Raw genomic sequence first — 54118 nt, forward strand, 5'->3', positions numbered from 1 at the left:
TCCCCGACCTAACGCGTGCGAACGCGGGAGCACGAGAACCTGTGCCCAACCCTCAAGGAACCTCCCCCCGTGGGGGAGGCGATCGCTTTAGCGATCGGTGGGGGGAGTGACTGCGAACTCACCCGCCGCCTCGAAAGCTGAAACCGGCCTCCCACCGGCCTTCGGCCGCCTCCCCCACAGGGGGAGGTTCGCCGATCAAGACCCTCCCCCTGAAGGGGGAGCATCTTGGACGGAGGGCCGGAGGGGGAAGTTCCTGATGACTTCGACGCAGCCGCCGCCTTCGCGATCACGTCCCCCTCCGTCGGCTTCGCCGACAGCTCCCCCTTCAGGGGGAGCGTCCTGATCCCACCGCACTTGAGCCCATCCAATTCCCATGCCTACAGTAGGATAACGCCGTTCTCGAAAGCGGCGATGTCCTTGGGAGGACGCCATGAACGCCTTGACCCCGATCTCAGCGGGCGATGCGCCCGATTACGCCGGCCTGACGGTCGCGCCCGCCGGGCCGGTGCTGGGCGCCGAGATCTCGGGTCTCGACCTGACAAAGCCCCTGGAGCCCGAGATCGTCGCGGCTGTCCGCGCGGCCCTGCTGCGCCACAAGGTGGTGTTCTTCCGCGACCAGGACATCAGCCACGAGGACCACGTCCGCTTCGGCCGCTACTTCGGCGACCTGGAAGGCCATCCCGTCACCGCCCACGTGCCGGGCTTTCCGGAGATCCTGCACATCGAGGCCGCCGACGGGATGAAGCTGCGCGAGGCCATCGTCCCGATCGTGCGGGCGGCCAACAAGTGGCACACCGACGTCACCTTCCGCCACGCGCCGTCGATGGGCGGGGTCCTGCGCGCCCGCACCCTGCCGCCGTCGGGCGGCGACACCCTGTTCGCCGACACCGCGGCCATCTATGCCGACCTGCCCCAAGCCCTGAAGGACAAGCTGGCTGGCCTTTCGGCCGAGCACGACATCCTGCAGAGCTACGGCTACCGCATCGACGAGGCCAAGCGCCAGGAGCTGCGCGCGGCCTATCCGCCGCAGGCCCATCCGGTGGTGCGCACCCATCCCGAGACCGGCCAGCCGCACCTCTTCGTCAACAAGGTCTTCACGACGCGGATCCTGGGCCTGCCCGACGACGAGGCCGCCGCCTTGCTTGTCGAGCTGCTCGACCGCGTGAAGGCGCCCGAATACCAGGTCCGCTTCCGCTGGAGCCCGAACGCCATCGTCTTCTGGGACAACCGCGCCACCCAGCACTACGCCGTGCTCGACTATTGGCCGGTGGAGCGGGTGGTCGAGCGGGTGACGATCAAGGGGGATGTTCCATATTTCCAAGCCTGATCAGGGGCTTGAGACCATCTCGTTGGATCGCGGGGGAGGGGCTTCGTAAGCAGTTCCCGTCACTTTCAGCCAACGGAACGGCCCCGATGTCCCAGCCCCGTCAACTCAAGCTCGGCTTCATCCTGCACGGGGTCGGCCCCGGCTGGGGCGACTGGCGCCATCGCGACGCTCATCCCGGCGCCAGCACCGATTTTGCGTTCTACAAGCGCCAGGCCCAGGTCGCCGAGGCCGGCAAGTTCGATTTCCTGTTCGTCGCCGACAGCGTCTACATCACCGAGAAGTCGAGCCCCCACTACCTCAACCGCTTCGAGCCGCTGACCATCCTGTCGGCCCTGGCCGGCGCGACCAGCAACATCGGCCTCGTGGGCACCCTGACGGTCAGCTACAGCGAGCCGTTCAACGTCGCCCGGCAGTTTTCGTCGCTGGACCACATCAGCGGCGGCCGCGCCGGCTGGAACGTCGTCACCTCCTGGCTGGAAGGCAGCGCCGCCAACTACAGCCGCGACAAGCACTACGCCCACGACGTCCGCTACCGGCTGGCCGGCGAGTATCTCGACGTCGTCCAGGGTCTCTGGGACAGCTGGGAGGACGACGCCCTGACCTTCGACAAGGCCGGCGGCCAGTTCTTCGATCCGGCCAAGCTGCACACACTGGACCACAAGGGCGAGTTCTTCCAGGTGAAGGGGCCGCTGAACATCAGCCGCTCGCCCCAGGGCCAGCCGGTGATCTTCCAGGCCGGCGCGTCGGAAGACGGCAAGGCCTTCGCCGCCAGCCGCGCCGACGCCATCTTCGTCTCGCACGAGGACGTCGACGCGGCCCAGGCCTATTACAAGGACATCAAGGCCCGCGCCGCCGGCTACGGCCGCGATCCCGAACAGCTGCACGTGCTGCCCGCCGCCCGTCCGGTGGTCGGCAGGACCGCGCAGGAGGCCGAGGCGCTCTACAAGGAGCTGACCGAGCTCGTCTCGCTCGACAACGCGCTGTCGATGCTGGCCCGGCCGTTCAACGAGTACGACTTCAGCCGGCACGACCCGGACGGTCCGTTCCCGCTGGAGGCGGCCGCGTTCGGGGCCAATTCGAACCAGAGCGCGGTCAATCGGATCGTCGCCGCGGTGAAGGCCGAGAACCTGACGCTGCGCGAGACGGCCCTGCGCTTCGCAACCCCGCGCGGGCATTTCGTCGGCGCCCCCGAAGCGGTGGCCGACAGCCTGCAGGCCTGGTTCGAGGGGCGCGCCGCCGACGGCTTCGTGCTGTTCGAGAGCCTGCCGGGCCAGCTGGAGGCCTTCGTCGAGCTGGTCGTGCCGATCCTGCAGGACAGGGGACTGTTCCGCACCGACTACGAGGGTTCGACCTTCCGCGAGAGCCTGGGTCTCGACGTCCCGGCCAACCGCTACGCCGGCGCCCTTGCGGCGGCCGAATAGCCTAGAGCGACGCCTCCGCCGCCGATGCGGCGGGGGCTGCGCGCCGATCCTCCGCGGGGCGGGCCTCGACGGGCTTGCCGCCCCAGTAATGGTCGTTGCCCCGGAAGGCGCCTTCGATGGCGCGCAGGCCGCGCTCCACCTGCATCGACAGGTGGCTGATCAGGCCGCTGTGCTTCTCCACGACCGCCAGGTCGCGCGGGGCCCGCTGCATGGCGCTGGCGTAGCGATGCAGGCTCGATTTCATCTCGCGCATCTCGCGGGCGATCCGCGCGATGCGGTCGCGATCCACCTGGCCGAAGTGGCGGGTGCCGTGCAGCCGGTTGCGGGCGCAGGCCGCCAGCCATTGGCCGCGGGTCATGCCGGTGACCTGGCACTCCTCGTCCAGCCGCATCCGGTCGTCCCGGGTGAGCAGCACGGCGACCGAACTCGTCTGGGCCTGGCTGACGGGTTCGGGCGCGGGGCGTTGCGGCGGGCTAGGTCCGTCAGCCAGGCATTGCGAGACGAGGGCGCGCAGCGCCGCCGAACGCCCGCCGCACGTTGCGGCGTAGGCGTCGAATTGTTCGGCGAGTTCGTCTGGCAACTGGAAGCCGAAATGCGTCATCGGTCTGCCGCTTCAAGGTCAGGCGTTGCGATAATTTCCGCTTCGCGCAGATGTCCGAAGATGAGCGCATGTGTCGCTCTATTTTAGACATACGGCCACTTTTTCGAATTTGATCATTACAGCTTTGTATCAAATTATTGCTCAGAAAATGTGTCACAAAACTTTGGGCTAACTGTCTTCGCGGCTCTGTAGCCCGCCGATCCAGGGCGGGAAGGGCGAGGCTTTTCCATTGGTGGGGACCGGGGGTCTTCGCCGCCCTGTTTGCGGCTGCGCCAATGGAGAACCGTCATGAACCGCGTTGGAAACGTTAGCTTGATCGCGCTTGCGCTGAGCGCCTCCCTGGCGCTTGCGGGCTGCGGCGGCGCCGACGGCGTCGCCTCGCCGGGCGAGGGCGGCTTCGGCAACGGCGGCGGCACGAACCCGACCAATCCGACCACGCCGCCTCCGGGCACCCCGGCCGCGGACTGCCCGACCGGCTTCGCCAATGTCGGCACCGTCGCCAACGGCACGCTGCGCAACTGCCAGCTGCCGCAACTGATCACCGGCGCCCTCGTCGTGCCGCTGCGCGCCGGCACCGTCTACTCGGTCAGCGGCCGCGTCGACGTCGGCCAGGACCAGGGCGGCGACCCGAACGCGCCGATCGCCGGCCGCACCAAGGGCGTGCTGACCGTCGAAGCCGGCGTGAAGGTCTTCGGCTCGGCCGGCCTCGACTACATCGTCGTCAACCGCGGCTCGCAGATCTTCGCCGAAGGCACGGCCACCAACCCCATCGTCTTCACGAGCAAGCAGAGCATCGAAGGCCAGACGGGCGTCGACTCGATCGGCCAGTGGGGCGGTCTGGTGATCCTCGGTCGCGCGCCGATCAGCAACTGCTCGGGCGCCGGCGCTACGCCGGGCACGGCCGGCTGCGAGGCCCAGGTCGAAGGCACCAACGCCTTCTACGGCGGCAGCGGCCTGCAGGACAACAGCGGCGTCATGCGCTACCTGCGCGTCCAGCACTCGGGCTTCGTCATCGTCGCCAACAACGAGCTGAACGGCATCACCCTGGCCGGCGTCGGCTCGGGCACCACCTTCGACCACATCCAGGTCCACAACAGCAGCGACGACGGCATCGAGTTCTTCGGCGGCAACGTCAACGGCAAGTACCTGGTCCTGACCGGCAACGACGACGACAGCATCGACACCGACACGGGCTACAACGGCGCCCTGCAGTTCGGCATCATCGTCCAGCGCGCCAACGGCGGTAACCGCGCCTTCGAAACCAGCAGCGCCGGCGCCGCCCCGCGCTCGAACCCGAAGTTCGCCAACTGGACCGTCATCGGCCGCCGCGGCTCGGGCAACGACCTGCTGGTCGCCAACACCTCGACCAACAACGTCTGGGTCAACTCGGTCGTGCAGATGACCGCCAGCACCGCCGGCTGCGTCGACATCGACGACGCCACCACCCAGGTCGCCTTCCACTCGGTGGCCCTGGCCTGCGCCACGCCATTCACCAACGACACCAATGTCGACGCCACGGGGGTCGCGGCGATGTTCAACGCCGGAACCAACAACACGTCGAGCCACACCTCGACGCTGACGGGCACGTTCATCAACGGCGCCAACGAAGCGGCCCGCACGCCCTACGCCAACATCACCAGCCTCAGCAGCTTCCTGGTGAACCCCGGCCACATCGGGGCGGTCAAGGACGGCAACGACACCTGGTGGCAGGGCTGGACCTGCGGCCTGACCAGCGGCTCGACCTGCTGATCCGGTTGGGGGCGGCCGTGCGCCGCCCCCGCTTCCCGACGCCCGACAAACACCAAGGTTTCCGTGATGAACATGCTGTTCCGGCCCCTGAGCGGCCTCCTGCTCGCGACGTCGGCGCTGGTCGCGCCGCAGATCGCCATGGCGCAGACGCCTTCCGCCGCCCAGCCGCAGCCGGGCGCGGCTGAAACCCCCGCGCCGCGCCAGTACGCGGCGCTGGAGCCCGAGGACATCCCCAACGCGGTCGAGGAAGTTCTCGTCCTTGGTCGCAACATTCCCGAGCCGATGCGCACGACCTCCGAGGTCGCCAGCTTCCTGACCCAGGAAGACCTCAAGCGCGCCGGCGACGGCACCGCCGCCGAGGCCCTGACCCGGGTCAGCGGCCTCAGCCTGGTCTCCGGCCGCTTCGTCTATGTGCGCGGCCTTGGCGAGCGCTACTCGTCGGCCCTGCTGAACGGCTCGCCTCTGCCCAGCCCCGAGCCGCTGCAGCGCGTCGTGCCGCTCGACCTCTTCCCGTCCAGCATCCTGGCCGGCGCCACGGTGCAAAAGAGCTTCTCGCCCAACTATCCGGGCGAGTTCGGCGGCGGCGTCATCGACCTGCAGACCGTGGCGGTTCCCGACGAGCCGTTCTTCGAGGTCGAGCTCGGCACGGGCGGCAACACCGAGACCACGCTGAACAAGGGCCTGACCTACTACGGTTCGGACACCGACTTCCTCGGCTACGACGACGGGACGCGGAAGATGCCGCGCGACCTGCGCAACGCGCTGGCCACCAAGAAGCGGATCAACCCGGCCAACTTCACCAACGCCGAGCTGGTGCGCATCGGCTCGAGCCTGGTCAACGCGCCGCTGAACCTCATCCAGGTCAAGAACCAGATCCCGGCCAACTTCTCGGCCGACCTCAGCGCCGGCCGCTCGTTCGAGCTGGCCTCGGGCGCGCGCCTGGGCGTGGTCGCCATCGCCGGCTTCGAGAACAGCTGGCGCTCGCGCGAAGGCGTCCAGCAGCAGGGTCTCGAGCAGAACGGCGTGCTGGAGCCCCGCACCAGCTACGACTTCCGCAACACCAGCAACAACGTCACGGTCAACGGCCTGCTGGGCCTGGGCCTGGAGTGGGGCGACCACCAGGTGCGCTGGACGAACCTCTACGTCCACAACACCACCAAGTCGGCCCGCCAGCGCGCCGGCGAGGACTACGCCGCCGGCCAGGAAGTGCTCGACTCCTACACCGAGTGGTTCGAGCGCGACCTCTACGACACCCAGCTGTCGGGCAAGCACGAGTTCGGCGCCTGGAACTTCGACTGGCGCGGCTCCTACGCCAAGTCCGAGCGCGACGCGCCGTACGAGAAGTTCATCCGCTACCGCCTGGAGAACGGGGCCTACTACCACTCCGCCTCGCAGGAGCAGAACTCGACGAGCTTCAGCACGCTCGACGACACCATGGCCAGCGCCGGTTTCGACCTGGCCTACACCCTGCCGCTCAGCAGCGGTCGTGACGCCAAGTTCAGCGGCGGCTACGCCTATCTGGACAACGAGCGCGACGCCGAACGCCGCGATTTCCGCTACCAGGGCGGCGCCATTCCGCTGGCCATCCAGCGCGAGCGGGTCGACTTCCTGCTGTCGGACTACAACCTGGCCCAGGGCTACCTGACCTTCACCGAGATCACCGGCGGCGACGGCGCGGCCGCCTATGAGGCGGGCCTCAAGGTCCACGCCGGCTACCTCCAGGTCGACGCGGAGTTCCTGCCGCGCCTGCGCACCTCCTTCGGCCTGCGGGTCGAGGACGCCGAGCAGACCGTGCAGGTCGTCGACCTGTTCGGCGGCGCGGCCGCCACGCCGACCGCGCTGGAGGAGACCTACGTCCTGCCGGCCGCGACCCTGACCTACAACTTCGCCGAGGACATGCAGCTGCGGCTGGGCGCCTCGAAGACCATCGCCCGTCCCCAGTTCCGCGAACTGGCGCCCCAGCAGTACTTCGATCCGGACAGCGACCGCCTGTTCATCGGCAATCCGTACCTGACGGACACCGAGCTCCTGAACCTCGACGCCCGCGTCGAATGGTACTTCGCCGCCAACCAGTATCTGTCGGGCGGCCTGTTCTACAAGGATCTGGATCGTCCGGTGGAGTCAGTGGTCAGTGAGCAGGGCTCGACGATCGTCCAGACCTACGTCAACGCGCCGAAGGCTTCGCTCTACGGCTTCGAACTGGACTTCAAGAAGCTGTTCGACAGCCCGTTCGAAGGGGCCTTCTTCGGCAGCAAGCGCTGGCTGGTCGGCGCCAACTACACCTTCTCGGACTCGCAGGTGAAGGTGGGCGAGGACGACGTCGTCTACCCGCTGGCCGGGGCCGGCGCGCCGCGCCGGGCGCTCGACTACGTCAAGGACGGCAGCCAGCTGCAGGGCCTCTCCAAGCACCTGGCCAACATCCAGTTCGGCTGGGAGGACGAGGAAAACCGCTCGCAGGCGACGATCCTGGCCACCTACGTCAGCAAGCGGATCTCGGCCCGCGGTCGCCCCGACCAGCCCGACCTGGTGCAGGAGCCCGGCGTGACGGTCGACTTCACCTACCGCAAGGCCTTCGACGTTAGGGACCGCGAACTGGAGTTCACCTTCAAGGCCCGCAACCTGCTCGGCGAAGACTTCGAGGAATACCAGGTGCTGGGCGGCGGCCGGGTGGACGCCAACACCTACGATCTGGGCCAGACCTTCTCGGTCTCGCTCTCCACGCGGTTCTAGGTCTCGCCAGGACCGACCGCGACCGATCGACGGCGCTCCTCGCCCTGGCGGGCGGGGAGCGCTCGTCGCCGTTGAACGACCAAGCCGATCCCCATGCTCACCAAGCTGACCGAAACATTCAGGACCCACGCGGGACGAGCGTTCGTCGCGCTCGAACTCGTGGTGCTGCTCGTCCTGGCGCTGCAGATCGCGCGGCTCGTCTGGATCTTCGCTGCGCCGCCCCCGCCGTTGGCGCTCAAGGCCGCGCCGATCCAGAAAGCGGCCGATCCCAGCATCCTCGCCACCTTCGACGCCTTCGGTTCGGCCGGGGCGTCTTCGCGCGTCGGCGGCGCGGCCGGCGTCGAGGGCTTCCGGCTGTTCGGCGTGCGCCAGACCGACGGCGGCGGCTCGGCGATCATCGCCGGCCCCGACGGGGTCCAGAAGTCCTACGCCGTGGGCGAGAGCATCGTCGACGGCGTCACCCTCGCGTCCGTCGCCGCCGACCATGTCGAACTCTCGCGGGCCGGCGCCCGCATGACCCTCTCGTTTCCGGAACGTCCATGACCAAGGCTCCCACGCTGCGCATCCTCGCCGCGGCCGCCTCGATCGCGCTGGCCCTGCCGTCGGCCGCGCCCGCGCTCGCCCAGACCCAGGTGCTGAACGTCCAGGACGCCGAGATACGCGCCTTCATCCAGGATGTGGCCAAGACCACCAACACCACCTTCGTCATCGATCCGCGGGTGAAGGGCACGGTGTCGGTCACCAGCAACGGTCCGCTGGACCGCCGCGAACTGTTCGAACTGTTCCTGGCCACGCTGCGCGCCAACAACCTCGTGGCTACCCCGGCAGGCGGCGGCGTCTACCGTATTGAGCCGTCCGAGAACGCCGCCCGCCAGCCCGGCGCGGCTGGCGGCCAGTTCTCCACCGAGGTCTTCCGCCTGCGCACGCTGGATGCGGCGACGGCGGCCGACATGCTCAAGCCCCTGGTCGGGCCGCAGGGGCAGGTGGTGGCCAATGCCCGGGGCGGGGCTGTGGTCGTGGCCGACTACGCCGACAATGTCCGCCGCATCCGGGCCTTGCTGGCCCAGGTCGACCAGGACCGCGCCGCCGTCCATACCGTGACCCTGACCAATAGCTCGGCGCGCGAGATCGCCCAGGTCGTGAACGACCTGATCGCCGGGCCCGGCGCCGACGGCAAGGCGGGCAGGGGCGCGGTTACGGTCGTCGCGGTCGAGAGCAGCAACTCGGTGCTGCTGCGCGGCGACCCCGACGCGGTCCAGAAGCTGCTGCCGCTGATCGCCGACCTCGACCGCCGGGCGGAGTCCAGCGACGACGTGCGGGTCGTCTTTCTGCGCCACGCGAACGCCGAGCAGATGCTGCCGGTGCTGCAGCAACTGGTCGGCCAGGCGCCGTCGAGTGTTGCGCCCGGCGTGGGCCGCTCGGCCGGCGGCGTGGCGGGATCGGTCAATGCAACTCCCCCGGCCGTCTCCGCCCCGACGGCGATCCCTGGAAGCGCTCGCGCCAGCGTCGCCCGCTACCCCGGGGCCAACGCCCTGATCATCAACGCGCCGCCCGAACTGCAGCGCACCCTTTCGGAGGTGATCCGCCAGCTGGACGTGCGCCGCGAGCAGGTGCTGGTCGAGGCGATCGTGGTCGAGGTTTCCGACGACGCCGCTAAGCAGCTGGGCGTGCAGCTGCTGCTGGGCGGCACGAACGGAACCATCCCGTTCATGGCCACCAATTACACCAACGCCTCGCCCAGCCTGCTGCCGCTGGCCGGTGCGATCGCGGCGGGCGATCCCAAGGACGGCGACTCCGAGGCCGTGACCTCGATGCGCCAGGCCGCGATCAACTCGCTGCTCAACGCCTCGGGGGTGACCGGCGGCGTCGCCGGCCGCAGCGGCGACGTGCTGTTCGGCGCGATCGTCAATGCGGTCAAGAAGGACAGCGGCTCCAACCTCCTGTCGACGCCGTCGATCATGACGCTCGACAACGAGGAGGCCCGCATCCTGGTCGGCCAGGAAGTGCCGATCACCACCGGCGAGGTGCTGGGCGACGCCAACTCCAACCCGTTCCGCACCATCCAGCGCCAGAACGTCGGCGTGCAGCTGGAGGTCAAGCCGCAGATCAACGCCGGCGGCGGCATCACCCTGTTCCTGCGCCAGGAAGTGTCGGCGGTGGCGGGGCCGGTCAGCGTTGGCTCCAGCGAGCTGATCATCAACAAGCGCGAGATCGAGACCACGGCCCTCGTGGACGACGGCGACATCGTCGTGCTGGGCGGCCTGCTGGACCAGACCGAGACCTCGTCGGTGCAGAAGGTGCCTGGCCTTGGCGACCTGCCGGGGATCGGCGGTCTGTTCCGCAGCACCGCCCGCGAGCGCGGCAAGACCAACCTGATGGTCTTCATCCGCCCTCGGATCATCAGGACGGTGGACGACGCCCGCGCCGTCACCAACCCGCGCCTCGACCGCATGCGCCGCGAGAGCGCCCTGACCACGCCGGAAGGCGACAGCTCGCTGGGCGCGGTGCTCCGCGACTTCCAGCGCACGTCTCCCGCGGCCCTGCCGCCGCCGCCAGCCCCGGCGCGGCCGCAATGACGGTGCTCGACTACGCCTTCGCCAAGCGCCACGGCCTGGTCCTGTTGTCGCTGGACGGCGAGGCGACCTTCGGCCTGCGCGATGGCTTCGATCCTCTGGCCCTGATCGAGGCGCGGCGCGCGCTGGGCGTGCCGCTGAAGCTCCAGCCGCTGGCCACCCCGGCCTTCGATCGCAAGTTCTCCGAGGTCTATGCGGGCGCGGGGCTCGCCTCGGCTTCCGGCGACGACCTCGACGGCTCGCTGGGCCACCTGCTGGAGGACATGCCCACGGCCGCCGACCTGCTCGACCCGCAGGACGACGCCCCGGTGATCCGGCTGATCAACGGCCTGATCGCCGAGGCCGTGCGCTCGGGCGCGTCCGACATCCACGTCGAGCCCTACGAGCAGGCCCTGGTCGTGCGCCTGCGGGTCGACGGCGTGCTGCGCGAGATCCTCAGCCTGTCGCCGCGCATCGCCGCCATGCTGGTCTCGCGCGTCAAGGTGATGGCCAAGCTCGACATCGCCGAGAAGCGCATCCCGCAGGATGGCCGCATCTCGTTGGCGCTGGGAGGCAAGAGCCTCGACGTCCGCGTCTCGACCCTGCCGGCCCGTATGGGCGAACGGGTGGTGATGCGGATCCTCGACAAGGAGCAGGCGGGCCTGGGCCTGTCGGATCTCGGTATGTCGCCGCGGATGCTCGCCGCCCTGGAGCAGGCCCTGCGCGAGCCCAACGGCATCGTGCTGGTCACGGGTCCCACCGGTTCGGGCAAGACCACGACGCTGTACGCCGGCCTTGGCCTTCTGAATGACAAGAGCCGCAACATCCTGACCATCGAGGATCCGGTGGAGTACGCCGTCCACGGCGTCGGCCAGACCCAGGTCAACACCAAGGTCGGCATGACCTTCGCCGCCGGCCTGCGCGCCATCCTGCGCCAGGACCCGGACGCCGTCATGGTCGGCGAGATCCGCGACGCCGAGACCGCCCAGATCGCCGTCCAGGCCAGCCTGACCGGACATCTGGTGCTGTCGACCGTGCACACCAACGACGCCGCCGGCGCCGTGGTCCGCCTGCGCGACATGGGCGTGGAGCCGTTCCTGCTGGCCTCGACCATGCGGCTGATCATCGCCCAGCGCCTGGTGCGCAGGCTCTGTCGCGTCTGCTCGGTCGAGGAGCCCGCCGACACGGCGGCCGCCGCGCTTGTCGACGTCCCCGTCGGAACGCCCTTGAGGCGTCCGGTCGGCTGCGCCGAGTGCAGCCACACCGGTTTCCAGGGACGCATCGGCGTCTATGAAGCCCTGCGCGTCGACGATGCGGTGCGCCGCCTGATCGGCCAGAACGCGTCCGAAGACGAGATCGCCGAAGTCGGCATCGAGGTCGCGCTGAGGGACGAGGCCCGCCGTTACGTGCTGGAAGGGCTGACCACGGTCGAGGAGGCGCTGCGCATCACCGGGGCGGGGGCGCGCGATGGCGAGCTTTGACTATGTCGCCCTCGACCTCGCCGGCGCGACGCGCTCGGGGCGGATCAAGGCCCGAGACGAGGACGACGCCCGCGACCAGCTGGAGCGCCGCCGCCTGGCGCCGCTGAAGGTGCAGGCCCACGCGGCCGTCGCGCCCACGGGCGGGCAGGGGATGTTCGGCGATCGTCTGGGCGGGCGCGACCGGTCGCTGTTCACCCGCCAGCTTGCCACGCTGGTCGCCGTCTCGACCCTGGAGGAGGCCCTGCGCACCATCGCGCTGCAGGCCGATCGGCCCAAGCTCAAGCGGGTGGTCGAGCAGGTGCACGCCGCGGTGCTGGAGGGCTACCGCCTGTCGGACGCCCTGGCGCGGCCGACCGGGGCCTTTCCGCCGCTCTATCGGGCCATGGTCGCCGCCGGCGAGGCCTCGGGCGCGCTGCCGACCATCCTGGAGCGACTGGCCGACCTCTTGGACCAGCAGCAGAAGGTCGCCGCCAAGATCACCACGGCGCTGGTCTATCCGGCCGTGCTGGCCCTGGTGGCCTGCCTGGTCGTCACCGTGCTGATGGTCTTCGTCATTCCCAAGGTCGTCGAGCAGTTCGACAGCATGGGCCAGACCCTGCCGCTGCTGACCCGCATCGTCATCGGCCTGTCGGGCTTTCTGCAGAACTTCGGCTGGCTGGTCGCCCTGATCGTCGCCGGCCTGGCCGTCGCCTACTGGCGGGCGCTGCGCAACCCGGCCTTCAAGCTGCGCGCCGACAGCTTCTTTCTGAGCCTGCCGTTCGTCGGCCAGCTGATCCGCAACGTCCACGCCGCGCGACTGGCGCGCACGCTGGCGACCATGATCGCCAGCGGCCTGCCGATGCTGGAGGGCCTGATCCTTACGGCCGGCACCGTGCGCAACGCCGCCCTGCGCGGCGGCATGGACGCCATGATCGCCGGCATCCGCGAGGGCGGTTCGCTGTCGACCGCCATGCGCCGCACCGGCGTCTTCCCGCCGGTGCTCGTCTACATGACCGCCAGCGGCGAGAGCAGCGGCCGCGTCGACGCCATGCTGACCCGCGCCGCCGAGTATCTCGAGCGCGAGTTCGAGACCTTCACCGCCACCCTCCTGAGCCTGCTGGAGCCGGCGATCATCGTCGTGCTCGGCGGCGTGGTGGCGACCATCGTCCTCTCGATCCTGCTGCCCATCCTGCAGATCAACACCCTGGCCATGAACTAGGAGGCCAAGACCATGCGCACCCCTGACAAGACCCGCCGCCGCCGCGTCCGCGAAGCCGGTTTCACCCTGGTGGAGATGATGGTCGTCATCGTCATCCTGGGCCTTCTGGCCACCGTCGTGGCGATCAACGTCCTGCCCAGCCAGGACAAGGCCATGAAGGAAAAGGCCCGCGCCGACGTGGCCGTGCTGGAGCAGGCGCTTGAGGGCTATCGCCTCGACACCTTCGCCTTCCCGCGCACCGAAGACGGCCTGCAGGCCCTGGTGACGCCGCCGGCCAGCCTGGCCCAGCCCGACCGCTACCGCGAGGGCGGCTATGTGCGTCGTCTGCCGAAGGACCCGTGGGGCGCCGACTATCAGTACCGCTCGCCGGGCCAGCATGGGGCGATCGACGTCTTCTCGTTCGGCGCCGACGGCCGCGAGGGCGGCGAGGGCAAGGACGCCGACATTGGCAACTGGGGCTGACATCCAGCGCCCGCCCGGACGCCAGCGGCGAGGGGGCTTCACCCTCGTCGAACTCATGATCGTCCTGGTGATCATGGGGCTGCTGGCCGGCGCGGTGGTGCTGGCGCTGCCGGACGGCCGTCCGAGCCTGCCGCAGGAGGCCGAACGCTTCGCCGCGGCCCTGCTGCGTGCGCGCGACGAGGCCGTGTTCCGCGGCGGGCAGGTCCGCGTGGTGGCGGCCGGCGGCGTCTACCGGTTCGAGCGCCGCGCGGGCCGCGACTGGCGGCCCCTGGACGAGGCGCCGTTCCGGGCTCGGCCGTTCGAGGACGGCACCCAGGTCACGGCGGCGCCCGATGCGACGGTGGTCTTCGATCCCACGGGGCTGGCCAACCCCACCGAGTTCACCCTCGCGCGCGGACAGGTGCGCCGCACCGTCGTCGTCGACCTGGCAGGGAACGTCTCGCTCGATGCCCCGCGCCCCTTCTGAAGCTGGCTTTACGCTGATCGAGCTGCTGGTCGCCCTGGCGATCTTCAGCCTGGCGGTGCTGGCCCTGCTGAACCTCGCCGGTGAGAACACGCGGGCCGGCGGCCGGCTTTCCGACCGCGTTCTGGCCGAGGTGGTGCTGGACAACCGCGCGGTGGAAGCCATGGCCAGCGCAACGCCGCTCGCCATCGGGCTCAGCGCCGGGATCGAGACGGCCGGCGGCAGACCCTGGGCCTGGACGCGTCAGGTCAGCCGCACCGCCGATCCCGCCATCGTTCGCGTCGACATCGTCGTCGCCGCGCCTCGCGCGCGGACGCCGCTGGCCCGGGCCTCGCTGTTTCGGGGCGCGCGATGAAGGGCTTCACCCTGGTCGAGATGCTGGTGGCGGTGCTGATCTTCGCCCTGATCAGCGCGGCGGGCGTGGCCGTGATGGGCTCGACCCTCTCCAACCAGGGCGCGGTGCGCGCGACGGTCGATCGTCATGCCGAGCTGCAGCGCGCCCGGGCCATCCTCAAGGCCGACCTCTCGCAGGCCGCGGCCCGCCGCACGCGTGGCGAGGACGGCCGTCCGGCCCTGACCGCCTTCGCCGGCGGTGATCCCTGGGGCGGCGGCGGCCCGCTGCTGGCCTTCGTGAGGCGGGGCTGGGAGAACCCCGACGCCGATCCCCGCGCCTCGCTCCAGTATGTCGAGTACGCCCTGGTCGAGGGCCGGCTGGAGCGCCGCGCGCGCCCGGCGCTGGACGGCGCGCGCCTCGGTCCGCCGCAGGTGCTGCTGCGCGATGTCGACGGCGTCCGGCCCGCCTTCCTGTTCAATGGCGCGTGGACGCCGACCTGGAAGGGTAATCCGCAGACCGACATCCCGACCGCGGTCCGTCTAGACATGACGCTGGCCGACCTCGGCCGGGTCGACCAGTTGTTCCTGACCTCGGGAGAGGGGCGATGAAGCGCGCTCACGAGGAAGGCGCGGCCCTGCTGACGGTGCTGCTGATGGTCGCCGTCATCGGCATCATCGCCGTCGGGGTGCTGGAAGACATCCGCTTTGGTCTGCGCCGTTCGTTCAACGCCCAGGTCGGCGGTCAGGCGCGCTGGTACGCCCTCGGCGGCGAGCAGATGGCCCGCTCGCACATCGACCAGCTTCTGGCGCGCGATCCTGGCAAGACGTCGCTGGAAGGCGACTGGAACGGACGGTCCGTGGAATTTCCGATCGAGGGTGGCGTGATCCAGGCGCGCCTCGCCGACGCCACCGGGTGCTTCAACCTCAACAGCGTGGTCGAGGCTGACCAGGGCGAGCCGTTCCGCCGTCGCGAGCTGGGCGTGCGCCAGCTCGCCAGCCTGATAACCCTGCTGGGCGCGCCCGATGGCCCAGGCCTCGCCGAAGGCCTGGCGCAATGGATCGACAGCAACGACGTGGGGCCGGCGGGCCTGGAGGACGACGGCTACGCCTCGGTCGCGGCGCCGTATCGCACGGCCGGCGGGCCGCTGGCCGAGGTCAGCGAACTGCGGGCCGTGCGCGGCTTCGACGCCAAGGTCTACGCCTTGCTGCGCCCCCATGTCTGCGCGTTGCCGACCACCGACCTGTCGCCGATCAACGTCAACACCTTGCCCCAGGAGCGAGCCGTGCTGCTGTCGGCGATCACCTTGGGGGCCGTCTCGCCGGAAAGCGCCCGCCAGGCGCTCGCCGCGCGTCCGACGGGCGGCTGGTCGGACCCTGAGGCCTTCTGGGGCCAGCAGGCCCTGGCCGGCGCGGCGCTGGCCGACGGCGTTCGCGACCAGGCGCTCTTTCGCACCCGCTACTTCTCGCTGGAAAGCCGTGTCGGCCTGGCCGGCGGCGAAACCTTCATGACCTCGCTTTTCGAAGCCGGCCCGACGAACCGCGTCCGTCTCGTCGCCCGGCGCTGGACCCTGGAAGAATGACCCGTCTGCTGCTTCTCCCCGAAAGGCCCGACGAGGCCGCCGAGATCGTCGAGGCCGGCGCCCACGGGCCGGTGCGCCGCAAGCTGCTGCCCAGCGAGCAGGGCGGCGGCTCGGCCGTGCTCGTCCTGCCGGGCGCCAAGGCCGTGACCCGCTGGCTCGACCTCCCGGCCGGCAGCCCCGCCCAGGCGCGGGCCGCGGCGGTGTTCCGGATCGGCGACGCCGTTGCGTCCGGCGCCGAAGGCTTGCACCTGGCTGTGGGCGAGCGCGACGCCGAAGGGCGGGCGCTGGTGGTCTGGGTCGACCGCGAGGAGTTGCGCTCGGGCCTGGAGGCGGCGCAGGCGCGAGGCGTCGTCGTCACCGGCGCCGTGCCCGACTACCTGCTGCTGCCGAACGACGCCGAAGGCCGCACCGTCCTGGCCTCGTTCGGCGAGCGGCTGGGCGTACGAGCCGAGGGCCTGGCGTTCGGCGTCGAGCCCGAACTGGCGTCGGCGGTAGTTGGCGACCGGCCGCACCGCTACATCCCGGCTTCCGAGCTCGACAGCTGGCTGCTGGCGAGCGCGGCGCGCCCGCCGGTCGATCTGCTGCAGGGTCAGTTCGCGCCGCGCGCCCAGGGGCCGGCCCTCCGCTGGAAGCGTCTTGCCGTTCTGGCCGCCCTGGTCCTGGTCTCGCCGCTGGTCCTGCCGTTGGCGCAGATCGGCAAGGACGGGCTGGAAGCCCGCGAGCTCGAACGTCGCAACGCCGCCCTGGCCGTGCGCATGGTTCCGGAAGCTGCGCGCTACGGCGATCCGGCGCGATACGCCGTCGGCCGGCTGCAGGCGCGCGGGCGGCAGGGGTTCGGCGATCTCGCAGCCAGCTATCTCGCCGCGGTGCGGGCTGTGCCGGGCATGCGCCTCGACACCCTGGTCCATGGCCAGGACGGCGCGATCCGCTCGTCGGTCTCCTATGCCAACTATTCAGACATGGACGAGTTGCGCGAGGCGCTGAAAGGCGGGGGGCTCGACGTCGTCGAGCAGGGAACGGTCACCGAAGGCCAGCGCGTCACCAGCGACCTGATCGTCCGGAGCAAGCCATGAGCCAGATCCTGGAAACCGCGCGCCGGGCGTGGGACGGCCGCACGCCGCGCGAGCGGGTCATGCTGGCGGTCATGGCCGCGGCGCTCCTGGGCGTCGGCGGCTTCTATGGCGTGGTCACGCCCCTGAAGCGGGCGAGCGGGGAGACCCGTCAACGCCTCCAGGAGGCCCGCGAGCAGGCCGCCGCGCTGAAGCTCGCTTCGGTCAAGGCCGCGCCGTCCAGGCCCGATGCCCGTCCGGTGGCGGCGATCGTGGAAACCAGCGCCGCAGGCCTTGGCGTGCCGATCGCGCGCAAGCGGCAGGAAGGCGAGGGCGCCTTCACCATCTGGATCACCGCCATCGAAGGGCGCGCCCTGTTGCCGTGGGTCGCGTCGCTGGAGCGCCAGAGCGGCCTCCGCGTCGACGGCTTTACCGCCTCGCGCCTCGACAACGGCCTGGTCGAGGCCGAGATCACCTTCGCCAGGACGACGCCATGAAGACGCGGACGATGATCGCGGTGCTGGCGGGGCTGAGCGTCGTTGTGGTCGCGACCCTGGCCCCAGTGACCGTGTTGACGGGGCGGCTGGCCGAGGGCGCGGTGCTGCGGGTTTCCGAGGCGTCCGGCACGGTCTGGCGCGGCCGTGTCGCGCTTGCCACCGCCCAGGGGCGCAGGTTGGGAAGCTTCCAGATCGGACTTTCGCCCTGGGCCCTGCTCGCGGGCGATCTTCGGGTGCACGCCAAGGACAAGGTCGCTGGTCGCGCCTTCATCCTGCGCACCGGGCGCGACAAGGGCGTGGAAGGCCTGACCGGACCGATCTCGCTGGACGCCGATCAGTTGCCCGGGCGTATCGAGGCCACGGGCGTGACCGCGCTGTTCCGGGACGGCCGCTGCCGGCGCGCCGCAGGCCAGATCCGCTTCCGCGCCGCGCAGGATCCCTTGCTGGCGGGAGCGACGTTCTCGGGCGCGCCGGCCTGCGTGGGCGGCGACTGGGTCGCGCGGCTGACGCCGGCCGGCGGCGCGGGCGCCGTGATCACGTTGCGTGCGGACGGCGTGGGGCGGCTCCAGGCCGAGATCGCGGCGGCCACGGCCGATCCCTTACTGGTGCAGGCCGCGCTCGACCGGGGCTTCGTCAAGGACGCCGCAGGCGTCCGGCGCATCGTCACCGCGCGACTTGTCCCGTCAGCCGAGAAAGCCGTGAAGCGGCCCTAGCAGCCAGGTCAGCCAGGCGCCGATGGCCAGGAACACGCCGAACGGCAGGCGCTGGTCCAGCGTCACCTGGCGGCGCAGGGCCAGCTGCGCCAGGGCGACGCTGATCCCGGCCAGCCCCGCCCAGACGACGACCGAGGGCAGGGCGCTCCAGCCCGTCCAGGCGCCGATGGCGCCCAGCAGGCGAGGATCGCCGCCGCCAAGGCCTTCCCGCCCACGCAGGCGCTTGTAGGCCCAGGCCAGAAGCCACAGCGACGCAAAGCCGACCGCCGCGCCCAGCACGGGCGTCCAGACCGGTTCGCGCAGCACCAGGATCGAGACCGCGAAACCGGCCGCCCCCAGCGGCAGGGTCAACCGGTCGGGCAGCCAGAAGTGCTCGCCGTCGATCACCGCCAGCAGCAGCAGCCACCATCCGAACACAGCTGTCGCCAGCGTCACGGGGCCGTCGAAAGCCGCCGCGCTCCAGGCGCCGATCAGCAGGCACGCCACCTCCAGCAGCAGGTATCGGCGCGGGATTGGCGCGCCGCAGCGGCCGCACCGGCCATGCAGCGCCAGAAAGCTGATCAGCGGGATCAGGTCGAGCGGGCCGAGTTTCCGACCGCAGCCGTCGCAGGCCGAGCGGCTCGCCGCCCACGGCCGTTCCGCCGGCAGGCGCAGGGTCAGCAGGCAGATGAAACTGCCCACGAACGGTCCCAGGACGACCGCGGCCAGTGCCCAGAAGATCTCGCTAACCTGCATGGCGGCCGATGGGCCCCTTCGTGCTCTGCTTCGATTTCGCCGGGATACCCTGCCTGGAGCGCGACGGCCAACCGCCCGCGTCCATGTCGGTCCCTGGCCGCAGTCATTCGGCGGAATCCGCTGTACGACTTTTCGGGGAAGGCGCGGGCAAGCTGTAGCAAAAGGTGTGGATAGGGCGAAGCTAAACACAGCCGTTGGTTGCCATCAATTACAGTTGTGCAACGATGCTTCCGACTTGGTGGGGTTGAGTATGTGGGGCGTTCGTCAGATCCGGTTCTCTTGCATGGAGAGCCGTCGTGCCGCTTGATGGCGATGCGCCGTTCGACGTTTCGAACGCGCCCGCGACCCCGTTGCTCACCGCCTTCGTGGCGGTGGCCGCCTTTCTGAACATCAGCCTGGATCCCGAGCAGCTCTCCCACAGCCTGGGCGTGCCGGCCGCAGACCTGTCGCCGGGCGATCTGCTGCGACTGGCCAAGCGGTTGGAGATCCGCGCCAAGCTGGCCTCGTCCCGCATCGATCGGATCGACCGGCTGCCGTTGCCGGCCCTGGCCCTGCGCAAGGACGGAACGTGCATGGTCCTGCTGCAGGCCCAGGGCGGCCGGCTGCTGGTCTACGACGTGGGCGCCGGCCGGCCGATGGCTCTGGACGCGGTCGAGGCCGGCGCAATCCTGAGCGGCCAGTTCCTGCTGATGACCACGCGCGAGCATGTCGCGGGCGGCGCGCGCCGGTTCGACGTCAGCTGGTTCATCCCGGCCCTGGTCAAGTATCGCAACCTGCTGCGCGACGTGCTGCTGGCCTCGCTGTTCCTGCAGGTCCTGGGGCTCATCACCCCGATGTTCTTCCAGGTGGTGATCGACAAGGTCCTGGTCCACAAGAGCCTGACCACGCTGGAAGTGCTGGCCGTCGGCCTGCTGGTGGTCTCGGTCTTCGACGTCGCCATGGGCGGCTTGCGCACCTACCTGTTCTCGCACACGACCAGCCGGGTGGACGCCGAGCTCGGCTCCAAGCTCTTCTCGCACCTGACCCACCTACCGATGGCCTACTTCCAGAGCCGGCGGGTGGGCGACTCCGTGGCGCGCGTTCGCGAGCTGGAGAACATCCGCGAGTTCCTGACCTCGTCGGCCCTGACGGCCGTGCTCGACCTGCTGTTCGCCTCGATCTTCCTGGCCGTGATGTGGCTCTACAGCCCCTGGCTGCTGCTGATCGTGCTGATCACCCTGCCGCTCTACGCGGCGGTGGTGCTGCTGGTCGGGCCGGCCCTGCGCCGTAAGCTCGACGAGAAGTTCGCCCGCGGGGCCGAGAACCAGTCGTTCCTGGTCGAGGCGGTGACTGGCGTCGAGACGCTGAAGGCCCTGGCGGTCGAGCCGCAGATGCAGGCCCGCTGGGAGCGGCAGCTGGCCGGCTACATCAAGTCGAGCTTCGACGCGCGCATGCTGTCCAACTGGGGCTCGCAGGCGATCCAGCTGATCAACAAGCTGGCCGGCGTGGCCTTGCTGTTTTTCGGCGCGCGGCTGGTGGTGGGCGACAACCTCGCCGTCGGCGAACTGGTGGCCTTCAACATGCTGGCCGGCCAGGTCTCCGGCCCGGTGCTGCGCCTGGCCCAATTGGCCCAGGACTTCCAGCAGGCGCGCCTTTCGGTCGAGCGGCTGGGCGACATCCTCAACTCCCCGACCGAACCGGTCGCCTCGACCTCGCGCTCGCGTCTGCCGGCCATCGAGGGCCGCATCGCGCTGGAAAAGGTGTCGTTCCGCTACAAGGCCGACGGCCCGCAGGTGCTGACCGACCTCGACCTGGAGATCGCGCCGGGCGAGGTGATCGGCGTGGTCGGGCCCTCGGGTTCGGGCAAGTCGACCCTGACCAAGCTGATCCAGCGCCTGCACACGCCCGAGCGTGGTCGCGTGCTGGTCGACGGCGTCGACCTGGCCGTGGTCGATCCGGCCTGGCTGCGCCGCCAAGTGGGCGTGGTGCTGCAGGAAAACATCCTCTTCAACCGCACGGTGCGCGAGAATATCGCCCTGGCCGACCCGGCCATGCCGAGGCCGAGAACGCCGGCGTCGGCACGGTTGTGGGCGTGTTCTCCCGCACCGATCCCGACACGACGGACGGCGCGACCTACAGCATCGTCAGCGGCGCCAGTCCGTTCGCGTTCAGCGGTTCGACGCTGGTCGTGAACGGCGGGCTGAACTACGAGGCGGCCGCGTCCTACAACCTGACGATCCGCGTCACCGACAGCTACGGCGCCTATTACGACGAGGTGTTCACGGTCGGCGTGACCAACGTCAACGAGGCTCCGACTGCGCCTTCGGTGCATCAGATCACCAGCATGAGCGGGGAGGGGGTCAGCAGCGATACGCTCGTGGCGACGCTTTCGGCTTCGGATCCGGAAGGTACCGCGCCCGGCTTCGTCGATGTTTTCGACCGGTTCGACTGGTTCTATGTCAGCGGCAATCAGCTGCGCCTGAGGGCTGGGATCAACGTCGACTTCGAGACCTTGAAGGGCCAGGCCGACGGCCAACTCGTCATCAGCGACAGCGATGGCGACGGCCGTCTGGAGGCGGCGGTGGCCATCGCCGTCCGGTCGACGGACGGTTCGCTGCAGTCCAACGACGCCAGCTGGCTCTGGTACCGCTTCGAGGACGTCAACGAGACGCCGACCGACTTCTGGCCGACGGGGGGACTGACGATCGCGGAGAATGCGAGCGTCGGCGCTGTCGTGACGCCTTTMGATCACAGCGACCCGGAAGGCGACAACCTGACCTACCGCGTGGTCGGCGGCGGGCCGTTCGCCTTCAGTGGACCGAACCTGATCCTCAACGGGACTCTGAACTACGAGGCGGTCACGTCCTACACCCTGACCATCGAAGCGAGCGATCCTTCGGGCGCCACGCGCCAGGAACAGGTCACCGTCAACGTCGCCAACGTCAACGAGGCGCCGACCGACATCTGGGTCGGCAGCGGCGGGCTCAGCGTCGCCGAACGAACCGCGGAAGGCACGCTGCTGGCCTCGTTCGGCGGAACAGATCCCGAAGGCAACATCGTCAAGTACGAACTGGTCGGCGATGTCGGCGGCCGCTTCACCCTGGGCGCCAATGGCGAACTGAGGGCGGGGGCGACGCCGATCAGCTACAACGACGGTGCGAGCCGGTCGATCACGGTGCGCGCTACCGATGCCGACGGTCTCACGGTCGACCGCCAGTTTACGATCAGCGTCACCTACATCAACGACGCGCCGTTCGTCAATGAAGCGACCATGACCGTTGTCGAGAACTCAGCTCCCGGCACGCCGGTTGGAACTGTTTCTCTCGGCGACCCTGACGTTGGTCTCAACGGAAAGCTCAAGGTCACCCTGTCGGGCGATGGCGCCGAGAACTTCGCGATCAACGAAGCTGGGCAGGTGGTCCTTCACGGCGCGATCAATTACGAGGCCCACGCCTATCCCTACTATCTCACCGTCACGGTGGCCGATCAGGATGGGGCAGGAGAGTCGCGGAGCGCGTTGCTGACGATCAATGTCGCCAACGCCAACGAAGCGCCGGTGGTCACGACCTACTACACCGGCCAGACGGTGGGAAATCGCACCAGGGGCTACTACTACAAGTTCGTCACCTTCCAGGGCGTGTCCTCCAGCGGTGGCGGTTCCCTGACCTTCACGCTGATGAACGGTATTTCCTGGTTCGGCGGGGAGCACTCCGCCGGCGAGACCTGGACGAGCGCCGACAGCAAGAAGTTCAAGCTGATCCACCAGCGCATTGATCCGTACGAGCCGGACCAATGGGACTTCAATGGCACGATATCCATCAAGGTCACCTACGAGCGTGGTGAGTATGGCTACTATACATACGAGGCCGGCTGGGGTGAGGTGACCCGCGTCGCGCCGGTGGTGCTCGACCTCGACGGCGTCAACCTGCCTGGCAGGCTGAGCAGCACGGTCGTCTTCGACCAGACCGGCCAGGGCGACGACGCCGCCATGGGCTGGATCTCGTCGGGCGACGGCTTCCTGGCCCTCGACCGTAACGGCGACGGCCGGATCGGCGACGTCACCGAGATCTCGTTCGTGAACGACGCGCCCGAAGCCATCTCCGACCTGGAAGGCCTGCGCGCCTACGACAGCAACGGCAACGGCTTCCTCGACGCCGGCGACGAGCGCTTCGGCGAGTTCCTCGTCTGGCGGGATCTCGACGGCGACGCGGTCAGCGACGAGGGCGAGCTGATGACGCTCACCCAGGCGGGCGTCACGGCCATCAATCTCACTCTGGAGACGGTCAACAGCGCTGCGTCCGACGACGACAGCTACATCCACGGCACGACCAGCTTCCAGCGGGCCGACGGCACGTGGGGGACCGCCGGCGACGTGATGCTGGCCGTCGCGCCGCAGATCGAGCTGACGCTGGTCAGCACCGAGCCGCCGGCTGACGGCGAGCCGCCCGCTTCGGCGCCGGCTGAAGGCCAGGAGGCCAGCTCCGGCCTGCTGCCGCCCGTCGTCATCGACCTGGACGGCGACGGCGTGGAGCTCGTCTCGCGCTCGACCTCGACGGTTCGTTTCGACGTGCTGGGCGATGGCCAGGCGGTTCGCACCGGCTGGGTCGGCAAGGACGATGCGTTCCTGGCCCTCGACCGCAACGGCGACGGCGTCATCGGATCGGGGGCGGAGATCTCGTTCGTCCAGGATCTGGCGGGCGCGACCAGCGACCTTGAGGGGCTGGCGGCCTACGACACCGACGGCAACGGCGTGCTGGACGCCGCCGATGCGCGCTTTGGCGACTTCCTGGTCTGGCGCGACGCCAACCAGGACGGCGTCAGCCAGGCCGACGAACTGCGGCGGCTGAGCCAGGTCAGGATCGTCGGGCTCGACCTGACGGGCGCCAAGACCGGCGCCAGCCAGGCGGGCGCCCAGGACAACCTCGTCCTGGCGCATGCCAACGCCCTGCTGGAGGACGGCTCCTACTTGGCCGTGGGCGACGTCATGCTGTCCTACGACCTCAGCGCCGAGCCGGCCGCCAGGCCGCTGGGCGTGGAGGCCTCCGTCGCGTCCTCCGAACCCGACGCCCTGCTGACGCCGGTTCTTCCGTCCAGCGCGCTCTTCGGCGACGCCCTGGCTTCGCCTCACGCCTGGCGTGAAGCGCTCGTCGAGGAAGCGCTGGCCGCGTGGAACGGCGGCGAGACCTCGGTCACCGCCACGGGGGCCTCCAACCAGCAGGTCTCGGCCGAGCAGGTCCTCGAAACCGCCGCCGACGCTTCCGCCGCGTCGAAGGCGGCCCAGGAGGAAAAGCCGCTCGACGAGATCGACCGCTCGTCGTCTTCCCCGGCCGCCGCCCAGCAGTCGCGGGCGGCCTCGGGCGAGAACGTCGCGCAGCCGCAGGTCGACGAGCCGGCGACCGCCGGCGCGGGGGCCGATCCCGCGCTGCTGGCCGCCCTTGCGCCGGGCCGTCCGGGCAGCGCAGACCTGTCGGCGCTGCTGCAGGCGGGCGATCTGTCGGGGGCGGGCCTGTCGACCGCCGACTACGACTCGCTGATCGGGCGCAGGCTCCCTCGGCGCTGGACGGCGGCCTGTCGCTGGCCCAGAAGAACCGTCTGAAGATGGTGCAGGCCATGGCCGGCTTCACCGTCGACGAGGGCGCATTCGGTCCGGACGCCCTGCGCGCCGGCCACGCCCAATCCCTGGCGCTGCTTACGGCGCTGCCTGATGTTCGAGCGTCCTGATGACCATTTCAGCTACCATTTCTTCCGATCAGAGCCACGGTGCGCCCCGCACCGTGGCCGAGGCCCTCGGCCAGATCGTCTGGCTGCTCAGCCAGTCGCCCCTGCACCGCGAACTGAAGATCAAGGCGCTGGAGTGGTCGTTCATGCCGGCCGTCGTCAGCGAGCAGTTCCGCATCTTCCGCTTCGGCCCCACCCCCGGGGCTGAGCGACGCCGACCCGGCCGAGTTCGCCAAGCTCGGCCTCACCCGCGAGGGCCTGGAGAGCCTGCCCCTGGGCGTGGCGATCTGGGCCAACCTGTCGGCGGCCGCCGAGGCCAAGCTTGAGGCCGGCGAGCCCCTGGAGGCCGCCGACTGGACCTCCGGCGATCGGCTCTGGCTGGTCGAGATGATCTCGCCGTTCGCCACGGCCGAGAACAAGCTGACCGAGATCATGCTGCTGGACCTGATGAACGGCCCGTTCGCCAACCGCCAGGTCAACCTGCACCGCACCGACCCCCAGACCGGCGAGCGCAAGCGCGTCACCTTCGGCGGACCCGTCGCCGCAGCCTGAGCAAGTTCGTCGGCCGGCGATCGAGTCGGCCGCGACCGGTGGAGCGGTTCTCCGCTCCACCGGGCTCGTCATCCGTGAACATTGCCGACGCTTAGAGACGTCGGACGCGACAGGCGTTCGCGCGCGCTGACGCGACCTGTGCGCCCGTGACGTTGTCTGCATTATGCTTGGGAAGGAAGTGGTGGATGCGACAGGGATTGAACCTGTGACCCCCTCGGTGTGAACGAGGTGCTCTCCCGCTGAGCTACGCATCCGCCGTGTGGGCTAGGCCTTCCGAAGAAGTCCCCGCCGCGAGAGGAAGGGGGCTATAGACCGCTCTTTTCTGCGCCGCAAGAGGCCAAAAGCGAGATTGCGGCCTCAGGCACCTCGGAAAAGCGATCTATCAACAGATCTCCGCCCAATGTCTCCACCGGAGCCTCGGTGTAGCCGAACGAGACCAGCAGGGCGGGCACCTTGGCGGCCTTGGCGCTGAGCACGTCGTTGATGCTGTCGCCCACCATGACGGCGCGAGCCGGGTCGCCGTCGACCGCGGCGATGGCCGCCAGCACATGGCGCGGATCGGGCTTGGGGGCGGGGGCGTCGTCGGCGCCGACCACGGCGTCGAAGAATCGGGTGAGGTCGACGGCGTCCAGCAGGGCCACCGACAGGTGGGTCAGCTTGTTGGTGCAGACGACGAGGCGCGCGCCGGCGGCCTTCAGGGCTTCCAGCGTCTCGACCACGCCCTCGAACGGCGCGCTCTCGTGGGCGATGCGGCCCAGATAGATGGCGATGAAGCGCTCGACGAGCCTTGGGGCGCGCTCGGCGTCCAGCGGCGCCCCGGCGGCGGCGAAGCCGCGTTCCAGCAGGGCCTTGGCGCCGCGCCCGACCATCTTGCGCACGTCGTCGAAGGGCAGGGCGGGCAGGCCCTCCTCGGCGAGGATGGTGTTCAGCGCGCCCACGAGGTCCGGCGCGGTGTCGACCAGGGTGCCGTCGAGGTCGAAGGCGATCGTGCTGTCTTTGAGAGCGTGCGAGAGAGACATGGCTCTGGCCTTTCGGCTAAAGGCGCGGCTAATGCAACTTTGGTTCGCTTCGGAGTCGCGCCGAGCATGACGCAGATCGCCCCCAATCATCACACGGGTCGCCCCCGCGCCGCCGTGATTCTGGCCGCCGGCCAGGGCACGCGCATGAAGTCGCCGACGCCCAAGGTGCTGCACAAGGTCGGCGGTCGGCCGATGCTCGACCACGCCATCGACGCCGCTCAGGCCCTGGGCTGCGAGCGGATCGTGGTGGTGGTCGGCGCCCACAGCCCGCAGGTCGGCGAGCATGCCCGCAAGCGTCTGGGCCCGAACGCCACCGTCGTGCAGGACCCGCCGCTGGGCACCGGCCACGCCGTGCTGGCCGCCAAGGACGCCCTGGCCGACTTCGATGGCGACGTGGTCGTCACCTATGCCGACTGCCCGCTGCTGAACGCCCCGGTGATCGCGCCGCTGTTCGACCTGCGCGCCGCCGGAACCGATGTCGCCGTGCTGGGCTTCGAGGCCGCCGATCCGGGCGCCTATGGCCGCCTGGTGCTGGCGCCCGGCCATGTGCTGCTGCGCATCGTCGAGGCCAAGGACGCCGAGCCGGCCGTCCTGGCGCTCAAGCACTGCAATTCCGGGGTCCTGGCCGCCGACCGGGCCCAACTGTTCGACCTGCTGGCCGCCGTCGGCAACGACAACGCCAAGGGCGAGTACTACCTGACCGACATCGTCGGCATCGCCCATGATCGCAAGCTGGCCACCCGCGCCACCTTCGCGCCGGAGGCCGCGGTGCAGGGCGTCAACTCCCAGGCCGAACTGGCCGCGGCCGAAGCCGTCTGGCAGGCCGGCCGCCGCGCCGCCCTGATGACCGAGGGCGTGACCATGCCCGCGCCCGAGACCGTGCACCTGTCGTGGGACACGACGATCGCCGCGGGCGTGACCGTCGAGCCGTTCGTGGTGTTCGGCGCGGGCGTCAGCGTCGCCTCGGGCGCGGTGATCAAGGCCTTCAGCCACCTGGAAGGCGCCAGCGTCGGGGAGGGAGCCCTGATCGGCCCCTACGCCCGCCTGCGTCCGGGGGCCGAGATCGGTGCTGAGGCCCACATCGGCAACTTCGTCGAGGTCAAGAAGGTCAAGGTCGGCGCCGGCGCCAAGGCCAACCACCTGACCTATCTGGGCGACGGCACGGTCGGACCGAAGGCCAACATCGGCGCCGGCACGATCTTCTGCAACTACGATGGCTTCGAGAAGTTCGAGACCCATGTCGGCGCGGGCGCCTTCATCGGCTCGAACTCGGCCCTGGTCGCGCCCGTGCGGATCGGCGACGGGGCGATGACCGGCTCGGGCTCGGTGATCACCGCCGACGTGCCGGCCGGCGACCTGGCGCTGAGCCGCGCCCCGCAAGCCAACAAGACCGGGTGGGCGGCCAAGTTCCGCGCCCTCAAGCAGGCCCAGAAGCTGGCAAAGAAGGACAAGAAGGCATGAGCGCCGACGCGCAGAAGAAGGCTTCGGGTGAAGCCGCCGCCCTGCTGGTGGAGCCGGGCATGGTCGTGGGCCTGGGCACCGGCTCGACCGCCGCCTGGTTCGTCAAGGCGCTGGCGGCCCGCAAGCTCGACGTCCGCGGCGTGCCGACCTCGGAAGCCACCGCGAGCCTCGCCCGCGAACTCGGCATCCCGCTGGCGACGCTGGACGACGTCATGTCGATCGATCTGACCGTCGACGGCGCCGACGAGATCGGCCCGGGCCTTTCCCTGATCAAGGGCGGCGGTGCGGCCCTGCTGCGCGAGAAGCTGGTCTGGGAGGCCTCCAAGCGTTGCGTCGTCATCGCCGACGCCGCCAAGCACGTGAAGGTGCTGGGCAAGTTCCCGTTGCCGATCGAGGTGGTGCGCTTCGGCCACCCCCATACCGGACGCCGCCTGGCCGACATCGCCGCCGAGTTCGACCTGCCGCCGCCGCGCCTGCGCATGGCCGACCGGGGCATCGTCGTCACCGACGGCGGCAACGTGATCTACGACATGGCCTCGGGCGCGATCGCCGAGCCGGCGGCCCTGGCCGCGGCGCTGAAGGCCGTCACCGGCGTGGTCGATCACGGCCTGTTCCTCGACCTGGCCGACGAGGCCCTGGTGGGAACCGACGATGGGGTGGTCAAGCTTCTGCCTTGATCCCATATCCCGCTACTTCAAGTTCGCTTTGATCCGGAGCCGATGATGGCTGAGTACGACTTCGACCTCTTCGTCATCGGCGCCGGTTCGGGCGGCGTGCGCGCCGCGCGGCTGGCGGCCCTGTCGGGCGCCAAGGTCGCCGTGGCCGAGGAGTACCGGGTCGGCGGCACCTGCGTGGTGCGCGGCTGCGTGCCCAAGAAGTTCATGGTCTACGCCAGCGAGGTCTCCAGCCAGCTGAAGACCGCCAAGGGCTACGGCTGGACGATCGGCGAGGCCTCGTTCGACTGGAAGACCTTCCTGCACGACAAGGACGTCGAGATCGCGCGCCTGTCGGGCATCTACGTCACCAACCTGCGCAAGGCCGGCGCCCACCTGCTGCACGGCAAGGCGCGGATCCTCGACGCCCACACCGTCGAGGTGCTGCCCAAGGAAGGCTCGGAAGGCGACGCCGGCCGCTACACCGCCAAGCGGATCCTGGTGGCCACCGGCGGCCGCCCGGTGCGTCCGGAGTTCGAGGGCGCCGAGCACGGGATCACCTCGGACGAGGCATTCCACCTGCCCACCCTGCCCAAGCGCGTGCTGGTGGTCGGCGGCGGCTATATCGCCGTCGAGTTCGCCGGCATCTATGCCGGTCTTGGCGTCGAGACCACGCTCTGCTACCGCGGTTCGAACATCCTGCGCGGCTTCGACGACGACGTGCGCTCGCATCTCGCCGACGAGATGGAGAAGCGCGGCGTCAAGGTGGTGCTGGGCTGCTCGCACAAGTCGATCGAAAAGACCGAAGGCGGCCTCGTCAGCACCTTCAACAACAACCTCACCTTCGAGAGCGACGTCGTCCTGTTCGCCACCGGCCGCGACCCCTATGTCGAAGGGCTGGGGCTCGAGAACGCCGGGGTGAAGCTGAACGACAAGGGCGCGATCGCCGTCGACGCCCACTCCAAGACCAATGTCGACAGCATCTGGGCCGTCGGCGACGTCACCGACCGCATCAACCTCACGCCGGTGGCCATCCGCGAGGGCGCGGCCTTCGCCCAGACCGAATTCTACGGCAATCCGACCTCCTTCGATCACGATCTGGTCGCCTCGGCCGTGTTCTCGCAGCCGCCGATCGGCGCGGTGGGCATGAGCGAGGCCGAGGCCCGCCACGCCTTCGGCAAGGTCGACATCTATCGCGCCGTCTTCCGGCCGATGAAGCTCACCTTCTACGGCGGCCAGGAGCGCTGCCTGATGAAGCTGGTCGTTCGACAGGACAACGAGCAGGTCGTCGGCGTCCACGTCGTCGGTCCCGACGCCCCCGAGATCATCCAGATGGCCGCCATCGCCGTGAAGATGGGCGTGACCAAGTCGCAGTGGGATTCGACCTGCGCGGTGCACCCGACCCTGGCCGAGGAACTCGTCACCATGCGCGAGAAGTACGTTCCGGCCGAGGTGGGCGGCGTATGAGCCAGGCTCCCGCTATTCCCGAGAAGGGCACGCCCTGGCTCGGGGGCGTGATGATCTTCATCTTCGCGCTCACCCCGCTGCTCGGCTACGCCGCGCAACTGGGCTTCGCGCCGCTGATGGCGCTCGCGGGCCTGCTGGTGCTGCCGATCATGGGCAAGCCTCGCGCGCCGGCCGCGCCGGCCCTGATGCTGCTGCTTCTGGCGGTGTGGGCCGCCGTCAGCATGACCTGGAGCCCGGCCGCGCCGCCGCCCGGATCGCTCAAGGACTACGGCGACATCGAGAAGATCACCGCGGTGAAGCTGTTCCTGCAGCTGGCGCTCTATGGAGCCGCCGTGGCGGCCGCCTTGCGCCTCTCGGGCCAGGCGGCTGATCGGGCGGCCACCGTCATGGGCTTTGGCGTACTGGCCCTGGCCGTGGTCGTCGGCGTCGACGCCATGAGCGGCGCGTCGATCTTCCAGAAGCTGCGCGTGCTGACCGGCGATCCGATCCGGCCGGACCTGGCCAAGGTCAAGATCTCGATCGGCTGCTACGTGATGGCGGTGCTGTTCTGGCCGGCGGCCGCGGCGCTGGCGCGCCGGGGCAAGCAGGCGGGCGTCGTGCTGCTGCTGGCCGGCGTCATCACCACCTCGGTGCTGTCGAGCGCCGACTCCTGCCTGGTCGCCCTGGCGGCGGGCGCTGTCGTCTGGTTCCTGATCAAGGCGACCGGCAAGATCGGCGGGCGCGTGCTGACCCTGATCGTGGCCATTCCGTTCGTCGTCGCGCCGATCGCCGTGCTGTGGGCCATCCAGAGCGGCTTCTGGGGCTGGCTGCACGACTTCGTGCCCCCGTCGTGGGACGCGCGTCTGAACATCTGGGCCTTCGCCGCCGACCACATCCAGGACCACCCGTTCCGTGGCTGGGGCCTGGACGCCAGCCGCACCTTCGGCGACGCCATTCCGCTGCACACCCACAACGCCCAGCTTCAGCTGTGGCTCGAACTCGGCGCGGTGGGGGCGGCGCTCGTCGGCGCCTTCTTCTGCTGGCTGGCCCACGGTGTCACTCGCGCGGCCGAGACCGATCGGGGCGCGGCGGCCATGAGCGGCGCGGCGCTGACCAGCTATCTGGTCGTCGGCGCGCTGAGCTTCGGCGTCTGGCAGGAGTGGTGGATCGCCGTCGGCGCCCTGGCTGTCATCGCCTGTATCGCCGTGCGTCGTTCGAGCGGCGGATACAGCGACGAGTGGGTCGAAATTTCCCCGGTCGGCTAGGCTACAGCCGGTTCGTCGCACGATTTTTGCTTTTACCCCTAGGGTGCGCTATGAGCGCTACCCTTTAGAACTTCGAGATCATCATGACCGCCCGGTGGACCCCCGCGACCTGGAGAGCCAAACCCGCCAAGCACGTGCCGACCGATTATCCGGACGCGGCCGCCGTCGAGCGTGTTGAACAGACCCTCCGCCAGATGCCGCCGCTGGTCTTCGCCGGCGAGGCGCGGCGCCTGAAGTCGCTGCTGGGCGATGTCGCGGAAGGCCGGGCCTTCCTGCTGCAGGGCGGCGACTGCGCCGAGAGCTTCAAGGAGTTCCACGCCGACAACATCCGCGACACGTTCCGTCTGATCCTGCAGATGGCGGTCGTGCTGACCTTCGCCGGCGGCAAGCCGGTGGTGAAGGTCGGGCGGATCGCCGGCCAGTTCGCCAAGCCGCGCTCGGAACCGATCGAGACGATCGGCGAGACGACGCTGCCGTCCTATCGCGGCGACATCATCAACGGCATGGACTTCAACCCCGAAGAGCGCGTGCCCGACCCGGACCGCCTGCTCAAGGCCTACGGCCAGTCGGCGGCGACGCTGAACCTGCTGCGCGCCTTCGCCAGCGGCGGTTATGCCGACCTCTACAACATCCACCGCTGGACCCTGGGCTTCGTCGGCGACAGCCCGCAGGGCGCGCGCTACCGCGAACTGTCGGAGAAGATCTCCGAGGCCCTGACCTTCATGTCGGCCGTCGGCGTCACGCCCGACACCCAGCCCGACCTCAAGCGCGTGGAGTTCTTCACCAGCCACGAAGCGCTGCTGCTGGGCTTCGAGGAAGCCATGACCCGCGTCGATAGCACCTCGGGCGACTGGTACGACACCAGCGCCCACCTGCTGTGGATCGGCGAGCGCACCCGCCAGCTGGACGGCGCCCATATCGAGTTCATGCGGGGCGTGAAGAACCCGATCGGCCTGAAGTGCGGCCCGACCATGGAGGGCGACGACCTCCTGCGTCTGATCGACGTCCTGAACCCCAACAACGAGCCGGGCCGCCTGACGCTGTACGGCCGCTTCGGTTCGGACAAGATCGCCGATCGCCTGCCGCGCCTGATGAAGGCCACCAAGGCCGACGGCCGCTCGGTGGTCTGGGCCACCGACCCGATGCATGGCAACACGCTGAAGGCCTCGACCGGCTACAAGACCCGTCCGTTCGACCGCATTCTCTCCGAAGTGAAGACCTTCGTGGAAGTGGCCCATTCGGAAGGCGTCCATCCGGGCGGCGTGCACCTGGAAATGACCGGCCAGAACGTCACCGAGTGCCTGGGCGGCGCCCGCKCGGTGTCGGAGACCGATCTCGCCGATCGCTACCACACCCACTGCGACCCGCGCCTCAACGGCGAGCAGGCCCTGGAGCTGGCGTTCCTGGTCGCCGAGAAGCTGAAGGCCGCGCGCGACAACCAGCGCAAGGTCGCCAACGGCTGAGATGCAGGCTGACCTTAGGGTCAACCTCGAATCCGAGACCAAAGGGGCCGCGTGGATCAGTTCCACGCGGCCCTTTCAATAGTGCCCCTACGGCATGCGAAAAGATTTGTCGCAATTGCGAGGTTGCTTTTCGCAGATGCACACTCAAGACCTTCCAACGACTTGACCGCTAGCCCGGCGCTCTCCAATGGTTGTTTGAAGGGAGTGAATTTATGCGTCTGCAGGCCAAGTTGAAGCGCGAGTGGCGGTTCCTGAAGGGGCTGACCCGCACCCTCAAGCGTGTGAAGTCCATTGCGCCCGACAGCGACAACCTGATTTGCGACGATCTGGAAGCGGCGGTCGACAAGTGGCGGAACAATCCCGCCATCACGTTCGAGGGCAAGACGATCACCTATGCGGAGCTGGACGCGATCGCGAACCGCTATGCGCATTGGGCCAAGGGGCAGGGGATCACCCGCGGTCAGACCGTGGCGCTCTTCATGCCCAACCGCATCGAGTACCTGGCCATCTGGTACGGCCTTTCGAAGGTCGGCGTCGCCACGGCTCTGATAAATAACCAACTGACGGGCGCCGCGCTGGCGCACTGCCTCAACATCTCCCAGGCGCTGCACTGCATCGTCGACCCGGAGACCTCGCCCTGCTTCGAGGACGTCAAGGAGCAGCTTGGCCGTCACATCCAGCAATGGGTGCTGGGCCCGGTGCACGGCGACCAGCGCGATCTGGTCAACGCGCTGAAGAGCTGCAGCCAGCTGCGCCCCGACCGCCTGACGGCCCGCGACGGCCTGGTGGCCAAGGACACCGCCCTCTACATCTTCACCAGCGGCACCACGGGCCTGCCCAAGGCCGCGCGCATCACCCACATGCGCGCCCAGCTCTACATGCGCGGCTTCGCCGGCTCGACGGACTCGCGCGCGACCGACCGCATCTACGTGACCCTGCCGCTCTATCACGCCACCGGCGGCCTCTGCGCCATGGGCGCTGGCCTGCTGAACGGCGGCAGCATCGTCCTGCGCAAGAAGTTCTCGGCCACCCACTTCTGGAGCGACGTGGTCAGCGAGAACTGCACCATGTTCGTCTATATCGGCGAGCTGTGCCGCTACCTGGCCAACCAGCCCGAGAACGAGTTCGAGCGCGCCCACAAGCTGCGCCTGATCTTCGGCAACGGCCTGCGTCCCGACGTCTGGGACGACATGCTCGACCGCTTCAAGGTCGGCGGGGTGCTGGAGTTCTACGGCGCCACCGAAGGCAACGTGTCGCTGTTCAACTTCGACGGCCGCCGCGGGGCCATCGGTCGGGTGCCGGGCTACCTGAAGAAGAAGTTCAACATCCGCATCGTCAAGTTCGACGTCGAGACCGAGACCCCCGTGCGCGGCCCCAACGGCTGCTGCGTCGAGGTCAAGCCCGGCGAGATCGGCGAGTGCATCGGCCACATCGCCAGCGACGCCCGCTCCAACTTCACCGGCTACGCCGACAAGGCCGCCACCGAGAAGAAGGTGCTGCACGACGTCTTCGAAAAGGGCGACGCCTGGTTCCGCACCGGCGACCTGATGCGCCAGGACGGGGACGGCTACATCTACTTCGTCGACCGCATCGGCGACACCTTCCGCTGGAAGGGCGAGAACGTCGCCACCAGCGAGGTGTCCGAGCGCCTGGCGGGCTTCCCGGGCGTCAAGGAAATCAACGTCTACGGCGTGCCGGTGGGCGACCTCGACGGCAAGGCCGGCATGGCCTCGCTGGTCGTCGGTCCCGAGTTCGAGATCGAGAACCTGGCCGAATATGTCGACCGCGAGATGCCAGCCTACGCTCGTCCCGTGTTCGTGCGCCTGCAGCCCGAGATCGAGACGACCGGCACCTTCAAGTACCGCAAGATCGACCTGGTGAAGGAGGGCTTCGACCCGGCCGTCATCAAGGATCCGCTGTACTTCCGCGAGCCCGGCAAGGGCTATGTGAAGATCACCAAGGCGGCCCACGCCAAGATCCTGGCCGGCGGGTTCAAGCTCTGAGCCTGGGCGAGGCCTGGTCGCCGCTGGCGATCTTCGCCGCCCTGACGCCCAAGGACCCCGCGCGCCGCCCGGTGCGCGGGGTTTCCTATGGCGAGCACCCCCGTCAACGGCTCGACGTCTATGCGCCCGCCGACGGCGCGGGCGGCTGGCCGGTGCTGGTGTTCTTCTACGGCGGGGCGTGGAACTCAGGCCGGCGGGGCGACTACGGCTGGACCGCGCGCGCTCTGGCGGCCCAGGGTTTCCTGGTCGTCGTGCCGGACTACCGCCTCCATCCCGAGGTCCGCTATCCGGCTTTCCTCGAGGATGCTGCGCTCGCCGTCCGCTGGGCGGTCGAGCATGCGCCGCGCCTGGGCGGGAATCCGGGGCGGCTGTCGCTGGCCGGACATTCGGCCGGCGCCTACATCGCCGCGATGCTGTCGCTGGATCGCGCCTATCTGGCCGCCGCCGGGGTCGAGGGCGAGAGGGTACGGGCCTTCGCCGGCCTGTCGGGCCCCTACGCCTTCCTGCCGCTCGACGGCCCCATCACCACCCGCACTTTCGGCCACGCGGACGATCTTCCGGCCACCCAGCCGATCAGTTTCGTCCGCACCGACGCGCCAGCCGCGTTCCTGGCGACGGGGGAGGGCGATCAAACCGTCCGTCCGCGCAACACCCGCAAGCTGGCCGAGGCCTTGCGCGAGGCCGGCGCGATCGTCGAGGAGCAGGTCTATCCGGGCCTGGACCACGCCGCGCCTCTGCTGGCGCTGTCGCGGCCGTTCCGCTGCAAGGCGCCGGTGCTGGCCCAGATGACGGCCTTCCTGAAGGCCAGGGCCGGCTGATCCCGCGCGACGATCCACCGCGCCTTGCTGCGCTGCGATTGAACCTGGGGCCCATCCTGTCTATATGGCCGAGACTGAACGCGGGTCATGTGTGTGGCGACCTCGCGAAATCCCAGTGTTTCAACGAGATAAGAAGGGGCGTCGCCATGCTTCTGACCATGATGAAGGCCAAGCTGCACCGCGCCACGGTGACCCAGGCCGACCTCGACTACGAAGGTTCGATCGCCATCGACCGCGATCTGCTCGACGCTTCGGGCATCCTGCCCAACGAGCAGGTCGACGTGCTCAACATCACCACCGGCGCGCGCTTCACCACCTACGCCATCGAAGCCCCGCGGGGCTCCAAGGTGATCGGCGTCAACGGCGCCGCCGCCCGTCTGGTGCAGAAGAACGACACCGTCATCGTCGTCACCTACTGCCAGATGCCGGCCGAAGAGGCCCGCAACTACGCCCCCACCGTCGTGCTGCTCGACGAAGGCAACGTCATCAAGCAGGCCGCCTGATGCGGTCCGGCGCCGTCCCGGCTTTCGTCCTGGTCGGCGCTCTGGCGCTGGCCGGCTGCGGCGGCCCCAAGCTGCCCAAGGGCGTCGACGAGGACGCCCTGACCCAGGCCGTCGGCCGGGCCATCGGCTCGCCCTCGACCTGCGTGCTGATCGCGCAAGCCGACGGCAAGGTGCTGTGGACGGGCGGGGGCTACATCTCCTGCGCCCGCAACCTGCCGACCTGCGAGGGCAAGACCTCGACGGCCCAGGACGTGCTCAAGGCCAACCTGGCCGGCGAGGCGAAATTCATCAGCTGCGACAGCAGCCCGACCAACCGTGTGGGCTGGGCCATGGGGCCGGTGCCGGCCGGCAAGGGCCGCCAGGCCTCGGGCCTGCGCTATGTCGCGGTCATGGAGGGCGATCGCGCCCTGCCGGGCATCGAGATCCAGGACCGCGTCGAGCGCGCCTTCGTCCGCGCCGGCTTCTGACAAAGGAAAACCTCGCTCCCGGTCTGGGAGCGAGGTCTCCGGTTTCAGGACTGATCCTGGTCGTTACTGCTGCGCCTCGTAGGTGGCGCTGACCTCGACCCGCACCTTCAGTTCACCGCCCGAGATCGCCGTCGAATCGGCCATCTCGCGCTTGGCCATGGCGAACATCGGCACGGGCTGCGGCGAGGGCGTGTAGCCGCCAGCCTCGTTCAGGCTGACCAGGCGCACCACCTTGTAGCCCGTGGCCCGGGCGTAGAGATCGGACTTGGCCTTCAGGGCCGCCACGGCCTTGATGCGCGCCTCGTCCTCGGCCTTCTGCGGGTTCTGCAGGCCAAAGCTGATGCCGCCGACGGTGTTGGCGCCGGCCGAGGCGGCCGCGTCCACGGTCTGGCCCAGCTTGGACAGGTCGCGCGCCAGGATCGTCACCTGGTTACTGGCCTGGTAGCCGGTCAGGCGCGGCGGCTGGTTCTGCTCGTAGGCGTATTGCGGATTGACGTTCAGGTTCGAGGTCTGGATGTCGCGCTYGGCGACGCCGGCCTTCTTCAGCGCCGCGATCACCTTGTTCATCGCCGCGCCGTTGGCCGACAGGGCCGCCGCCGCGCTGGCGCCTTCGCTCTGCACGCCCAGGGTGATGGTGGCCATGTCCGGCGCGATCGCGGTCTCGCCGGAGGCCGACAGGTTGAAGGTCGTGGCGCGGAAGGCCGCGTCGTTGCTCTGGGCGGCCGCGGGGACGGCCGACAGGGCCAGGACGGCGGCGCCGGCGGCGACCAGGGCCGGAACGGTCGAGCGGTTGCGGATCATGTTCTTGTTCTCCTGCGCACGGGGACACGACAGTGCGTCGACCCGCGATTGGTTCCCCTGTCGCAAACTCAACCTGAACCGCACCTTTAAGCCGCGTGCAGCCCATGCTAATCGACCGGTCCTCGCCCGCGCCGACTCTCGTCCCGCGCGGCATGGGGGCCTGTAGCTCAATGGTTAGAGCCGACCGCTCATAACGGTCTGGTTGGGGGTTCGAGTCCCTCCAGGCCTACCAGCTCCCTCAGCTGTTGCTGCCCAGATACCTGCGCACTTCCTCCACCGACGCGCCGGCGTGTTCGCAGGCGGTGTGGAGCTGCTCCTCGCTGACGCCCAGGGTCTCGGTCCAGTAGCGGACCGAGCGGGGTTCCTGCAGGTCGATGGACTTGTCGGCGTCGTCGGCGGGCAGGGCGGCTGGGATGGATCGGACGTGGGGCATGGCGGCCTCCTCTGTAGGGAAGGGAAGCCGCGAAGCCTCGCTGTGTTCCATCGCGGCCCTGCGGCCGCCGTCTCGCCTGGTCGGGGTTGCGGCGAGACGACGGCCGGGCGGCCTCGAGGGCGGGGGAGGAGGGCCGCGCCATTCGATCGTGCGATGCGGTGGAGCGCTGATCGAACGTCGACAGATTGCCCGACGCCCCCGGGTCCAAGCTTGGAGAATGGCGGCCGGTTTTGTCGAAACCCGGCGCTGACGCGCGCCGTCGCGGCCTTAAGGCCCGCCTTCAGACGTCTTCTAGGCCCGGCGGCGGGCTGCGACATAACGTCCCTGCGGCGGGCGGCGGGCTGCTACTTTCACCCATGTCAGTCGCTCGCGACATAACGACGTTCAAAAATCACCGTTTCCCTTTGCGCTCAACCAAAGCACGTCCCGAAAATTGACGTTTCTCCACTTCCGGGGGAGGTGGATTAGCCAACTCTCCACCTGGGAGAGCGCAACTTCCGCGACCGGCTGTCGCAGCTACCCCTAATGCTCGTTAATCACTCGGCAACAGCGAGCGCCGCAAGTCTTGCGCGAGTGAGATCCTGTTCGAATTTCCAGAAGGGGCGGCCGGACATGAGGAAAATAGCGACTTCAGTTTTCGTCATTGGAACGATGGCGTTCATGGCGATATCTGGTTCGGCGACTGCTGCCACGGCGTCGAGTTCTTTTCAGGTCAACTTGACCATTCAAGGTGAATGCAAGGTGCAGTCGGCCTCGAATGTTGACTTCGGCTCGCACGGGGTCATCGACGCGAACATCGACACCACCAGCACCATCGGCGTCCAGTGCACCAATTCCACGCCCTACACGGTCGCCCTGAGCGCCGGGGCGGGCACCGGGGCGACCGTCGGCGCGCGCAAGATGACCAGCGCCGCCAACGACACGGTCGGCTACGCCCTCTACCGCGACGCGAGCCGCACCCAGGTGTGGGGCGTCACCCAGAACGTCGACACCCAGGCCGGCACCGGCAACGGCGCCGTGCAGTCCTACACCGCCTATGGCCGTGTCTCGGCCCAGACAACGCCGGCCCAGGGCGCCTACAGCGACCTGGTCGCGGTGACGATCACCTACTGAGATGCGCCCGGTCGTCCTCCTGGCCGGTCTGGCCCTGGCCGCGCTCGGCGGCGCGCAAGCGACCGCCGCGTCGCTGCGCGTCAGCCCCGTGAGCCTGGACCTGCCGGCCGGCCAGAACGCGACGACCCTGACGCTGCAGAACGACGACGTCGCCCCGCTGAACGTCCAGATCCGTGTGTTCCGCTGGACGCAGTCCGGCGGGCGCGACGTGCTGACCCCGGCGACCGGCGTGGTGGCCAGCCCGCCGATCGCCAAGGTCGATCCCGGCGCCAGCCGCACGGTCCGCGTCGTGCGCCTCGACGGCCGCCCGCCCGAGGCCGAGGAATCCTACCGTCTTATCGTCGACGAACTGCCGCCGCCGCTCAGCGAGTCCGGCCGGCAGGTCACCCTCCTGATGCGCCACTCCATTCCGCTGTTCTTCGGCTCCGGCCGCGAACGGCCTCGGATCGAGTGGCGGCTGCAGCCGTCCGAGGACGGCGGCGCGGCCCTGGTCGGCCGCAACACCGGCGCCCGCCGCCTGCGTCTGGCCAATCTGAAGATCGGCGACGCCTCCGGAGCGGTCCTTGCCGAACGCAAGGGCCTGGTGGGCTATGTTCTGCCTGGAGCGGAAGTCTCCTGGCCCGCGGGGGCCTTCCAGCCCGCCGCCGGGACTCGGCTGATCGCCGATACCGACACCGGGCCGATCGATGCGCCGCTCAAGAGCGACTGAGGCGGCCCTTCTGAGCGCCGTCTTCGCCGTCTGCGGGGCCAGCGCCCTGGCCCAGGACCTGCCGCTCCCCGATCTCAAGGCTGTCGCGACCATGCGCGAGGACCTGCAGCTCGAAGTCTGGATCAACGGCCGCAACACCGGCCTGGTCGCGGCCGTCGAGCGCGAGGGCGACGGACGCCTGCGGATGCAGGCCGACGAGATGCGCGCCGTCGGTCTGGCCGCCCCGGCGGCCGGCCTGGTCGACCTGACCGGCGTCCCGGGCCTGACGGCGGTCTATGACGATCCCGGCCAGCGCCTGATGGTCGCGGCCGATCTCGACCGGCTGGCGATCCAGCGCTTCAACCTGGCCGTCCGCCGCGATGCGGCCGGCGCGCCCCGCCAGGACCTGGGCGCGGTGCTCAACTACATCTTCTCGGCCGACGCCGGTCAGGTCGACGCCGACGACGCACTGGGCGTCGACGCCATGGGGCTGGCGCTCGATGGCCGCGTCTTTGGCCGGTTCGGCGCCTTGGCCAGCGGGGTCTCGGCCAGCCATGTCGGCGAAGAGACCCGGATCGTGCGTCTCGACACCACCTGGTCCTGGTACGATCCCAAGCGGATGCTGGGCCTGCGCGGCGGCGACTACATCAATGGCGGCTTCGCCTGGACCCGGCCGATCCGCATGGCCGGCTTCCAGATCCGGCGCGATTTCGCCACCCGGCCCGACATCGTCACCATGCCCTCGCCGCGGCTGGCGGCCACCGCGGCCGCGCCGTCGACGCTGGAACTGTACGTCAACGACAACCGCATCCTCAGCAGGCCTGTGGGGGCCGGGCCCATTCGGATCGACGGCCTGCCGTCGGCCCAGGGCTACAGCAACGTGCGGTTGGTGCTCGCCGACGCCGCCGGCCGCCAGGTGGCGGTGGACGCGCCGTTCTTCGCCACGCCGCTGCTGCTGCGCAAGGGACTGGCCGACTTCTCGGCGGAGGCGGGGTTCGCCCGTCGCGGCTTCGGCGTGGAGTCGGCCGATTACGCCGGCTCGCCGATCGGCTCGGCCAGCCTGCGCTACGGCGTGTTCGACGCCCTGACGGTCGAGGGTCACGTCGAGGCCGGCGCGGGCCTGGTGCAGGGCGGCGGCGGGGTCACGGCGCAGGTCGGCGGGCTGGGCGTGGTCTCGGCCTCGGCGGCCGCGAGCCATGTCGACGACCGCGCCGGCGCGCTGGCCGCGGTGATCTTCGACAGCCGGTTCGCCGGTCTCTACGTCTCGGGCATGAGCATGCGGGCCTCGGCCGGCTATCGCGACCTGGCCTCGGTGACCTCGCGTCCGTCGTTTTATCGCAACTGGCAGATGGCCGGCGACGAGCCGCCGCGCGCCATCGACCAGGTCACGGTCTCCAGCCCGCTGCGCCTGGCCCTGCTGATGCGCGGCGGCGAGGCGCCCGTCGCCAGCGCCTCCTACAGCGCCCAGACGCCCGCCACCGGGCCGCGTCGCCAGGTGTGGAGCGGATCGCTGCGCCATACCCTGGCCGACCGGGTGACGGCCTACGTCACCGGCTATGTCAGCCGCGGCGAGCGTCGCGACGCCGGCGCCTTCTTCGGGATCTCCATTCCCCTGGGCTCGACCGGCTCGGCCACCGCCGGCGTCCAGGCCCAGGGCGGCGACACCTTCGGCTTCGTCGAGGCCAGCCGCGCCGAGACCCAGGCCGACGGCAGCTACGGCTGGCGCGCCAGGATCGAGCAGGGCGCCCGGCAGGCGGCCGAGGTGCAGGCCGCCTATCGCGGCCGCAACGCCCGCGTCTCGGGCGCGGTGCAGTACGCCGACGGCGCGGCGCGGGGCCAGGTTCAGGTCGAGGGCGCGCTGGCCTGGCTGGGCGGGGTGAGCGCGGCGACCAACCGCCTGGAAGGCGCCTTCGCCCTGGTCGAGGTCGGCGCTCCCGACGTGCCGGTGCTCTATCAGAACCAGAAGGTCGGCCGCAGCGATCGCAACGGCCGGCTGCTGGTGCGCAATCTGGAGGCCTTCGAGATCAACCGCCTGTCGATCGACAGCCAGGACCTGCCGCTGGAGCTGGAGGCGGCCCAGACCGAGCGCACCGTCACGCCGATGGCGGGGGGCGGGGCCATCGTCCGCTTCGGCGTGGGCAAGAGCCCGCCGGCGGTGCTGCTGACGCTCTATCGCCCCGACGGCGGCTTCGTGCCGCCGGGCGCCGAGGTGATCCGCCCCGGCGTCGCCGAGCGCGCCATCGTCGGCTACGATGGCCAGACCTTCCTGACCGGCGTGATCGCGGACGGCGACCTGCGCGTGGTCGTCGAGGACGGGAACGAATGCGTCGCGCGGCTGGTCCTGGGGACGGCCGCCAGCGAGGGAGGCTGGCATGTCGTCGACGCCGTCTGCCGCTAGGCGCTGGCCCCTGCGCCTTGCGGCGCTGGCCGGCCTGCTGGTCCTGGCCCTGGCCTGGTTCGGCGCGCCGTCGCAAGCCCGGGCCGCGGCCAGCTGCAGCGCCTCGATCTCCAGCGTCAATCTCGGCTCGACCCTCAGCCCGCTGACGGCCGGCAATGTCGACGCCACGGCCAACCTCAACTTCAGCTGCACGGGACTGACCCCGCTGCTGCCGGTCTCGCTGTGCCCCAACCTCGACGCGGGATCCGGCGGCAGCAACGGCGCGGGCCAGCGCTACATGGCCGGGCCGGGCGGCGCCACCGTGCCGTTCCAGATCTATCAGGACAGCGGCCGCACCCAGCCCTGGGGCTCGTCGGTGCTGCTGGTGTTCGGCACGGTGCCGACCATCACCGCCAATCCCGGCACGGGCAGTTCGATCAACGTCAACCAGACCGTCTATCTACGGCTGTCGACCAGCACGACCACCTTGCCGGGCGCCTATTCCACCAGCTTCACGGGCCAGACCTTCTTCTGGGGGCTGAACCTTCTGTCATGCGCGGGGGTCACCGTCGGCTCGACCCTGACCCCGGCCACCTTCACCTTCAGCGCCACGCTGATCGCCGACTGCACGATCACGACCGGCAATCTCAACTTCGGCAATGTCGGCGTGCTCAGCGCCAACAAGGACGCCCAGACCGGCATGTCGGTGACCTGCACCAAGGACACCCCCTACGCCATCGGCCTCGACAACGGCCAGCAGGGAACCTCGGCCACGGCCCGGCGGATGAAGGCCGCCAGCCAGTACGTCACCTACGGCATCTACAAGGACGAGGCGCGGGGATCGCCCTGGGGGACCGGCGCGGGCCTGACGGTCGGCGGCAGCGGGACGGGCGCAACCCAGCCCCTGACTCTCTACGGCCGCGTCCCGGCCCAGACCACGCCGTCGCCAGCCACCTACGGAGACCAGGTGATCGCCACGGTCACCTACTGACCAGGATCCCAGGTGAAGGCCTCGCCCTCGAAGGCCTCGGCGCCCCGACCGATGGCTCGGATGGCGGCGATCATCCGCCCCTGGCGTTCCAGCGCGGCGTCGGCCAGGGCGACCATCAGCGGGTTGGGCGTGGCCGAGGGCGACAGGCTGCGCAGCGCCTTGGCCAGTTCGGCCTCGTCGCCGTGCGGCGCCAGGCGGCAGGCCAGGATGAACGCCGCCGCCGTCGAGCGGCTGACCCCGGCATAGCAGTGCAGCAGCAGCGGCCGCGCGCCGTCCCAGGCGTCGGCGAAGGCCAGCAGGTCGGCGATCATCGCCGCATCGGGCGCGACCAGGCCCTCGCGCGGCTCGGCGATGTCGTGAAAGGCCAGGTGCAGCCGCTCCCCCGCGCCGATCTCGGGGGGCTGGGCGCTCGGCGACAGCAGGCTGACCACGTGCGAGGGCTGGTGCGCGGCCAGATGCGCGTCCAGCCGGCTCAGCGGGCAGACCGCCAGCCTCATGCCAGAAACGCCGCCAGGCCCAGCAGGACGCCCAGCTCGGCGACCTGTTCGATCGCGCCCAGCACGTCGCCGACATAGCCGCCGATCAGGCGGCGGGCCAGCAGGGCCATGGCCGTGGCCAGGACGGCGGCGAAGGCGATCGCCGTCAGCGCGCCGAGCGGCGGCGCCAGCAGCAGCGGCCACAGGCCCAGGATCGCGGCGACCAGCACCTCGATCGGTTTCACGCCGTCGGGCGCGGGCTTGTACTTGGCGTGGTCGCGGTCGCTCACATGGGGCAGGGCGGCCATGGCCGCCACGGCGGCGACGCGGCCGACCCCATGGGCGGTCACAAGGGCCAGGGCCGCGTTCAGCGGCGTCAGGCTGGCCAGGGCCGCGGCCTTGGCCCCCAGGATCGTCACCAGCGCCAGCACGCCGTAGGTGCCGACCCGGCTGTCCTTCATGATCTCTAGGCGGTGTTCGCGGGTCTGGCCGCCGCCCAGGCCGTCGGCGCTGTCGGCCAGGCCGTCCTCGTGAAAGCCGCCGGTGACCAGGAAGCCGACGCCCAGGGCGAGGATCGCCGGCAGCCAGCCGCTCCAGCCGGCGCTGGCCGCCAGCAGCGTAAGCGCACTGATCCCGCCGACCAGCAGGCCGACCAGCGGGAAGTAGCGCGCCGAGCGGGTGATCCAGTCGGGTTCGAACCCGCCCAGCGGCGGGGTCGGCAGGCGCGTCAGGAACTGCACCGCGCAGAGCAGCAGCTGGACCTGCCGGCCGATCATCCCAGCACGTCGGCCAGGTCGGCCACCTCGGTGAGCAGGTTCGCGGCCGCCGCCAGCAGCGGGGCGGCCAGCACCGCGCCGGTGCCTTCGCCCAGTCGCAGGCCAAGGTCCAGGAGCGGTTCGGCGCCCAGAGCGGCCAGCATCGCGCCGTGGCCCTTCTCGGCCGAACCGTGGGCGAAGACGCAGTAGTCCATCGCCTCGGGCGCCAGGCGCACGGCCGCCAGGGCGGCGGCGGTGGCGATGAAACCGTCGACCAGCACCGGGCGTCGCCGCGCGGCCGCGCCCAGCACCGCGCCGGCCATCATGGCGATCTCGCAGCCGCCAAACTCGGCCAGCACCGAGAACGGATCCTCGGCGTCGCTGCGGGCGGCGGCGCGGGCGATGACGGCGGCCTTGCGGGCCAGGCCCTCGGCGTCGTGGCCGGTGCCCTGGCCCACGCACGCCTCCAGCGGCGCCGGCGCCAGGCGATGCATGACGAGGGCGGCGGCCGAGCTGTTGCCGATGCCCATCTCGCCGATGGCCAGCACGTCGGCGGTGTCGAGGGCCTGGCCGGCGATCTCGATCCCCCGCGTCAGGGCCAGATGGGTCTCCTGCGGCGTCAGGGCCGCCTCGCGGGCGGCGTTACGGGCGCCCAGGCGCACCTTGGCGTCGATCAGGTCGGGGTGGCCCGGCAGGTCGGCGGCCACGCCGGCGTCGACCACCTTGACCGTCACGTCCGTCGCCTTGGCGAACGCGTTGACGCTGGACCGGCCCGACAGGAACAGGCCGACCATCGCCACCGTCACGCTCGACGGATAGCTGGAGACGCCCTCCTGTGTCAGGCCGTGGTCGCCGGCGAACACCAGCAGGGTCGTGCGATCGGCGCGGGGGGCAAGGCCGTCCGCGATCAGGCCCAGGCGCACGGCCAGGTCCTCGATGCGGCCAAGCGACCCCGGCGGCTTGGCCTTGCCGTCCAGTTTCGCGCGCAGCCGGGCCTCCAGCGCCCGGTCGACGGCGGCGATGGGGGGCGGGGTGAAGGTCATTGGGTCAGTCTCCAGCCGCCCAGGCACAGCAGCGTCACCAGCAGCCACAAGAGGGCGCAGGCCCGGCGATAGATCCGCAGGCCCCGTCGCAGGTCGGTCAGGTCCGGCGCGCGGCCGTCGCCGAAGCTCGGGCGCTGGGTGGTCTCGCCGTCGTAGCGGGCCGGGCCGCCCAGCTTGACGCCCAGCGCGCCGGCCATGGCCGCCTCGGGCCAGCCGGCGTTGGGCGAGGCGTGCTTCCTGGCGTCGCGCCGCATGGTCGCCCAGCCCTTCCAGCCGGCCGCCACGCAGATCAGGCCGCCGGCCAGTCGCGCGGGAACCCAGTTCATCACGTCGTCGGTCTTGGCCGCCGCCCAGCCGAACGATCGCCAGCGCGGCTCCATGTGGCCGATCTGGCTGTCGGCGGTGTTCACCGCCTTGTAGGCGAAGAGGCCCGGCAGGCCGAACAGGGTCAGCCACGAGGCCGGGGCCACCACGCCGTCGTTGAAGCTTTCGGCCAGGCTCTCCAGCGCCGCGGCGGTCACGCCGTGCAGATCAAGGTCGTCGACGTCGCGCCCGACGATCAGGCTCACCGCCTCGCGCGCGGCGGGCAGGTCGCCGGCCTCCAGCGGATCCAGCACCGCCATCACGTGCTGATGCAGGCTGCGCTGCGCGAGCCCCAGTGTCGCCAGCAGCGCCACGGCCAAGGTGGCCAGCAGGCCGCTGTCGAACGCCGCCTCCAGAAGACTGCCGATCAGGATCGCGGCGCCTATGAGGATCGCCACCGTGACGACGCCCAGCTCCTTGCGGCGGATCTCGGAGCTTTCAGGCCGGTTCCACCGCCGCTCCATCGCCTCGATCGCCTTGCCGATCCAGGTCACCGGATGCGGCAGGGCCTTGTGCAGCCCTTGCGGATAGCCGACCAGCGCCTCGATCAGCAGGGCCAGCGGAGGCGCGAGCAGCAGGGGTTCAGCCATGGCGTCCCACAAGTTCGATCAGGGGGCCGGACTGCCCCTCGACCACTCTTGCCGTGACTCCATAGGCGCGGGCCAGCACGTCGGGCGTCAAGGCCTCGCGCGGCGGACCGTCGGCGATCAGTCGGCCGTCGACCAGCACCAGCACCCGGTCGGCCAGCCGCGCGGCGATGGCCAGGTCGTGCAGGGTCATGACCACGCCCTGGCCGGCCTGGGCGGCGAAACCGCGCATCAGGTCCACGGCGTCCAGCTGGTGGCCGGGATCAAGCCCGGCCAGCGGTTCGTCGGCCAGCAGCCAGCTCGGCTCGCCGGCCAGCACCCGGGCGAACAGGGCCCGGCCGCGCTCGCCGCCCGACAGGCTCTTGACCTCGCGGCGGGCTAGGCCCTGCAGGTCAGTGCGCTCGAGCGCCCGGGCCACGGCCGCGCGATCGGCTTCCGACAGCCCGCGCATGCCGCTGTGGGGCGTACGGCCAAGGCCCACCAGGGTCTCGACATCGACGGCCCAGGCCACTTCCGGCGTCTGCGGCAGGAAGCCGATCTTGCGGGCGCGATCGCGGTGCGACAGGGCGCTCAGCGGCGCGCCGGCCAGGCTGACGCCGCCGGTGTCGGGCTTGCGCAGGCCGGCCAGGCACGCCAGCAGGGTCGACTTGCCCGCGCCGTTGGGACCGACGACGGCCGTGACCTCGCCGGCCCTGAACTCGGCGGATACGCCGTGCAGCACGGCGCGGCCGCCCAGCGAGACGGTCAGGTTTTCGGCGGAAAGCGTGGAGCCGGAGAGAAGGGGGGCGGTCATGCGAGCCTCCGGCGCATGGAGATCAGGAGGGCCAGGAAGAACGGCCCGCCGACGGCGGCGCTGGCTACGCCCAGCCGCATCTCGGCGGCCGAGGGCGTCAGGCGCACCACGATGTCGGCCGCCAGCACCAGGGCCGAGCCGGCCAGGGCCGAGGGAATGAGCAGGGCGCCGGGGCGGTGCCCGACGAGGGGACGCACCAGGTGTGGTGCGATCAGGCCGACAAAGCCGATCAGGCCCGTCACGGCCACGCTGGCGCCCGAGGCGATCCCCACGCCGACGGCCAGGATCACCCGGACGGCCGACAGGTTGACGCCCAGGGCCGTAGCGCCGGTCTCGCCCAGGGTCAGGGCGTCCAGCGACTTGCGCAGGGTCAGCAGGATGGCCAGGCCCACGATGATCAGCGGCGCGGCCAGCCGCACCTCGTCGACGCTGCGGTCGGCCAGCGAACCCAGCAGCCAGCTGATGATTTCCTGCGCCGCCCACGGGTTCGGGGCCAGCGACAGGGCCAGGGCCACGCCGGCGCTGGCCACTGTGTTGAGGATCACGCCGGCCAGCAGGAAGGTCACCGTGCCGCCGGTGGTCCCGGCCAGGGCCAGCATCAGGACGACGCCGAAGCCCGCGCCCAGGATGGCGCAGGCCGGCAGCAGCCAGGTCGCGGTGAAGGCCAGGCCCAGATAGAGGCTCATCACCGCGCCCAGGGCGGCCATGGACGACACGCCCAGCACGCCCGGATCGGCCAGCGGATTGCGGGTGTAGCCCTGCATGGCCGCGCCCGACATGCCCAGCGCCGCGCCGATGGCCACGGCCAGCACGGTGCGCGGCAGGCGCAGTTCGAAGATGATCGCCCAGCGCGGATCGGCGCGGTCGATCCAGGCGCTCCACGGCGCCCAGACCCGGCCGCTCATCAGCGACAGGCCGAAGAGGACGGCTATGGCCACGAGCAGGCCGCCGATCAGCAGCCAGGAACGGCGGGAATGGCTCATGCGCGGGCTTTCAGCACTTGGCGGCGAGCGGCCGCCAGGGTGGCGGCGGTGTCGATCAGGGTCGGGCCGCCGCAATAGAGCAGCCGTTCGGGGAAGGTGGCTCGGGTCATGCGATGGCTCACCTTGGCGAGGGCGGGGTGGCTGAGCATCCGCTCGGCCCAGGTCGGCGCATCGGGTCGCGCCTGGCCGGCCAGCAGCACCTGCGGCGGATCGGCCAGGAGCCTTTCGAGCGAGACATTTCCCCACTTCTTCAGGCCATAGCGGCTGGCGACATTGGTGAAGCCGGCGCGCTTCATCATCTCGTCGACCAGCGTCCCTTCGCCGGCCGCGAAGCCGTTGGGCTGGAACACCAATGCCTCCAGCGGGCGCGAGCCCGGCGGCGGGGCCGAGGCGGCCAGCGCCCGGTCGATGCGGGCGATCAGGGCCTCGCCGCGGTCCGGATGGCCGGCGGCGTCGGCGATGCGGCGGATGTCGGCCTGGTTCTCGGCCCAGCTGTTGGGCACCTTGAAGAGCTCGGCCCGCACGCCCAGCCGTTTCAGCGCCGCTCGCGTGGCCGGCGAGGAATGGGCCGCGCTCAGCACGATGTCGGGCCGCAGCGCGATCACCTCCTCGGCGCTCTCGTAAGTGATCGGATAGCTCTTGGCGCGCTCGGCTATGCTCGATTGCTGCGGGTCGCGGGCGTAGTGGCTCAGCGCCGCGATCTGGTCGCGGTCGGCCACCTCGACCAGCACGCCGTCGAGGCAGGGATTGAGCGAGACGAGGCGCGGCTTGCGCGTCGCCGCCCGAGCCGCGCTTGCGCCGAGCCCGACCGCCAGGCCCGCGGTCAGCGCCGTGCGGCGGTTCAGGCCGTTCAAAACTCGACCCCGCGCTGGGCCTTGAAGCCTTGCTCGAAGGGATGCTTGACCAGGGTCATCTCGGTGACCAGGTCGGCGATCTCCAAGAGCTGCGGCTTGGCGTTGCGGCCGGTCAGGCAGACGTGCTTGTCGTTGGGGCGGGCCTTCAGCACCGCGACGACCTCGTCGATGTCGAGATAGTCGTAGCGCAGGGCGATGTTGATCTCGTCCAGCAGCACGAAGTCCAGGGCCGGATCGGCGATCATCGCCTTGGACTCCTCCCAGGCGGCCTTGGCGGCGGCGATGTCGCGCTCGCGGTCCTGGGTGTCCCAGGTGAAGCCTTCGCCCATCACGCGATAGCGCACCTGGTCAGGAAAGCGGCTGAAGAACAGGCGCTCGCCGGTCTTCCACTTGCCCTTGATGAACTGCACCACGCCCACCTGCATGCCCCAGCCCAGCGAGCGGGCGACCATGCCGAAACCGGCCGAGGACTTGCCCTTGCCGTCGCCCGTGTGGACCAGCAGCAGGCCCTTCTCGAGCGTCTTGCTCTTCATCAGCTCTTCGCGCTCGGCCTTCAGCGCGCGCATGGCCTCGGCGTGCAGGGTGTTCTCGTCGGTCATCGCGAAGTCTCCAGGGCGGCGGCCAGGCGCGCCCAGTCGGCGTCGAATCCGGGCAGGCCGAAGCGTAGCAGGCCGGCGTCGTGGTCGAAGGGGCGGGTGAGGATCCCCGACCGGGCCAGGGTCTCGAAACGGGCCGGGGCGTCGGTCGCGCGCGCTAGCCGGAACAGGCTGGTTCCGCCGACGATCTCGAACCCGGCGCCCGCCAGCAGGGCGTCCAGGCGGGCGGCGTCGTCGGCCAGGCTGGCGCGCGCGGCGTCGGCCCAGGCGGCGTTGGGATAGGCCGCCAGGCCCGCGGCCAGGGCCGGGGCGGAGAGGGGCCATTCGCCCAGCGTGTCGCGCAGGCGGCGCGCCAGGGCCGGGCGGGCGATGACGAAGCCCAGCCGCAGGCCGGCCAGGCCGTAGAACTTGCCGAACGAGCGCAGCACGACCAGCCGCTCGTGGCCGGGCGAGCCTGCGAACCTTGCGACCGACAGCGCCGGCTCGCACTCGACGAAGGCCTCGTCGACGATCGCGCCGCGCTGGCCCAGCGCCAGCACCGCCTCGGGCGCCAGGCTGCGGCCGTCGGGATTGTTGGGGTTCACGACCACGCAGACGTCGGCTTCGGCCGGATCGGCCACGACCTCCGAACCCACCCGCCGCCAGGCGTGGGCGTGGCTGGAATAGGTGGGCAGCGGCAGGCTGACGCGGCCGCGCGGCAGGATCTTGGGCAGCAGCCGGATCGCCGTCTCGCTGCCGGGCATGGCCACGACCCGGCCCGGATCCTCGACGCCGAAGGCTTGCGCGGCGACGGCTTCGAGCTTCAGAAGGTCGGCCGGATCGGGCAGGCGGCCCCAGTCCTCGAAGGCCTGGGGCGGAACCGGATAGGGACGGGGATTGATCCCCGTCGACAGATCGAGCCACGGCGCGGGCGCGTTCGGAAAACGCGCCCGCGCCGCCGCCAGGCGGCCGCCGTGTCCGGAAAGGGACGCCGGCGAGCCGCTCATCAGAACTTCGTCCGCACGCCGGCGAAGAAGCCGCGGCCCACCGAGCCGTAGCGGTAGATCGTCTGGTATTCCTTGTCGAAGAGGTTCTCGACGCGGCCGAACACCTCGAACTGCTCATTGACCGGATAGGCCGCGCGCAGGTCGAACAGGGCGTAGCTCTTCAGCCGGCGGGCGTTGGTGGCGTTGTCGTAGCTCTCGCCCACGTACTGCACCGAAACGCCCGTGGTCAGGCCGTTCGACCAGTCATAGTCGGCGTTGAGGTTGGCCGTCTCGCTCGGGCGGCGCGGCAGGCGCTTGCCGTTGTTCGTGGCCGAGCGGTTGATCGCGTCCATGTTGGTGTAGTTGGCGGTCAACTGCAGGGCCGAGGTCACCTCGATGGTGGCTTCCAGCTCGACGCCGCTGGTCTCGGTCTTGGCGAAGTTGGCGTAGCCGCCATAGTTCGGCGGGTTGTTGTTCGAGACGAAGTCGATCTGGTTGGTGATGTCGCGGTGGAACCAGGTCACGCCCGCGCGCACCCGGCCGTTCAGCACGCTGTGCTCGACGCCCAGGTCGACGCTCTCGGACTCTTCGGGCTTCAGGCCGTCGTCGCCGTAGATGCTGTACAGCTGGTACAGCGACGGGGCCTTGAAGCCTTCGCCGTAGTTGGCGCGGAACACCGTCACCCCGTCATTGGGCGAGTAGGTGGCGCCGGCCTGGTAGACGGTCGCGTCGCCGAAGGCCGAGTGGTCTTCCTGGCGCACGCCGCCGGTCAGCACCAGGCCCGCCAGCGGCTTGGCCTGCAGCTGCAGGTACAGGCTGTCGGTGCTGGCCGCATGACGGTCGGGCTTGGGCGCCGGATCGAAGGTCGACGGCGAGGCGGTGCGGAACCACGAGCGCTCGGTCTCGGCCCCGAAGGTGGCGCGCAGGGCCTCGTTGATCGTCCAGGTGCCCTGGTACTCGAAGCGGTTGTTGGTGCCGCGGGCGTCGAAGGTCTTGGGGACCGACGAGCTGGGATCGAAGTTGTCGCGGTCGGTCTGGGTGTAGCCGTAGCCGAGGCGGTTCTTCAGCGCGCCGTCGAAGGCGCTCAGGCGCACGCCGGCGTAGGAGACCAGTTCCTTGGTCTTGCCGTACTCGGGGCTGTCGGCGAAGGCGAACAGCGGCGCGGGGAAGCCGTCGAACTCGTTCTTGGTCGCGGCGTACGAGGCGCGCAGGTCAACGGCGGCCCAGTCGGTGACGTTCAGGTCCAGGCGGCTGCTGATCGCGGCGTTGCGATAGCCGTCCTTCTCCTTGCCGCCGTACGACTTGCCGAAGGCCGAGACGCCGTCGGTGGTGTAGTAGGCGCCGGCCAGGCGGAAGCCGCCCCAGTCGCCGCCGGTGCTGACGGCGGCGTGGCCGTAGGCGGTGTCGCGCGAGCCGGCTTCGGCCGAGACCGTGGCGCCCAGCGGGCCGGTCGGCACGGCGGTGATCATGTTGACCACGCCGCCGATGGCCTGGCTGCCCCACAGGGTCGACTGCGAACCGCGCAGCACTTCGATGCGGTTGATGTTGCCGGCCAGCAGGGTGGCGAAGTTGTAGCCGCCGCCGGTCGAGGACGGATCGTTCAGCTTGACGCCGTCGATCAGAACCACCGTCTGGTCGGTCTCGGCGCCGCGGATGCGCAGCTGGGTCGAGCCGCCGACGCCGCCGTTGCGGGTGACCGTGACGCCCGCGGTGCGCGACAGCAGGTCGGAGACCACCACGGCCTGCGACTTCTTCAGGGTCTCGGCGTCGATCACCGTCATGCTGGTCGAAACTTCCGACAGCTTTTCCGGTTCGCGGCCGGCGGTGACGACCACCTGGTCGACCGCCGCGGCGTCATCGGCCATGGCGTAGGCGGGCAGGGCGAGGGCGGGAACTGCGGCCGCCAGGGCCAGCAGGGAAACAAGGCGCATGTCGTTCCTCCGTGCGCGACAAGAAGGAGCGTGCTCCACGAGGAACACGCCCGGACCAGCGTCGTCATGCGGGGAAGAACCCGATCGTACGGCGCACCCCGGCCGGACGAAAAACGACCGCGACAGGCAGGTCTCCTGGCTCGCGGGTCATCGTTGCTGCGCGTCGCCTTCCCAGGCCTCTTCCGAAGAACAGTCCCAGTGGCATGTGACGCGCGAACTCGCCGCTTACAGTTGCGGGGGCAGCCCGGGTTTCACACCCGAGTTCCCTTTTCATCCTCTTTGGGAGGAACCTGTCGCGCTGGCTGCACTATATGGTGCGCCGCACACCGTCAATCTGGAGGCCTCAGCGTTGTCAGTCACCCTGGTCCTGGGCGGGGCCCGTTCCGGCAAGAGCGCCTTCGCCCAGGGCGCGGCCGAGATCGTGGCCCGCTCGCGCGGCGTCACGCCGGTGATGGTCGTCACCGCCCAGGCCTTCGACGCCGAGATGGAGGAGCGCATCGCCCGCCATCAGCTCGACCGAGGAGACGCCTGGATCACGCTGGAAGCGCCCATTGACCTGGTCGCAGCCCTGCGCGGCCTGCCGCCGGGCGCCGTGGCGGTCGTCGATTGCCTCACCCTCTGGCTGACCAACCTGATGCTGGCCGAGTGCGACGTTTCGTCCGCCGGCGCCGAACTTGTCGCGGCGGCCGCCGAATTCGACGGCGAGCTTTGGTTGGTCTCCAACGAGGTCGGCTGGGGCGTCGTGCCCGACAACGCCTTGGCCCGCAGGTTCCGCGACGAGGCCGGCCGCCTGCACCAGGCCCTGGCCCGGGCCGCCGACGCCGTCCATCTGGTCGCGGCCGGACTAAGCCTTCGGATGAAGTGAGTCGCGCGATTCGGGCTCTGGTTGCTCAACTTCGGGAAATGCGACGATTGCGCACGCTGACACCGGGTGTCGCGGCATGGTTAAGACCTGTTCACACATTCGACAGGGCTGGGGCTGGCCATGCGACGGATCCTCATTGCGGAAGACGACATTCTCCTCGGCGGCGTCTACGAGATGCTGTTGCAGGACGCGGGATTCGAGGTCCTGTGGAGCCGTGACGGCCGCGAGGCGCTGGACGCGTTCGACGCCTTCGCCCCCGATCTGCTGATCACCGACAATTCGATGCCGCGGATGACGGGGGCCGAGCTGATGCGCGCGGTCGAGGATCGCGACGTGCCGGTGCTGATGGTGTCGGCCAGCGATCCGCGGGCGCTGCAGGTCGAGCCCGACATGTGGCTGGAAAAGCCGATCACGCCGGCGCGGCTGCTGACGGCCGTGCGTACGCTGCAGCGCGGGACGGTTCAGGCCGCGGCCTGAAGCCCGAAGGCGACGAGGGTCGCGAATAATCCCAGGCCCACGGCCCAGGCGGCGCAGAACGCCAGGGTGGGATAGCGTTGCCACCAACGCGGGTGGGGAACGCCGGTGATGGTCTTGTCGGTCATGCGGTCGCCTCGCGTGGTCCTTGAGGATCCAACGCGAGGCGACCGGTCTTCAGTTCCAATCAGCCGCCGAAGCCGCGCGATCCGCCGCCGAAGCCGCCGCGCGAGATGACGCTGCTGCGGCTCTGCACCCGGGCCGGGGCCTCGTAGCGCGAGGGCGCGTCGAAGCTGTCCTGGCGCACCCGGCTGCGGCCCGAGAGGTAGTCGCGCGAGATCGGATAGCCCGAACCGCTGTAGTATGTGCCGTCGCGGTCGCGATACATCGGCGCGCCGCGATAGCCGCGGTTGTTCATGCCTTCCAGGGCCTGGCCGATGATGAAGCCGGTAAGCAGCGGGGTGAAGAAGCTGCCGCCGCCATTGGCCTGGCTGCGCGGCACGCACTGGTCGACGCCGTAGCGCTCCTCGCAGCTCTTCTGGTCGGAGAACTTCGGGGCGTTCTCGGCGCTGGCCTTCTGGGCCTCGTCATAGGCCGTCTGGCACTGGTCGGCGGTGAAGTCGCCCGAAGCCTTGCACTCGTCCAGGCTGGCGAAGCTGGAGGCGTCGACCTTCTGACCCGAGACGGCGGCGGGCGGATCGCCCCATTGCGTGGCCGAGCCGGGATCGTCGCACGCGACCAGGGTGAAGGCCGAGCCGGCCATCAGGCCGGTCAGCGCCACGGCGCTGGAGC

The 54118-nt window shown here is 70.0% G+C and carries 55 protein-coding genes, 2 tRNA genes and 1 riboswitch (1 of these 58 cut by a window edge); of the genes, 37 read left to right on the forward strand and 20 right to left on the reverse strand.

From position 1 onward, the window contains the following. Positions 1 to 430 precede the first annotated feature (430 nt). Complete coding sequence (locus tag AC1DCG_RS12015) at positions 431 to 1327, forward strand: TauD/TfdA dioxygenase family protein (protein WP_477030555.1); 897 nt, start codon at positions 431 to 433, stop codon at positions 1325 to 1327. An 86-nt stretch (positions 1328 to 1413) separates the two neighbouring features. Further along, positions 1414 to 2748, forward strand: coding sequence for an LLM class flavin-dependent oxidoreductase (locus AC1DCG_RS12020; protein ID WP_477030556.1), 1335 nt, complete (start codon positions 1414 to 1416; stop codon positions 2746 to 2748). 1 nt (position 2749) lies between these two features. Here AC1DCG_RS12020 and AC1DCG_RS12025 read toward each other — a convergent pair whose 3' ends face one another. Beyond that, positions 2750 to 3349: a hypothetical protein gene (locus AC1DCG_RS12025; protein ID WP_477030557.1), complete on the reverse strand. Its 600-nt coding sequence runs from the start codon at positions 3347 to 3349 to the stop codon at positions 2750 to 2752. 312 nt (positions 3350 to 3661) lie between these two features. On the opposite strand from AC1DCG_RS12025, the gene AC1DCG_RS12030 reads away from it, so the two are divergent. The 14 genes from AC1DCG_RS12030 (at position 3662) to gspN (ending at position 18156) form a co-directional block, all read left to right on the forward strand. After that, on the forward strand, positions 3662 to 5098 hold the full coding sequence (locus AC1DCG_RS12030; protein ID WP_477030558.1) for a hypothetical protein: 1437 nt from the start codon (positions 3662 to 3664) through the stop codon (positions 5096 to 5098). Between the two features lie 66 nt (positions 5099 to 5164). Next, complete coding sequence (locus AC1DCG_RS12035; protein WP_477030559.1) at positions 5165 to 7828, forward strand: TonB-dependent receptor domain-containing protein; 2664 nt, start codon at positions 5165 to 5167, stop codon at positions 7826 to 7828. A 93-nt stretch (positions 7829 to 7921) separates the two neighbouring features. Further along, positions 7922 to 8371 carry a type II secretion system protein N gene (locus AC1DCG_RS12040; RefSeq protein WP_477030560.1) on the forward strand — a complete coding sequence of 150 codons (450 nt, stop codon included), beginning with the start codon at positions 7922 to 7924 and terminating at the stop codon, positions 8369 to 8371. Further along, entirely contained in the window at positions 8368 to 10404 is a 2037-nt protein-coding gene (gspD, locus tag AC1DCG_RS12045; RefSeq protein ID WP_477041498.1) for a type II secretion system secretin GspD, read from the forward strand. Before AC1DCG_RS12040 ends, gspD begins: the two co-directional genes overlap by 4 nt. Next, the gene (gspE, locus tag AC1DCG_RS12050; protein ID WP_477030562.1) at positions 10401 to 11861 is read left to right on the forward strand and encodes a type II secretion system ATPase GspE; all 1461 of its coding nucleotides are present in this window, start codon (positions 10401 to 10403) and stop codon (positions 11859 to 11861) included. The genes gspD and gspE overlap by 4 nt, the downstream gene beginning before the upstream one ends. Continuing rightward, the gene (gene gspF, locus AC1DCG_RS12055; RefSeq protein ID WP_477036756.1) at positions 11848 to 13059 is read left to right on the forward strand and encodes a type II secretion system inner membrane protein GspF; all 1212 of its coding nucleotides are present in this window, start codon (positions 11848 to 11850) and stop codon (positions 13057 to 13059) included. The genes gspE and gspF overlap by 14 nt, the downstream gene beginning before the upstream one ends. Before the next feature lie 12 nt (positions 13060 to 13071). After that, entirely contained in the window at positions 13072 to 13521 is a 450-nt protein-coding gene (gene gspG, locus AC1DCG_RS12060) for a type II secretion system major pseudopilin GspG (protein ID WP_477030564.1), read from the forward strand. Next, on the forward strand, positions 13505 to 13987 hold the full coding sequence (locus AC1DCG_RS12065) for a GspH/FimT family pseudopilin (protein WP_477030565.1): 483 nt from the start codon (positions 13505 to 13507) through the stop codon (positions 13985 to 13987). The genes gspG and AC1DCG_RS12065 overlap by 17 nt, the downstream gene beginning before the upstream one ends. Continuing rightward, positions 13968 to 14339: a type II secretion system minor pseudopilin GspI gene (gspI, locus tag AC1DCG_RS12070; RefSeq protein ID WP_477030566.1), complete on the forward strand. Its 372-nt coding sequence runs from the start codon at positions 13968 to 13970 to the stop codon at positions 14337 to 14339. The genes AC1DCG_RS12065 and gspI overlap by 20 nt, the downstream gene beginning before the upstream one ends. Further along, positions 14336 to 14926, forward strand: coding sequence for a type II secretion system minor pseudopilin GspJ (gene gspJ, locus AC1DCG_RS12075; protein ID WP_477030567.1), 591 nt, complete (start codon positions 14336 to 14338; stop codon positions 14924 to 14926). Before gspI ends, gspJ begins: the two co-directional genes overlap by 4 nt. Next, the gene (gene gspK / locus AC1DCG_RS12080; protein ID WP_477036758.1) at positions 14923 to 15897 is read left to right on the forward strand and encodes a type II secretion system minor pseudopilin GspK; all 975 of its coding nucleotides are present in this window, start codon (positions 14923 to 14925) and stop codon (positions 15895 to 15897) included. The genes gspJ and gspK overlap by 4 nt, the downstream gene beginning before the upstream one ends. Beyond that, entirely contained in the window at positions 15894 to 16970 is a 1077-nt protein-coding gene (gspL, locus tag AC1DCG_RS12085; RefSeq protein WP_477030569.1) for a type II secretion system protein GspL, read from the forward strand. Before gspK ends, gspL begins: the two co-directional genes overlap by 4 nt. Next, positions 16967 to 17443, forward strand: coding sequence for a type II secretion system protein M (locus AC1DCG_RS12090; RefSeq protein ID WP_477030570.1), 477 nt, complete (start codon positions 16967 to 16969; stop codon positions 17441 to 17443). The genes gspL and AC1DCG_RS12090 overlap by 4 nt, the downstream gene beginning before the upstream one ends. Further along, positions 17440 to 18156 (forward strand): type II secretion system protein N, encoded by a 717-nt coding sequence (gene gspN / locus AC1DCG_RS12095; protein WP_477036760.1) that lies wholly within the window; start codon positions 17440 to 17442, stop codon positions 18154 to 18156. The genes AC1DCG_RS12090 and gspN overlap by 4 nt, the downstream gene beginning before the upstream one ends. On the opposite strand, the gene AC1DCG_RS12100 is transcribed toward gspN, so the two are convergent. Continuing rightward, entirely contained in the window at positions 18127 to 18891 is a 765-nt protein-coding gene (locus tag AC1DCG_RS12100; RefSeq protein WP_477030572.1) for a prepilin peptidase, read from the reverse strand. The genes gspN and AC1DCG_RS12100 overlap by 30 nt on opposite strands. Positions 18892 to 19187: 296 nt before the next feature. Here AC1DCG_RS12100 and AC1DCG_RS12105 point away from each other — a divergent pair, with 296 nt between their 5' ends. From AC1DCG_RS12105 to AC1DCG_RS12115, 3 genes are read left to right on the forward strand one after another with little or no spacing between them, the layout of a single operon-like run. Then, positions 19188 to 21062, forward strand: a complete 1875-nt coding sequence (locus tag AC1DCG_RS12105) for a type I secretion system permease/ATPase (protein ID WP_477030573.1) — start codon at positions 19188 to 19190, stop codon at positions 21060 to 21062. Next, positions 20963 to 24466, forward strand: a complete 3504-nt coding sequence (locus AC1DCG_RS12110; protein ID WP_477041499.1) for a cadherin domain-containing protein — start codon at positions 20963 to 20965, stop codon at positions 24464 to 24466. The genes AC1DCG_RS12105 and AC1DCG_RS12110 overlap by 100 nt, the downstream gene beginning before the upstream one ends. 2 nt (positions 24467 to 24468) lie before the next feature. Then, positions 24469 to 24591 carry a hypothetical protein gene (locus AC1DCG_RS12115; RefSeq protein ID WP_477030575.1) on the forward strand — a complete coding sequence of 41 codons (123 nt, stop codon included), beginning with the start codon at positions 24469 to 24471 and terminating at the stop codon, positions 24589 to 24591. A 28-nt stretch (positions 24592 to 24619) separates the two neighbouring features. Here AC1DCG_RS12115 and AC1DCG_RS12120 read toward each other — a convergent pair whose 3' ends face one another. After that, the gene (locus tag AC1DCG_RS12120) at positions 24620 to 24766 is read right to left on the reverse strand and encodes a hypothetical protein (protein ID WP_477030614.1); all 147 of its coding nucleotides are present in this window, start codon (positions 24764 to 24766) and stop codon (positions 24620 to 24622) included. Between AC1DCG_RS12120 and AC1DCG_RS12125 the strand changes: the two genes are divergently transcribed. Continuing rightward, on the forward strand, positions 24711 to 24914 hold the full coding sequence (locus tag AC1DCG_RS12125; RefSeq protein ID WP_477030612.1) for a hypothetical protein: 204 nt from the start codon (positions 24711 to 24713) through the stop codon (positions 24912 to 24914). The two genes, AC1DCG_RS12120 and AC1DCG_RS12125, sit on opposite strands and share 56 nt — an antisense overlap. Then, the gene (locus AC1DCG_RS12130) at positions 24868 to 25140 is read left to right on the forward strand and encodes a toxin-activating lysine-acyltransferase (RefSeq protein WP_477030576.1); all 273 of its coding nucleotides are present in this window, start codon (positions 24868 to 24870) and stop codon (positions 25138 to 25140) included. Before AC1DCG_RS12125 ends, AC1DCG_RS12130 begins: the two co-directional genes overlap by 47 nt. A gap of 179 nt (positions 25141 to 25319) precedes the next feature. Here AC1DCG_RS12130 and AC1DCG_RS12135 read toward each other — a convergent pair. Next, positions 25320 to 25394 (reverse strand) — tRNA-Val (locus AC1DCG_RS12135). A gap of 51 nt (positions 25395 to 25445) precedes the next feature. Next, a complete protein-coding gene (gene gph, locus AC1DCG_RS12140; protein ID WP_477030577.1) occupies positions 25446 to 26159 on the reverse strand; it encodes a phosphoglycolate phosphatase in 714 nt (237 codons plus the stop codon). A 66-nt stretch (positions 26160 to 26225) separates the two neighbouring features. On the opposite strand from gph, the gene glmU reads away from it, so the two are divergent. The 9 genes from glmU to AC1DCG_RS12185 all read left to right on the forward strand — a co-directional run bounded on the left by glmU (position 26226) and on the right by AC1DCG_RS12185 (position 36238). Then, complete coding sequence (gene glmU, locus AC1DCG_RS12145; protein WP_477036762.1) at positions 26226 to 27620, forward strand: bifunctional UDP-N-acetylglucosamine diphosphorylase/glucosamine-1-phosphate N-acetyltransferase GlmU; 1395 nt, start codon at positions 26226 to 26228, stop codon at positions 27618 to 27620. Next, the gene (rpiA, locus tag AC1DCG_RS12150) at positions 27617 to 28297 is read left to right on the forward strand and encodes a ribose-5-phosphate isomerase RpiA (RefSeq protein ID WP_165256218.1); all 681 of its coding nucleotides are present in this window, start codon (positions 27617 to 27619) and stop codon (positions 28295 to 28297) included. Before glmU ends, rpiA begins: the two co-directional genes overlap by 4 nt. A gap of 45 nt (positions 28298 to 28342) precedes the next feature. Continuing rightward, complete coding sequence (gene gor, locus AC1DCG_RS12155) at positions 28343 to 29740, forward strand: glutathione-disulfide reductase (RefSeq protein WP_477030579.1); 1398 nt, start codon at positions 28343 to 28345, stop codon at positions 29738 to 29740. Further along, entirely contained in the window at positions 29737 to 30984 is a 1248-nt protein-coding gene (locus tag AC1DCG_RS12160; protein ID WP_477030580.1) for an O-antigen ligase family protein, read from the forward strand. Before gor ends, AC1DCG_RS12160 begins: the two co-directional genes overlap by 4 nt. Positions 30985 to 31067: 83 nt before the next feature. Further along, a complete protein-coding gene (locus AC1DCG_RS12165; protein ID WP_477041500.1) occupies positions 31068 to 32447 on the forward strand; it encodes a class II 3-deoxy-7-phosphoheptulonate synthase in 1380 nt (459 codons plus the stop codon). Between the two features lie 212 nt (positions 32448 to 32659). After that, positions 32660 to 34450, forward strand: coding sequence for a long-chain-acyl-CoA synthetase (locus AC1DCG_RS12170; protein ID WP_477030582.1), 1791 nt, complete (start codon positions 32660 to 32662; stop codon positions 34448 to 34450). Positions 34451 to 34521: 71 nt separating this feature from the next. Continuing rightward, entirely contained in the window at positions 34522 to 35268 is a 747-nt protein-coding gene (locus tag AC1DCG_RS12175) for an alpha/beta hydrolase (RefSeq protein WP_477030583.1), read from the forward strand. Positions 35269 to 35414: 146 nt separating this feature from the next. Further along, complete coding sequence (gene panD, locus AC1DCG_RS12180; protein ID WP_058347267.1) at positions 35415 to 35771, forward strand: aspartate 1-decarboxylase; 357 nt, start codon at positions 35415 to 35417, stop codon at positions 35769 to 35771. Further along, positions 35771 to 36238, forward strand: coding sequence for a hypothetical protein (locus AC1DCG_RS12185; RefSeq protein WP_477030584.1), 468 nt, complete (start codon positions 35771 to 35773; stop codon positions 36236 to 36238). The genes panD and AC1DCG_RS12185 overlap by 1 nt, the downstream gene beginning before the upstream one ends. A gap of 63 nt (positions 36239 to 36301) precedes the next feature. On the opposite strand, the gene AC1DCG_RS12190 is transcribed toward AC1DCG_RS12185, so the two are convergent. Next, positions 36302 to 37039 (reverse strand): SIMPL domain-containing protein, encoded by a 738-nt coding sequence (locus AC1DCG_RS12190; RefSeq protein WP_477041501.1) that lies wholly within the window; start codon positions 37037 to 37039, stop codon positions 36302 to 36304. Between the two features lie 156 nt (positions 37040 to 37195). On the opposite strand from AC1DCG_RS12190, the gene AC1DCG_RS12195 reads away from it, so the two are divergent. Further along, positions 37196 to 37271 (forward strand) — tRNA-Ile (locus tag AC1DCG_RS12195). 6 nt (positions 37272 to 37277) lie between these two features. On the opposite strand, the gene AC1DCG_RS12200 is transcribed toward AC1DCG_RS12195, so the two are convergent. After that, the gene (locus AC1DCG_RS12200; RefSeq protein WP_477030586.1) at positions 37278 to 37472 is read right to left on the reverse strand and encodes a DUF3606 domain-containing protein; all 195 of its coding nucleotides are present in this window, start codon (positions 37470 to 37472) and stop codon (positions 37278 to 37280) included. Positions 37473 to 38008: 536 nt separating this feature from the next. Continuing rightward, positions 38009 to 38134, reverse strand: a complete 126-nt coding sequence (locus AC1DCG_RS12205) for a hypothetical protein (RefSeq protein WP_477030587.1) — start codon at positions 38132 to 38134, stop codon at positions 38009 to 38011. Here AC1DCG_RS12205 and AC1DCG_RS12210 point away from each other — a divergent pair. Genes AC1DCG_RS12210 through AC1DCG_RS12225 form a run of 4 tightly spaced genes read left to right on the forward strand, consistent with a single transcriptional unit; the run spans position 38133 to position 42641 of the window. Next, positions 38133 to 38585 (forward strand): Csu type fimbrial protein, encoded by a 453-nt coding sequence (locus AC1DCG_RS12210; RefSeq protein WP_240903296.1) that lies wholly within the window; start codon positions 38133 to 38135, stop codon positions 38583 to 38585. The genes AC1DCG_RS12205 and AC1DCG_RS12210 overlap by 2 nt on opposite strands. Position 38586: 1 nt before the next feature. Then, positions 38587 to 39294 carry a fimbrial biogenesis chaperone gene (locus tag AC1DCG_RS12215; protein ID WP_165256198.1) on the forward strand — a complete coding sequence of 236 codons (708 nt, stop codon included), beginning with the start codon at positions 38587 to 38589 and terminating at the stop codon, positions 39292 to 39294. Further along, positions 39272 to 41671: a fimbria/pilus outer membrane usher protein gene (locus AC1DCG_RS12220; RefSeq protein WP_477030588.1), complete on the forward strand. Its 2400-nt coding sequence runs from the start codon at positions 39272 to 39274 to the stop codon at positions 41669 to 41671. Before AC1DCG_RS12215 ends, AC1DCG_RS12220 begins: the two co-directional genes overlap by 23 nt. Further along, on the forward strand, positions 41646 to 42641 hold the full coding sequence (locus AC1DCG_RS12225; protein ID WP_477030589.1) for a Csu type fimbrial protein: 996 nt from the start codon (positions 41646 to 41648) through the stop codon (positions 42639 to 42641). Before AC1DCG_RS12220 ends, AC1DCG_RS12225 begins: the two co-directional genes overlap by 26 nt. On the opposite strand, the gene AC1DCG_RS12230 is transcribed toward AC1DCG_RS12225, so the two are convergent. Genes AC1DCG_RS12230 through AC1DCG_RS12275 form a run of 10 tightly spaced genes read right to left on the reverse strand, consistent with a single transcriptional unit; the run spans position 42635 to position 51987 of the window. Continuing rightward, complete coding sequence (locus tag AC1DCG_RS12230) at positions 42635 to 43138, reverse strand: tyrosine phosphatase family protein (RefSeq protein ID WP_477030590.1); 504 nt, start codon at positions 43136 to 43138, stop codon at positions 42635 to 42637. The genes AC1DCG_RS12225 and AC1DCG_RS12230 overlap by 7 nt on opposite strands. Further along, a complete protein-coding gene (cobS, locus tag AC1DCG_RS12235; protein ID WP_477030591.1) occupies positions 43135 to 43893 on the reverse strand; it encodes an adenosylcobinamide-GDP ribazoletransferase in 759 nt (252 codons plus the stop codon). The genes AC1DCG_RS12230 and cobS overlap by 4 nt, the downstream gene beginning before the upstream one ends. Continuing rightward, positions 43890 to 44915 carry a nicotinate-nucleotide--dimethylbenzimidazole phosphoribosyltransferase gene (cobT, locus tag AC1DCG_RS12240; RefSeq protein ID WP_477030592.1) on the reverse strand — a complete coding sequence of 342 codons (1026 nt, stop codon included), beginning with the start codon at positions 44913 to 44915 and terminating at the stop codon, positions 43890 to 43892. Before cobT ends, cobS begins: the two co-directional genes overlap by 4 nt. Continuing rightward, positions 44912 to 45868, reverse strand: a complete 957-nt coding sequence (gene cbiB, locus AC1DCG_RS12245) for an adenosylcobinamide-phosphate synthase CbiB (RefSeq protein WP_477030593.1) — start codon at positions 45866 to 45868, stop codon at positions 44912 to 44914. Before cbiB ends, cobT begins: the two co-directional genes overlap by 4 nt. Then, entirely contained in the window at positions 45861 to 46658 is a 798-nt protein-coding gene (locus tag AC1DCG_RS12250) for an ABC transporter ATP-binding protein (RefSeq protein ID WP_477030594.1), read from the reverse strand. Before AC1DCG_RS12250 ends, cbiB begins: the two co-directional genes overlap by 8 nt. Continuing rightward, entirely contained in the window at positions 46655 to 47641 is a 987-nt protein-coding gene (locus AC1DCG_RS12255) for a FecCD family ABC transporter permease (RefSeq protein WP_477030595.1), read from the reverse strand. Before AC1DCG_RS12255 ends, AC1DCG_RS12250 begins: the two co-directional genes overlap by 4 nt. Then, entirely contained in the window at positions 47638 to 48495 is an 858-nt protein-coding gene (locus AC1DCG_RS12260; RefSeq protein WP_477036764.1) for an ABC transporter substrate-binding protein, read from the reverse strand. Before AC1DCG_RS12260 ends, AC1DCG_RS12255 begins: the two co-directional genes overlap by 4 nt. Beyond that, a complete protein-coding gene (cobO, locus tag AC1DCG_RS12265) occupies positions 48492 to 49094 on the reverse strand; it encodes a cob(I)yrinic acid a,c-diamide adenosyltransferase (RefSeq protein WP_477030597.1) in 603 nt (200 codons plus the stop codon). Before cobO ends, AC1DCG_RS12260 begins: the two co-directional genes overlap by 4 nt. Further along, a complete protein-coding gene (gene cobD, locus AC1DCG_RS12270) occupies positions 49091 to 50077 on the reverse strand; it encodes a threonine-phosphate decarboxylase CobD (RefSeq protein ID WP_477041502.1) in 987 nt (328 codons plus the stop codon). Before cobD ends, cobO begins: the two co-directional genes overlap by 4 nt. Continuing rightward, complete coding sequence (locus tag AC1DCG_RS12275; protein WP_477037148.1) at positions 50077 to 51987, reverse strand: TonB-dependent receptor plug domain-containing protein; 1911 nt, start codon at positions 51985 to 51987, stop codon at positions 50077 to 50079. The genes cobD and AC1DCG_RS12275 overlap by 1 nt, the downstream gene beginning before the upstream one ends. A gap of 108 nt (positions 51988 to 52095) precedes the next feature. After that, positions 52096 to 52296: riboswitch (cobalamin riboswitch) on the reverse strand. Positions 52297 to 52336: 40 nt separating this feature from the next. Here AC1DCG_RS12275 and cobU point away from each other — a divergent pair. Next, a complete protein-coding gene (gene cobU / locus AC1DCG_RS12280) occupies positions 52337 to 52852 on the forward strand; it encodes a bifunctional adenosylcobinamide kinase/adenosylcobinamide-phosphate guanylyltransferase (RefSeq protein ID WP_477041503.1) in 516 nt (171 codons plus the stop codon). 120 nt (positions 52853 to 52972) lie between these two features. Next, on the forward strand, positions 52973 to 53329 hold the full coding sequence (locus AC1DCG_RS12285) for a response regulator (protein ID WP_477030601.1): 357 nt from the start codon (positions 52973 to 52975) through the stop codon (positions 53327 to 53329). Here the strand turns inward: AC1DCG_RS12285 and AC1DCG_RS12290 are convergent. Next, entirely contained in the window at positions 53314 to 53454 is a 141-nt protein-coding gene (locus tag AC1DCG_RS12290; RefSeq protein WP_477030602.1) for a hypothetical protein, read from the reverse strand. The genes AC1DCG_RS12285 and AC1DCG_RS12290 overlap by 16 nt on opposite strands. Positions 53455 to 53513: 59 nt before the next feature. Then, positions 53514 to 54118: the 3' portion of a DUF1190 domain-containing protein gene (locus AC1DCG_RS12295; RefSeq protein ID WP_477030603.1), read on the reverse strand. The gene runs 58 nt beyond the window's last position; the window shows 605 of its 663 coding nt (coding positions 59-663); its start codon lies beyond the right edge, outside the window — the gene reads right to left on this strand; the stop codon is at positions 53514 to 53516.

The sequence above is a fragment of the Caulobacter sp. 10L414 genome, assembly GCF_056395525.1.

What these genes read in the sequence shown, in the direction of transcription:
- gspE (WP_477030562.1), top strand. Translation starts at nt 10,401, where the DNA reads ATGACGGTGCTCGACTACGCCTTCGCCAAGCGCCACGGCCTGGTCCTG.
- cbiB (WP_477030593.1), bottom strand. Translation starts at nt 45,868, where the DNA reads ATGGCTGAACCCCTGCTGCTCGCGCCTCCGCTGGCCCTGCTGATCGAG.
- AC1DCG_RS12040 (WP_477030560.1), top strand. Translation starts at nt 7,922, where the DNA reads ATGCTCACCAAGCTGACCGAAACATTCAGGACCCACGCGGGACGAGCG.
- AC1DCG_RS12290 (WP_477030602.1), bottom strand. Translation starts at nt 53,454, where the DNA reads ATGACCGACAAGACCATCACCGGCGTTCCCCACCCGCGTTGGTGGCAA.
- cobT (WP_477030592.1), bottom strand. Translation starts at nt 44,915, where the DNA reads ATGACCTTCACCCCGCCCCCCATCGCCGCCGTCGACCGGGCGCTGGAG.
- AC1DCG_RS12115 (WP_477030575.1), top strand. Translation starts at nt 24,469, where the DNA reads ATGGTGCAGGCCATGGCCGGCTTCACCGTCGACGAGGGCGCATTCGGT.
- gspD (WP_477041498.1), top strand. Translation starts at nt 8,368, where the DNA reads ATGACCAAGGCTCCCACGCTGCGCATCCTCGCCGCGGCCGCCTCGATC.
- AC1DCG_RS12185 (WP_477030584.1), top strand. Translation starts at nt 35,771, where the DNA reads ATGCGGTCCGGCGCCGTCCCGGCTTTCGTCCTGGTCGGCGCTCTGGCG.
- gph (WP_477030577.1), bottom strand. Translation starts at nt 26,159, where the DNA reads ATGTCTCTCTCGCACGCTCTCAAAGACAGCACGATCGCCTTCGACCTC.
- AC1DCG_RS12015 (WP_477030555.1), top strand. Translation starts at nt 431, where the DNA reads ATGAACGCCTTGACCCCGATCTCAGCGGGCGATGCGCCCGATTACGCC.
- cobD (WP_477041502.1), bottom strand. Translation starts at nt 50,077, where the DNA reads ATGAGCGGCTCGCCGGCGTCCCTTTCCGGACACGGCGGCCGCCTGGCG.
- AC1DCG_RS12160 (WP_477030580.1), top strand. Translation starts at nt 29,737, where the DNA reads ATGAGCCAGGCTCCCGCTATTCCCGAGAAGGGCACGCCCTGGCTCGGG.
- gspF (WP_477036756.1), top strand. Translation starts at nt 11,848, where the DNA reads ATGGCGAGCTTTGACTATGTCGCCCTCGACCTCGCCGGCGCGACGCGC.
- AC1DCG_RS12285 (WP_477030601.1), top strand. Translation starts at nt 52,973, where the DNA reads ATGCGACGGATCCTCATTGCGGAAGACGACATTCTCCTCGGCGGCGTC.
- AC1DCG_RS12275 (WP_477037148.1), bottom strand. Translation starts at nt 51,987, where the DNA reads ATGCGCCTTGTTTCCCTGCTGGCCCTGGCGGCCGCAGTTCCCGCCCTC.
- AC1DCG_RS12220 (WP_477030588.1), top strand. Translation starts at nt 39,272, where the DNA reads ATGCGCCGCTCAAGAGCGACTGAGGCGGCCCTTCTGAGCGCCGTCTTC.
- gspN (WP_477036760.1), top strand. Translation starts at nt 17,440, where the DNA reads ATGAAGACGCGGACGATGATCGCGGTGCTGGCGGGGCTGAGCGTCGTT.
- AC1DCG_RS12100 (WP_477030572.1), bottom strand. Translation starts at nt 18,891, where the DNA reads ATGCAGGTTAGCGAGATCTTCTGGGCACTGGCCGCGGTCGTCCTGGGA.
- panD (WP_058347267.1), top strand. Translation starts at nt 35,415, where the DNA reads ATGCTTCTGACCATGATGAAGGCCAAGCTGCACCGCGCCACGGTGACC.
- gspK (WP_477036758.1), top strand. Translation starts at nt 14,923, where the DNA reads ATGAAGCGCGCTCACGAGGAAGGCGCGGCCCTGCTGACGGTGCTGCTG.
- AC1DCG_RS12215 (WP_165256198.1), top strand. Translation starts at nt 38,587, where the DNA reads ATGCGCCCGGTCGTCCTCCTGGCCGGTCTGGCCCTGGCCGCGCTCGGC.
- gspG (WP_477030564.1), top strand. Translation starts at nt 13,072, where the DNA reads ATGCGCACCCCTGACAAGACCCGCCGCCGCCGCGTCCGCGAAGCCGGT.
- AC1DCG_RS12205 (WP_477030587.1), bottom strand. Translation starts at nt 38,134, where the DNA reads ATGAACGCCATCGTTCCAATGACGAAAACTGAAGTCGCTATTTTCCTC.
- cobO (WP_477030597.1), bottom strand. Translation starts at nt 49,094, where the DNA reads ATGACCGACGAGAACACCCTGCACGCCGAGGCCATGCGCGCGCTGAAG.
- AC1DCG_RS12020 (WP_477030556.1), top strand. Translation starts at nt 1,414, where the DNA reads ATGTCCCAGCCCCGTCAACTCAAGCTCGGCTTCATCCTGCACGGGGTC.
- gspL (WP_477030569.1), top strand. Translation starts at nt 15,894, where the DNA reads ATGACCCGTCTGCTGCTTCTCCCCGAAAGGCCCGACGAGGCCGCCGAG.
- AC1DCG_RS12170 (WP_477030582.1), top strand. Translation starts at nt 32,660, where the DNA reads ATGCGTCTGCAGGCCAAGTTGAAGCGCGAGTGGCGGTTCCTGAAGGGG.
- AC1DCG_RS12225 (WP_477030589.1), top strand. Translation starts at nt 41,646, where the DNA reads ATGTCGTCGACGCCGTCTGCCGCTAGGCGCTGGCCCCTGCGCCTTGCG.
- cobS (WP_477030591.1), bottom strand. Translation starts at nt 43,893, where the DNA reads ATGATCGGCCGGCAGGTCCAGCTGCTGCTCTGCGCGGTGCAGTTCCTG.
- AC1DCG_RS12025 (WP_477030557.1), bottom strand. Translation starts at nt 3,349, where the DNA reads ATGACGCATTTCGGCTTCCAGTTGCCAGACGAACTCGCCGAACAATTC.
- AC1DCG_RS12230 (WP_477030590.1), bottom strand. Translation starts at nt 43,138, where the DNA reads ATGAGGCTGGCGGTCTGCCCGCTGAGCCGGCTGGACGCGCATCTGGCC.
- gor (WP_477030579.1), top strand. Translation starts at nt 28,343, where the DNA reads ATGGCTGAGTACGACTTCGACCTCTTCGTCATCGGCGCCGGTTCGGGC.
- glmU (WP_477036762.1), top strand. Translation starts at nt 26,226, where the DNA reads ATGACGCAGATCGCCCCCAATCATCACACGGGTCGCCCCCGCGCCGCC.
- AC1DCG_RS12255 (WP_477030595.1), bottom strand. Translation starts at nt 47,641, where the DNA reads ATGAGCCATTCCCGCCGTTCCTGGCTGCTGATCGGCGGCCTGCTCGTG.
- AC1DCG_RS12210 (WP_240903296.1), top strand. Translation starts at nt 38,133, where the DNA reads ATGGCGATATCTGGTTCGGCGACTGCTGCCACGGCGTCGAGTTCTTTT.
- AC1DCG_RS12035 (WP_477030559.1), top strand. Translation starts at nt 5,165, where the DNA reads ATGAACATGCTGTTCCGGCCCCTGAGCGGCCTCCTGCTCGCGACGTCG.
- gspI (WP_477030566.1), top strand. Translation starts at nt 13,968, where the DNA reads ATGCCCCGCGCCCCTTCTGAAGCTGGCTTTACGCTGATCGAGCTGCTG.
- AC1DCG_RS12250 (WP_477030594.1), bottom strand. Translation starts at nt 46,658, where the DNA reads ATGACCGCCCCCCTTCTCTCCGGCTCCACGCTTTCCGCCGAAAACCTG.
- AC1DCG_RS12120 (WP_477030614.1), bottom strand. Translation starts at nt 24,766, where the DNA reads ATGCGGAACTGCTCGCTGACGACGGCCGGCATGAACGACCACTCCAGC.
- gspJ (WP_477030567.1), top strand. Translation starts at nt 14,336, where the DNA reads ATGAAGGGCTTCACCCTGGTCGAGATGCTGGTGGCGGTGCTGATCTTC.
- rpiA (WP_165256218.1), top strand. Translation starts at nt 27,617, where the DNA reads ATGAGCGCCGACGCGCAGAAGAAGGCTTCGGGTGAAGCCGCCGCCCTG.
- AC1DCG_RS12090 (WP_477030570.1), top strand. Translation starts at nt 16,967, where the DNA reads ATGAGCCAGATCCTGGAAACCGCGCGCCGGGCGTGGGACGGCCGCACG.
- AC1DCG_RS12200 (WP_477030586.1), bottom strand. Translation starts at nt 37,472, where the DNA reads ATGCCCCACGTCCGATCCATCCCAGCCGCCCTGCCCGCCGACGACGCC.